We start from the raw sequence: 53,791 nt of genomic DNA on the forward strand, positions 1-53,791 counted from the left end.
CGTGCTCCGGCCGACCCTGCAACAAGCCGTCGGACCCGCGGCGGCCGGCGTGCTGATCGGCGCCACCTTCCCTGCGCTGGGTGCCGCGGCCGTCGCGGTCCTGTACGGCACGGGACTGACCCTGCTGATCGCCACCAGGCCGGTGGCGCAGGCGGTTTCGTCGGAAAGACCGAGCACGCATCCGCTGGCCGACCTTCGGGACGGCTACCGGTTCATGGTGCGCACCCCGTGGCTGTTGGCGACGCTGTTGTTCGCCAGCGGATTCGTGCTGCTGATCATGGGCCCGCTGGAGGTGCTCCTGCCGTTCATCACCAATGCCCGGTTCGCGCACGGTGAACGGATCTTCGGCTTCGTACTGGCCGCGTTCGGACTCGGCGGAGCGGTCGGCGCGCTCGCGGTCTCCTCGGTCCGCCTGCCGCGGCGCTACCTCACGGTGATGATGGCGTGCTGGGGCCTGGGCAATCTGCCCCTGGTGCTGATCGGCTACACGTCGTCGTTCGTGGTGATGGCGGCGGCCGCCTTCGTCGTCGGCATGACCAGCAGTGCGGCCACCGTCATCTGGGGCACACTGCTGCAACGCAGGGTGCCGCCGGCGATGCTGGGCCGGGTGTCCAGCCTGGATTTCTTCGTCTCGCTGGTCTTCATGCCGGTGTCGATGGCGCTGGCCGGGCCGCTGTCCAAGGTATTCGACGTGCAGACCATCTACCTGACGGCCGGGATCATTCCGACGGCGCTGGGTGTGGTCGCATGGCTGGCCGCCCGGATGCCACGGGACGAGGTGGAACATCCGCTGGACGTGTGACGCCGGATAGGGTCTCCCCTCGTGGGCATCCAAACCGGCACCGTGCGCGCGCTGGCCCCGCTGCGGTTCCGCGAGTACCGACTGTTGATCGCCGCGGTGTCTTTCTCGATCTTCGGCACCGGCATGTGGACCGTCGTGATGGCGCTGCAGGTCATGGCGATCGACAACGATCCCGCCGCACTGTCTCTGGTGGCGGCGTGCCTGAGCATCGGGCTGGTCACCTTCGTGCTCGTCGGAGGCATTGCCGCCGACCGGTTTCCGCAGCGCACCATCATCATCGTCGTCGAGTCGGTGAATACCGCCGCGGTGACGGCGATCGCGATCCTGGGGCTGACCGGCACGCTGCGACTGTGGCACATGGCGGTGGCCGCCGGGGCGCTGGGCGTCGCGGGCGCATTCTTCTTCCCGGCCTACAGCGCCTACCTGCCACGCATCCTGCCCGAGGAACAACTGTTGGCGGCCAACGGTATCGAGGGCGTGGTCCGGCCGACCTTCCAGCAGGCGGTCGGCCCGGCCATCGCGGGCGTGATCATCGGCGCAACCTTTCCCACCGTCGGCGCGGTCACCGTCGCGGTGCTGTATGCCCTCGGGTTGACCCTGCTGATCGCCACCCGACCTGTGCGACAACCTGATTCCGCCGAGAAGACGCACGCTCACCCACTCGCAGAACTGCGCGACGGTTTCCTGTTCATGGTGCGCACCCCGTGGTTGTTCGCCTCACTGATGTTCGCCAGCACCTTCGTGTTGTTGGTGATGGGACCACTGGAGGTCCTGCTCCCGTTCATCACCCAGTCGCGGTTCGAGAACGGCGACCAGACCTACGGTCTGGTGCTGGCCGCCTATGGAGTGGGTGGCGCGCTCGGCGCGGTCGCGGTGTCCGCGCGCCCCATGCCGCGGCGCTACCTCACGGTGATGATGGTGTTGTGGGGACTGGGCAACCTGCCCATGGCGCTGATCGGGTTCACCTCGTCGTTCCCGGTGATGGCAGCCTCGGCGTTCGTGGCCAGCTTCACCGACAGCGCGGCGTTCGTCATCTGGGGCACCCTGCTGCAGCGACGCGTCCCGTCCGAGATGCTGGGCCGGGTGTCCAGCCTGGATTTCTTTGTCTCCCTGGTGTTCATGCCGGTGTCGATGGCGCTGGCCGGTCCGGTGTCCAAGGTGATTCCGGTGCAGACCATCTACCTGATCGCCGGCCTCGCACCGATCGTGCTGGCATTGGCCGCCTACCTGGGTGCCCGCATGTCGCGTGACGAACTGGCGCACCCATTAACGAGCTAGAGCCGAGTCAGAGGCCGAAGATCGGGGGCAACGCCAGCACCATGACCAGGCCCCAGAAGAAGTGGGTGAGCATCGGCGCCAGCACACCGCCGGTCATCCGGCGCAGCAGGGCGCAGATCGTGCCGAGCAGAATGGCCGCGAAACCGAGCATCGGGTTACCGGCCGCCATCACCGACACGAAGTAGATGGCCGTGGACAGCAGCACCGGACGGTGTCCGCCGAGTGCGGAGTACAAGGCGCCGCGAAAGAACAGTTCCTCGGCCAGCCCGTTGAGCACAGTGATGAACACGATCAGTGGCAACGCACCCTGGTTGGCGAATTCCAGCACAGCCGTGATGTATTCGCGTACGGGCGGGATCAACCGGGCCACCAGACCGCCGATGACGAACACGGCTCCGACACCCAGTCCCACGCCGACACCGAGGAGCACCGGGCGCCGATACCTGGGCCCGCTGCCGGGTAACCGACCCAGGTGCAGTGGGCCGGAGAGTGCCGCGCCGACGGTCCAGACCCCGGCCATGGCCAGGGTGAGAATATAGAAGGCGTTGTCGCCCGGGTGCCTGCTCAACGAATATGCCTGCAGCGAGGCCCCGATCACCAACACCGCGATGACGGTGATCCGCCGGCGCCGCACCACCTTGCGGGCTTCGTCGGCGGCGGGCGCGGCGGCGCGCCATGGTGACGGGATCATCGGTGCTTCCCCTGCGGAATCAGGTCGGCCAGGAAGTCGATACCCGTACGCAGGGCGGCGACCGCCGGGCCGGGCAGCAGCGGCAGCAGTGCCAGCGCGGGTCGCGCAACCGTTGGGGTGAGCGATCGGATGCGGGCCGCATCGCCACCCGCCCAGCTCGGATCCGTGTCGGCGAGATGGTGCGAATCGGCAAGTCTGTCGACCGGCCGGCGGCGGCGCGTCGCCAGCGAAAGCCTGATGGCGTCGTCCACGCTCAACAGGCCCCCCGGCGGGTCGGGCACCAGTTCGCGCAGCCCGGCACCGGCGGCGGTCATCGGATGATCAAGGGAGGCAGTCAGATCCGCGGCCAGACCCCCCGGTACGGGCAGAGCCGCGGCCGACACCCGCGACGCCAGCGCGGTCGGCACGCTCGGCGCGGGCACGGCCAGATGCCAGATGTTAGCCAGCCTGGCATAGGCCGACAACAGGCCCCCGTAGCTGGTGGTGCTCGGTCCGCTGATGTCATAGGCACCGGCGGGCACCTGCTTCTCATCGGCGGCCGCGACCAGGTAGTACAGCACATCTCGCACCGAGATCGGGTCGATGGGATTGGTCAGCCAGGGCGGCAGGGGCAACACGGGGAACCGGTCGCCGACGTAGCGCATCATCTCGAATGAGGTGGAACCGGCTCCGATGATCACCGCCGCTCCCAGCCACACCACCTCGGGGCCGCCGCGCACGGTCAAAGCGTGCGCCACTTCGGCGCGGCCCGCCAGATGTTCGGAGAGATTGTCTTCCTCGGGCACGAACCCGCCGAGGTAGACGATGCGCTGCACACCGGCGTACCCGGCCGCCTCGGCGAGCCGTCGGGCCGCCTCGTTGTCCGCGGCCCGGAAGCCGGGCTCCCCGATACCGTGGATCAGGTAGTAGATCACGTCGATCGGTCCCGAGCGTTCGAAAAGCGTTGCCACGGAATCTTCTTCGCGGGTGTCCAAGGCGACCGTCGCGACGTCCTCATACCAGCCGAAGGCAGTGAGTCGACCGGGATCGCGACTGCTGACCATCACGTCATGGCCGGTGGCCAGCAATTCGCCGACCAGTCTCGATCCGATGTAGCCGGTGGCACCAGTGACAAGGATGCGCTGGGTCATGCGCGGCCCGTGCGGGCGTTCGACGTCCTGATCTGCACCAAAGCCTCCTACTCACCGGCACCCGACGGCCCCGGTGGCCGCACGTGTCCGCAATTCGACGCGCGGAGGCCCATACCCGGTTCTACTGAGCGCTACACCCGATCGCGGCGCTCGTCACACCCGCTCAGCGGGTGGTGTGGCGGCCGTTGGCGTGCGCCGGATCGACGTCGCGGGCGACCTTGGGGTCGTCGATGAGCACCCGATCGGGCTGGTCGTCGGCGTCGGTGCGCTTGACGTTCGGGTCGATCTTGTCGGCGTGCTCACGGCGCGCGTCCAACTGCTCACGGGTGGAGTCCAGCTTGTCGCGGTGGCTGGCGGCCCGCTCCTGCAGGCGTGCGGCTTCGGCGGCCTTCGCCTCGGCTTCGGCCTGGGCGGCCCGGGCCTTCGCCTCGGTCTCGGCGGCCACGGCCTCATGACGGTTCAGCCGCTGGCTTTCCTCCTGCACCTCTTCGCGGATGCGTTCGGCCTGTACCGAGCGGCGACGATGGGTTGCGCTGCGGACCAGGAATGCGACGAGCGCCAGCACCACGACGGCGATGACGGCAACGATGATCCAACTGGTGGTGGTCATGAGGGCTCCTCCGATCAACGGTGCGCGCCAAGTTATTGACGCACCTGTTGGTTTTGCGGATGCCCACGCGGGCCACCCTTCAAACCACTCCCCGTGTGACCAGCGGGAACCGTTGTCGCCGTGGCGTCTTCGGCCTCAGTCCTGGCGGCGGTGCACGTCGATGAGCCCCTGATAGGCCTCGGCGTTGAAACGGTTACCCGCGACTTCCTCGTCGCTGAGGCTGCGGCGCACCTTGCCCGGCACGCCGGCGACCAGCGACCGCGGCGGAATCACCGCGCCCTGCGGCACCACCGCACCCGCCGCGACCAGCGAACCCGCTCCGACCACCGCGCCGTTGAGCACGATGGCACCCATCCCGACCAGGACGTCGTCCTCGATGGTGCAGCCGTGCAGCACCGCATTGTGGCCCACGGTGACGCCCGCGCCGATGCGTGCCGGAAATCCGGGGTCGACATGGACGGTGACGCCGTCCTGGATGTTGCTGCCCTCGCCGATCTCGATGGGCTCGAACTCGGCACGCAGAGTGGCGTTGTACCAGACACTCACCCGCGCGGCCAGCGTCACCGGGCCGATCACGGTGGCGTTGGGCGCCACCCAGGACTCGGCGTGCAACTGCGGGGCACGCCCGCGGATGGGGATGATCAGCGGCTCAGGCATGGCCGTCATCGTAGTCAGGTGCGTCCTGGAGACCGTCCTAGAGACCTTGGTAGACCTTGCGATAACTCGACGGGGACATCCCCATCCCGCGGCGCAGGTGGTGGCGTAGGTTGCCGCCGGTGCCCAGCCCGGACAGCCGCGCCACCTCGTCGACCGGAATGTCCTTGGACTCCAGGAGTTCTCGGGCTCGGTCGACCCGGCGCTTCCGAATCCAGTTGCCCGGCGCCTCGCCGGTCTCCTCCCGGAAGCGGCGGTTGAACGTGCGCAGGCTCATGTGGGCGTGGCCGGCCAGTCGCGCGACGGTGAGCTCGGTTTCCAGGTGCGCCAGCGCCCAGGCCCGGGTGGCCGCCGTCGATGCGTGGTCGTCCACCGGCATCTGCCGGTCGATGAACTGTGCTTGGCCGCCCTCACGCCACGGCGGGACCACGCAGTAGCGGGCGACCGTGTTGGCCACCTGCGCTCCGTGGTCACCACGAATGATGTGCAGGCACAAGTCGATTCCGGCAGCCAGCCCCGCCGAGGTGAGCACGTCACCGTCATCGACGAACAGCACGTTCTCGTCCACGTCGACCGCCGGATAGAGCGCGCGCAACGCATCGGCGAACTTCCAGTGCGTCGTCACGGTGCGGCCGTCGAGGAGGCCCGCGGCGGCCAGCACGAAGGCGCCGGTACAGATCGACACCACCCGGGCGTCGGGGCGGATCCGGGCGAACGCGGCGGTGACGTCGTCGTCCAGGAACCCGCCCGTGCGGGCCGGGGCGTAGCGGGTGCCGGGGATGACGACGGTGTCCGCGGTGTCCAGTGCCTCCGGTCCGGCGACCGGCACCATCGCGAAACCATTGGTGGAGGCGACCGGTCCGGGCTGCACGGCACACGTCGTCACCTCGTACAGCGGTGCTCCGTCGACGCCCAGGGCGCTGCCGAACAGGGTGGGTGCAATGGTCGCGTCGAAACCGACCACCGGCGGTAGCAGGAGAACTGCCATTCGATGCACCCCGCCATCTTGGCATGTTTTTGATGAATCGTGTCGTTTGTGCCACTAGGCGGGCGGTGGTCATATCCGCGACAGTGGGCCGGTGACACTTCTCGGTACGCGAACACGCCTGCACTGGGCCTGGGTGGTCGCCGCGGTCAGTTTCATCGCGATCCTCGGCGCAGCGGCCTTCCGCTCTGTGCCCGGCGTGATGATGAACCCACTGCATCACGAATTCGGCTGGAGCCACGGCACGGTCGGCGCGGCGATGGCGGTCAACATGACTCTGTACGGCCTGACCGCCCCGTTCGCCGCGGCGCTGATGGACCGCTTCGGGGTGCGCCCGGTGCTCACCGGCGCCCTGACCCTCATTGCCACCGGCTCGGCACTGAGCGTCCTGATGACGGCCAGTTGGCAGCTGGTGCTGCTGTGGGGCGTGCTGGTCGGGCTGGGCACCGGCGCCATTTCGATGGGTTTCGTCGCGACCATCGCCACCCGCTGGTTCGAGGCCCGCCGCGGCCTGGTCACCGGCGTCCTGACCGCGGCCAGCGCCACCGGTCAGCTGGTCTTCCTGCCGGTGGTCGCCGCCGTGACCACCGCACACGGTTGGCGGTGGGCATCGTTGATCGTCGCCGCGGCCGCCGTCGCGGTGGTGCCGCTGGTGGCGCTGTTCATGCGCAACTACCCGCAGGACATCGGTCTGACCGCCTACGGAGCCACCACCACCGAAACCGCGGTGCTGCCCACCGGCACGTTCAGCGCCGCCTTCGAGGGACTGCGGATCGGGCTGCGCTCCCGGGCGTTCTGGCTGCTCGCGGCCAGTTTCGCGATCTGCGGCATGACCACCAACGGCTTGATCGGCACTCACTTCATCCCGGCCGCCAACGATCACGGGATGCCGACGACGCTCGCTGCCGGGCTGCTCGCCACCATCGGCATCTTCGACGTGGCAGGCACGGTGTTCTCCGGTTGGCTGACCGACCGGGTCGACCCCCGGCTGCTGCTGGTCGTCTACTACACCGGGCGCGGGTTGTCGTTGTCGCTGCTGCCGTCGCTGCTGTCCCCGCACGCCGAACCGAGCACCTGGGTGTTCGTCATCTTCTACGGCCTGGACTGGGTGGCCACCGTGCCGCCGACGATCGTGCTGTGCCGGGAGTACTTCGGTGCCCGCACACCCGTGGTGTTCGGCTGGGTGTTCGCATCCCACCAGTTGGGCGCGGCCGTCGCCGCGGCCGGCGCCGGGTGGATCCGGGATCTGCAAGGCAACTATGACCTGGCGTTTTATCTGGCCGCGGGGTTGTGCGTCGTCGCCGCCGGACTTTGCGGCGCGGTGCGCAGACCCCAGCAGGCAGCGGTGGCCTGAGAGCCTCGTTTTTGTTAGTCCAGCCGGTACGAATACCATGCAAGCGGCGCCGCGGGGACGCCGAGGCTCGGGTGGACTGTTAGCTGATGGTGCACGCACGCTGCATGTGCCGAAGTCCCCGCCCATCCGCGCCGCCCAGCTTCAAGCAACTGGACCCAGGCACGACATGGAGGAACTCACGTGCAAGCACGCACCGGCAAGCTCATCGGCGGCGTCGTCGCATCCGCAGCGATCGCCCTGTCCGCAGCGGTGACGGCCCACGCCGACCCGACCACCCCGACGGCACCTGTCCCCGTTCCGCAGGGTTCCGCCTGCGACGCGGGCGTCAAGGCCGTCGCATCCGGCCCGGGTTCGCTGCTCGGTCTCTCCACCGCGGGATCGTCGGCCGCGCTGGCGAGCATCCCGGAGATCTCCACCTTCAGCCAGGCCATCTCGGGTCAGCTCAATCCGGCGGTGAACGTCAGCAGCGTCCTGGACAACGGCCCGTACGTGGTGTTCGCGCCCAGCAATGACGCCTTCGCCAAGCTCGATCCCGCCGAACTGGAGGCCATCAAGGCCGATCCGGTCAAGCTGACCGCGCTGGTCTACTACCACATGGTGCTCGGCATCCTCGGCCCCGACGACATCCACGGCACCATGTACACCCAGCAGGGCAAGCCGGTCGTGGTGAAGGGCAAGGGCGGGGACATCACCGTCAACGACGCCAAGGTCACCTGCGCCGGCATCAAGACCGCGAACGCGCGGATCTACATCCTCGACACCGTGTTGGACCCGGCCCTGGCCCCCGAGGGCGTGACCGCGACGGCCACCACGACGTCGACGTCCTCGACGGAGACCGCGACCACCACGCCGGCCGCTCCGGCCACCGAGACCCCGGTGACGGTCACCAGCACGACGACCACGGTGGCCCCGCCGCGCTGAGCGGCTCACCGCGAAACCGAAGCCAGGGACGGAATCCGTAAAGGATCCGTCCCTGGCTTCAGTTTCGTTGGTTACTAACGGATTACAGGCCCAGATCCCGGCCGATGATCTCCTTCATGATCTCGGTGGTGCCACCGTAGATCGTCTGGATTCGCACATCGATGTAGTCCTTGGCGACCCGGTATTCGTTCATGTAGCCGTAGCCGCCGTGCAGCTGCAGGCACTGGTCGACGACCTTCTTGCCGAGCTCGGTGCACCACCACTTGGCCTTGGACGCCTGGACCGCGGTGAGCTCGCCGTCCACGACCGCGCGCAGGCAACGGTCGACGTACTGCTCGGCGATGTCCAGTTCGGTGTCCAACTCGGCCATTACGAAGCGGCTGTTCTGGAAGCTACCGATCGGCTGGCCGAAGGCCTTGCGGTCCTTGACGTACTGCAGCGTCTCGTTGAACGTGGCCCTCGCGCCGGCGACACCGGCGATGGCGATCGAAAGACGTTCCGAGGGAAGGTTTTCCATCAGATGGTAGAAACCCTTGCCTTCGGTGCCCAGCAGGTTCTCGGCGGGGACGCGGACGTCCTCGAAGTTCAGCTCCGCGGTGTCGGCGGCGTGCTGACCGATCTTGTCCAGCTTGCGGCCCCGGGTGAAGCCCGGCGTGTCGCGCTCGACCACCAGCAGCGAGAAGCCCTTGTGGCCGGCGTCCGGGTCGGTGCGTGCCACGACGACCACCAGGTCGGAGTTGATGCCCGCGGAGATGAATGTCTTGGAGCCGTTGATGATCCAGTCGTCACCGTCGCGCACCGCGGTGGTGCGGATGCCGGCCAGGTCGCTGCCGGCGCCCGGCTCGCTCATGGCGATCGCGCCGATCAGCTCACCGCTGACGAAGCCCGGCATCCAGCGTTTGAGCTGTTCCTCGGTGGCCAGATGCTTGAAGTACGGGCCGACGATGTCGTTCTGCAGGCTCACGCCCGGGCAGGCCAGACCGAACTTGGCGAATTCCTCGACGATGACAGCGTTGAACCGGAAGTCGTCGACCCCGCCGCCGCCGAACTCTTCGGGCATGTTGAACCCGATCAGCCCGTAATTGCCTGCGGCCACATAAGCTTCGCGGTCGACGAGGCGGTCGGCCTCCCACTTCTCGACGTTGGGCAGGCACTCCTTCTCCAGGAACTGCCTGGCAGTGTCACGGAGCTGTTCGTGCTCGGTTTCGAAAACCAGTCTCTTCACAGTTACTTCGCTTTCCAGACGGGCTCGCGCTTCTGCGCGAAAGCCAGCGGACCCTCTTGGGCGTCCTCGGTTTTGAGCAAGGTGGCGAACTCGCCGAAGGTCTGCTTCCAGAACGGCTCGTCGGCGCCGATGACGCCGTCGACGGCGCCGTAGGACACCCGCTTGCTGGCACGGACGGCCAGCGGAGCGTTGACGGTGATGCGTTCGGCCAGCGCGAGCGCCGCGTCCAGCACGGTGCCGTCCGGTACCACCTTGTTGATCAGGCCCCACTTCAGCGCGTCCGCCGAGGACAGCGGTTCGCCGGTGAACACCAGTTCCAGGGCCAGTTTCTGGGGCAGCTGCGCGACGATGCGGAACACCCCGCCGGCGCCGGCGATCAGGCCGCGCTTCACTTCCGGCAGACCGAATTTGGCGCGTTCCTCGGCCACCACCAGGTCACTTGCCAGCGCCAGTTCGGTGCCGCCGCCCAGCGCGGTGCCGTTGACGGCCGCGATGGTCGGCTTGTCGATGAAGTGCCGCACGTACCCGGCGAAGCCCCACTCCGGGTGGTCGGGGTGGAACAGGTTCTCCCCGCGTGAGATGGCCTTCAGATCCGCACCGGCGCAGAATGATTTGTCGCCCGCCCCGGTGAGAATGACGGCCCGGACCTCCGGATCGTCCTGCGCGGCAGCCAAGGCGTCGCCGACACCGATGGACACCGACGCGTTGATGGCGTTACGGGCCTCCGGCCGGTTGATCGTGATGATCGAGACGTTGCCTCGTCGTTCTACGAGCGCACCCGGCTGCTGCTCGTCGCTCACAGCAGTTCCAGGATGGTCGCGTTCGCCTGACCGCCACCTTCGCACATGGTCTGCAGGCCGTACTGAATGTTGTTGTCCCGCATGTGATAGAGCAACGTGGTCAGGATGCGGGCGCCGGAACCACCGAGCGGGTGGCCCAACGCGATGGCGCCGCCGTTGGGGTTGAGCCGGCTCTCGTCGGCGCCGATGTCCTTCAGCCACGCCATCGGCACGGGGGCGAAGGCCTCGTTGACCTCGAACACACCGATCTGATCGACGTTCAGGCCGGACTTGGCCAGTGCCTTCTGGGTGGCCGGGATCGGCGCGGTCAGCATGATGACCGGGTCGGCGCCGGCGAGCACCGCGGTGTGCACCTTGGCGATCGGCTTGAGCCCCAGCTCTTTTGCCTTCTCGGCCGAGGTGACCAGCAGCGCGGCCGAGCCGTCGGAGATCTGGCTGGAGTTACCGGCGTGGATGACGCCGTCCTCACGGAAGGCGGGCTTGATGTTGCCCATAGACTCGACGGTGCCGCCGCGGCGGATGCCACCGTCCTCCAGCACTGTGACCTTGTTGCCGTCCGCGTCCGTTACATTGATCCCGACGATCTGGTCCTTGAATGCGCCGGAATCCTGTGCGGCGGCGGCTTTCTCATGCGAACGCAGGGAGAATTCGTCCAGCTGGGTGCGCGACAGGCCCCACTGCGACGCGATCATCTCGGCGCCGACGCCCTGGTTGGGCGTCTTGTGGTCGTAGCGCGCCTGGAAGGCTTCCGGATAGGGGTGCCCGCCGTTGGCCAGCGAGGAACCCATCGGGGTGCGCGACATCGACTCGACGCCACCGGCGACGACGACGTCGTAGTGGCCGGCCACCACGCCGGCGATGGCGAAGTGCAGCGACTGCTGGCTGGAACCGCACTGGCGGTCGACGGTCACACCGGGCACGGTCTCGGGCCATCCGGCGGTCAGCACGGCGGTGCGGGCGATGTCGAGCGCCTGCTCACCCGCCTGCATGACGCAACCCCAGATGACGTCGTCGACGAGGGCGGGGTCGATCCCGGCGCGCTGCACCAGGCCGTTGAGCACCTGGGCCGACAGCTCCGACGGGTGCACTCCCGACAGGGCGCCGTTGCGCTTCCCCACTGGGGACCGCACTGCCTCGACGATGACCGCTTCTGCCATGACTTCTCCTTCGAAGGTGTGGTGGCTTTTGCAAAGAGTCGCTTAGGCCGCAAGTTCAGCCAGGGCCTTAAGCTGAACCTAGAACAGAAGGTTTACTAGGTCAACCTACTGGTTGGTAGAGCGGAGGTTACGCCCCGGTTGACCCCAGACATGGTTTACTGAGTTCACTAGCTGGCCGCAACCCGGCCACAAATCAGTCCAGGAGGCCCCGGTGGCCCAGTCCACCCCGTTATCGCCGATGATCGGCCCCAACGCCATCCCATCGACGTCCGGCGGCGCCATCCGCAGCCCCAAGACCGCCGAACTGGTGGCGGGCACCCTGCGCCGCATGGTGGTCGACGGGCAGCTCAAAGAGGGTGACTTCCTGCCCAACGAGGCCGAGCTGATGGCCCATTTCGCCGTCAGCCGCCCCACCCTTCGTGAAGCGGTACGTGTGCTCGAGTCCGAACGCCTCGTCGAGGTGCGACGGGGTTCGCGCACCGGCGCGCGGGTGCGGGTACCCGGACCCGAGATCGTCGCGCGGCCGGCCGGGCTGTTACTGGAACTGTCCGGGGCGACCATCGCCGACGTGATGACCGCGCGCTCGGGTATCGAACCGATGGCGGTGCGACTGCTCACCGAATCCGGCAACACCGAGGCGTTCGACGAACTCGACACCATGCTCGCCGACTACGTGCCCTCGGGCCGCGACACCGGCCGGATGGCGGAGACGACGGGCGACTTCCACCGCCGGATGGTCCAACTGTCCGGCAACGCGACGCTGACCATCATCGCCGGCATGCTGCACGAGATCACCGTGCGCCACACCGCCTTCGCGATGAAGGAAAACCGCCCGATGTCCAAATCGGACTACGAGTTGTTGATGCGCTCCTACAAGCGGTTGATGACGTTGATGCGCTCGGGTGACGGCGAGGGCGCCGAGGCGCACTGGCGAAAGCATCTGGACACCGCGCGCGAACTGCTGCTCAAGGGCATGGAGACCGTCAAGGTCCGCGACGTGATGGGCTAACGGGCCCCACCCAGCCAGGTGCGGGCCGCCACCGTCAGCGCCTCCACCCCCGCACTCAGGGTCGGTTCCAGCACCGGCGCGAACTCCGGTGAATGGTTCGTCGGCGGCAACTCCCCCTTGGCGAAGGCGTCGGTGAAGGTCTGCATGGTGACCCCGCCCCAGAACCAGAACACCGTCGGCACCCCGATGGCGTTGCCGAACACCCCGACATCCTCACTGGCCGACAGCGGCGGCAGCGGCCACACCTTGTCCGCCCCGAAGTGCTCCCGCAGGGCGGCGACGGTCTTCTCGGTGGCGGTCGGATCACTGATCAGCACGGGCGCCGTCACCGTCCAGTCGAAGTCCGGTTCGCGGGGCGCGTTCGAGGCCGCGGCTTCGGCGCGCACCACCCGTTCGACCGCCGCGCGCACCGCGGCCCGGCGCTCGGCTGAGTAGGTCCGCAGGTTGATCCCCAGTTCGGCCGTGTCGGGAATGATGTTCTCCTTCGTCCCCGCCTGCAGCCGTCCCACGGTCACGACGGCCTGTTCGTGCGACGGCACCTCCCGGGCCACGATGCCCTGCAAGCGCAGTACCGCCGCGGCGGCCATCACCACCGGGTCGACGGTGTGTTCCGGTGCGGACCCGTGCCCGCCGCGGCCGTGCAGCGTCACGTCCACCGAATCCGTCCCGGCCATGATCGGGCCGGTGCCGTAGCCGATGACGCCTGCGGGCAGCGGGCCGACGTGCTGCCCGATGATGACCGACGGCGTCGGGAAGCGGTCGAACAATCCGTCGTCCAGCATCGCCTGGGCGCCGCTGGCGAGTTCCTCGGCGGGCTGAAAGACGGCCAGCAGCGTTCCGGACCACGCGGAACGGGTGGCCGCCAGCGTCTGCACCGCACCGACGAGGGCCGCCGTGTGCATGTCGTGGCCGCAGGCGTGCGCGACGGACACCTGCCGGCCGTTGGCATCCGGCACGGATTTGGTACTGGCATAGGGCAATCCGGTGTTCTCCCGGACCGGCAGCGCATCCATGTCGGCCCGCAACATCACCACCGGCCCGTCGCCGTTGCGTAGCACCACGACCACACCGGTGCCACCGACGCCAGGGGTCACCTCGGCTTCGGTGCCCTCGAGCGCGGCAATCACCCGGGCCGCGGTGGCGTGCTCCTGACCGGACAGTTCGGGGTCGCTGTGCAGTGCGCGGTACAGGTCGGCAAGGCTTGCGGTGTCTATCGCCATACCGACAGTCTTATCAAGGCTTCACGTCGTAGACGGGCACGTCGTCCTGCCAGGGCTGGCGAACCACCATGTCGGCAACCTTCACGTAGCCGGATTCGAACTGGCCTGTGGCGGCGTCGACGAGACGGTACTGCTGGGTCTGGCGGTGGATGGGCTGCGCGTCGAGCATGACGATGCGCACCTCGCCGGGCTCGAAGTGGCAACGCGCCTGCAGCGCGGCCACCAGTTGTTCGTTGCTCATGTGCCCGTCACCGAAGTTCCAGCCGATGGCGGTGCTGACGATGCGTTCGCCGTCGGTCAGGGTGTAGTCGTCCTCGTTGTGTCCGGCCATGGCGCGGTGAGCCAGGGTGAACAGCGCTCGGCCGTGAGTGTTGAAGGAGCGGAAGGCATATCCCATGTAGAGCGGGATCTGCGCGGCCTCCTTGCTGCCGTAGAACCGCTCCAACTGGGCGGCGGGCATGCTGGCGATGGCGACGACGCCCTTCGCGATCTTCTCGTCGGCCGAGGGTTTGATGCACCACAGCGAGGTGTCCCAGTTACCGGCGTAGTAGCGCATGCCCGGCAGGAACGAGACCTTGCGCGGGAACATGTTGCCCACCGCCACGGTGCCGGCGACCACCGCGAAAAGGATGATGGGCCATGGGCTTTGCAGGTCGGTGAGCCCGATGCCGGCCTGCCCGACGAACAGGGTGAACACCGAGAACATCATGAAGACGTTCCACTCCAGCGGTACGCCCATGGGGATCGAGCTCAAGATGCCGAAATGGAAGCACAGCATGATGAATGCTGCGATGTAGGTGGGCCAGCCGCCGTGGGAGAAGAACAGCACCAGCGGGACCAGTCCTTCGATGGCCGTGGAGAAATGCCCGATGAAGCGCGACGGCGGGCCGGGGCGCAGGTCGTCGGGGAAGTGCTCGAAGAACTTTCGTTTGATCGCCGGTGAACGGAAGACCGGATTGTTGCTCATCATCGTGGAGATGACGAACGGGAAATGCTTGTTGAGTTTGGAAGTGGCCGCGCCCATCCAGATGACCAGGCACACCAGCTTGGCGGCGATCACGATGTCGGCCCCGGCGAACAGGAAGCAGACCGCCAGCGAGCAGTACACCTCGCCGCGGGCGGCCAGGAAGATCACCTTGTCGCGCAGCCCGGCCAGCGCGAGCAGTCCGACAATCGCCGCCGTCTGCCAGACCGGCAGCACCCCGACGGTGGAGCCGAGTACGGGGATGGGCCCGGTGCCATCAGAGAAGATGGCGATCAGCAGTACGACCAGCAGCGCGCCGTAGAGCGCCACGTCCACCGGCGTGCGGGTGTCCCCGGCCGTCAACGGGATGCGCCCGGGCCACGGTGGCAGCCGAATCGTCTTGGGCCGCAACCAGTACAGGATGGACCCCAGGGGCGGGAAGAACCTGTTGTTCAGCGGGCCGAAACCGCAACCGAGGCCGACGACCTCGAACAGCATCGTGTAGAAGACGATCTTCTGATACACGACGGGCTCGGCGTACCACTGCGCGACATCGGTGAAGCCGTCGACACCTCGGGTACTGAGCACCACCAGCCAGCCACCGAGGATGTAGGCCAGGATCTTGACGACGTAGAACAGGTGCAGCGCGACGGGTGTGCCGAAGCCGACCTCGGCCCAGTGCCGGGCCATCGGCCGGATCTTCTCCGCCCGGGTGCCCTTGCTCCACTGCTCGAAGTCGATCTGGGGCGTTTCCTGTTTCAAAAAACCCATGCCGGTCAGACTAGAACGTGTTCTAAACCGAGGGAATCACTTCGCCGGGAACGGTGCGGCCCGGATCAGGCACGGAGCATCGGCGGATGCAGTAATTGCAGGTCACCGCGTCGGTACAGAGCTGCGGGTCGCCCACCGTCGCGCCCGGTGGTTGCCCCGGTCGGCAACAAGAAGCCTTCCGCCCCGGTGACCTTGCGGTGAAAGTTCCTGCTGTCCAGCGTTGCGCCCCACACGATCTCATAGACGCGACGCAGCTCGGCGACGGTGAACTCATCGGGGCAGAAGGTGGTGGCCAGCGGGGTGTACTCGAACTTGGCCCGGGCCCGTTCCAGTCCGTCGGCAAGAATCCGGCCGTGGTCGAAGGCCAGCGGGGCGGCCAGCAATTCGTCCACGGGCGCCCATCGGGCCCCCGCCGCGTCTCCGCCCGCCACGGGCAACGGTAGGTCGGGAGCGAGGCCCAGGTAGGCGACCGTGATGACACGCATGCGTGGGTCACGTTGCGGCGCACCGTAGGTCGCGAGCTGCTCCAGGTGCAGCCGCGAGGTGCCGATCCCCGTTTCCTCGACGAGTTCGCGGGTGGCCGCCGCATCCAGGTCCTCACCCGGGCGCACGAACCCGCCGGGCAGCGCCCACTGGCCGGCATACGGCGCCTCGCCGCGCCGGATGGCCAGCACGCACAGGACGTCGTCGCGGATGGTCAGCGCGACCAGGTCCACAGTCACCGCGACGGCCGGATAGTTCTGCGAGTCGTACGCCACGGCGCCACGGTAATCGTCATATTGACGAAAAGCCATACCTCGGCTTATCGTCGCATTGACGATAAAGGAGGTGGCCACCATGGCCGTTATCACCCGTTACCCACTGATCCGTCACCTGCGGGTGGCGCCGACCGCGCACATCCGGGCGCTGCGCCGCGGGAAGGTGGTGCGCGACGGAGCCGGGCTGGCGTTCTGGTTCCGCCCGCTGACCGCCGCGATGTCGGAGGTCCCGCTCGACGATCGAGAGCTGCCCCTGCTGTTCCACGCCCGCACCGCCGACTTCCAGGACGTCACGGTGCAGGCCACGGTGACCTACCGGGTGGTCGACCCGGCGCTGGCCGCCCAGCGCATCGACTTCGCAATCGACACCGATACCGGCCGCTGGCGTGGGACCCCACTGGAACAGGTGGCCGCGCTGCTCACCGAATCCGCTCAACAGCACGGCCTGGACCTGCTCGCCCGCACCACCTTGACCGTCGCCCTGATCGACGGGATCAGTGCGGTGCGTGAACGGATGAGCACCGGGTTGGCGGCCGACACCCGGCTGACCGAAACCGGGATCGAGGTGATCGGCGTTCGGGTGGTGGCGATGCGGCCCGAACCGGACGTCGAACGCGCGCTGCAGACACCGACCCGCGAACAGGTGCAGCAGGACGCCGACAAGGCGACGTTCGAGAGACGCGCCCTGGCAGTCGAACGCGAACGCGCCATCGGCGAGAACGAGCTGCAGACCAAGATCGAACTGGCCCGGCGCGAAGAGGAATTGGTGGCCCAGAACGGCGCCAACGATCGGCTCAAGACCCAGGAATCGTGGGCGGCCGACGCGATCGCCACCGAGGCGAAGGCACACCGCGAAGTGGCGCTGGCCGAGGCCAAGGCGCAAGCCGCCCGCCTGGTCGGCGAGGCCGAGGCCGCCGCCGAAGCGGCGCGACTGCTCGCTTACCGCGACCTGAGCGAGGCGACGCTGCTGGGCCTGGCGCTCAAGGAGCTGGCGGTGAATCTGCCGAAGATCGAGCACCTGGTGCTGACCCCGGATCTGCTGGCTCCTGTGCTGGCCCGGTTGGGAGCCGGGCAATGACCAGTCTCGCGCCGCGGGTGGTGGTCGTGCACCGGCGCACCGAACTCGACGATGCGTTGGCCCGGCACGGCACCCACGGCCAGGCGGCCTTCTTCCTACGCAGCAGGGGCCGTGACATCGATGAGCTCGAAACCCGGCACGCCCGAACCCAATCCGCGCTCACCGCTGTCGCCGCCGGGATCCCGGTGGATTGGCGGCGTGGCCGGGTGGAGCGGGCCGACCTGTCCCGCTTCCTTTTCGAACCCGCCGACGTGGTCGTCGTCGTCGGGCAGGACGGACTGGTCGCCAATGTCGCCAAATATCTTGACGGACAACCCGTGATCGGCGTGGACCCTGAGCCCGGACGCAATGCCGGGGTCCTGGTGACGCACTCCCCCGACGCCGCCGGCCCGCTGATGCGCGCCGCGGTACACGGGGATGCCGAGGTACAACTGCGGGCGATGGTGCAAGCCGGCACCGACGACGGGCAACGGCTGATGGCGGTCAACGAGATCTTCGTCGGGCATGCCAGCCACCAGACCGCCCGCTACACACTGAATCTCCCGGACGGGCACACCGAACGGCAGGCCTCGTCGGGCCTGATCGTCTCCACCGGTACCGGCGCGAGCGGCTGGTGCCGGTCGGTCTGGCAAGGCCGGCACAGTGCACTACCGCTACCCGGGCCGACCGATCCACGGCTGGTGTGGTTCGTGAGGGAGGCCTGGCCGTCACCCGCGACCGGCACCGCCCTGGTCGAAGGCGCCCTGACCGCCGCCGAACTGACCATCGATGTGGAGTCCGACCGCTTGGTCGCCTTCGGCGACGGTATCGAAGCCGACGCGCTGACGTTGTCCTGGGGCCAACGGGTTTCGGTGCGACTGGCCGAGCAGCGGCTGCGGTTGGTGCGTTAGCTGCGGACGACGATCCTCGCGCTGCCGACACAGTCCTCGGCCGGATCGACAACGGCAGTGTACCGCCCGCCGATCGGCAGATTCACCGGATCGGTGCTACCGCTACCGCCCACCACGCATCCTCGCGATATGACATCCCCGCTCGGGTTTCGCAGTTCCAGGATGCCGCATTGCCCCGGCAGCGTGGAATCGGTCGCCTCCACCGTGACCTCTTGTCCCGCAGCGCCGTCGAAGGTGAGCCGGCTGGTCGCCCCGGGTTGGGCGATCGTCGCGGTCGCCGGGGACCCGTTGATGCGCACCGTACCCGTTTGGTCTACGGCGGTGTTCAGACGCAGTTGAACAGTTCCGGTATCGCGGCCGGCGGGGTCGAAGACGATGCGGTATTCACCGTCGGTAGGGAGCTCGATGCCGTCGAGAAAGCCGTCGCCCTGGGCCAGACAGCCGGTCTCGATGCGCGTTCCGTCCGGGCCGAACAACTGAAGGGCCGCACACTGATCGGGCACCGTGGACTCTGATGCCGTGACGAACACCTTCTGTCCTGCGCTACCACGAAAGTTGCTGCTGCTCAAGGCACCCGGTGACGTGATCGTTGCCGTGACCGCCGGGCCACCGGCCTTGATATCCAGTGCTTGGTCGATGCTCACGTAGGTCTGCAGCTCGGTTCGGCCGGTATCTGAGCCCACCGGCGCCACCACGATCGCGTACTCACCCGAGGTGGGGAGCACGGTGCCGTCGATGTAGCCCGTTCCGCCGTTCAGGCAGCCGGTGTTGAGTTTCACACCGTCCGGGCCCACCAATTGCAGCACGCCGCACTGGTCTGGCACCGTGCTGCGGACAGCATCGACGAACAACCGCTGGCCGGCGATGCCCTGGACGGTGGTACGTGCGGGTGCGCCACCGCTGTCCAGGGCCACACTGCCTGCCGCAGATACCCTCTGGGCTGCCGCAGCGTCGGTGGCGAATACCGACTGACCGGTCAAGGCGACGTCGACGATGCAGCCGTCCAGTACCGCGGGGTCGGTGACGCCCGCGCGGCGGCAGATCAGTTCGGCGGACTTTCGGTAGGGCAGGTTGGCGACGATCGGCCGTTCCGGCAGGCTGCGATCGGTGAAAGTCTGCGTGCTCTGACCGGGCTGGTAGTCGAACAGCGACTCTTGTGCACCGATCCGCCAGCTGTCGGCGAAGCGCGGATACAGGTCATCGAATCCGCTGCCGCCCAACGGTTTTCCGTCACTGAGGGCGAGGTCGTCGCCGTCGTCGCCGTTGAAGTTCCCCAGCAGCCCGCTGGTCTTTCCGCGGTGCGACTCGGCAAGCCCGACAATCAGGCTCAGCCCCCACCGGCCGATGGGGCGCACCTCCAGCGTCGACCCGTCCGGCCAGTCCACCCGGACCGCATCGTCGTCGGTACCCACGACTCCCCGGTGCGGCAACGTGAGTCCCGCGGCCGGCACCTGCACTGCCTTCGCGTTGACGTGCACTTCCATGGTGCCGTCGACCAGATACACGCCCACGCGGTCACCGGCCACCTCGGCAGCGACGGCGGTGTTCAGGGTGACGTCGCGCGAACCGGGAAACGCAGTCTGGCGAGCCTGGATTCGCAGACCGGACACCTGCGAGCGCACGAGGGTGAACTCACCGGCCGCCATCTGGTCGTAGCGGAACCCGTCGAAGGTGGTCAGGTGTGGATCGCCGTTGCTGCCCGCGCAGGGGGCGCCCACCGCAACAACCGAACAGCCGGAGTTCGGCGGCCGCTCCTTTGGCTTCTCCTTTTCGCACGGGGCATTGTTCGGCGGCAGCGGACTCAAGGCATATTGGGTGCGTGGCGGCAGACCGACAGCGCGACGGTACTGGTTCTCGGCGTAGGTGGCGTTGACCTCGCTGGCGGCAATGCGCGTGTCCTGCTGCACACCATCGGCGCCGGTGTAGAAACACTTGCCCCGGGGAGTCTCGCCGTTGTTGTAGTCGAGCAGGTGCTTTCCTTCGTGCACGAGGGCGGCGCACTTTTCGGCATTCACCCCCTTCTCGAGCTCCGCGGTCTCGGATGGGTCCCAGTACAGCTTCCCGCCGCTGCCCGCGCCGATGAGAACCGCGGTCGGATCCGTCGGCAGAACCTGATCACCTCCGCCGGTGAGGATCTTGTTGTCCTTGCCGTTGCGTTGGATATCGTTGACGATCTTTATCCCCGCAGCATCGATTTTCGCCGCACATGCCGCGAAGTCGGCTTGAAGGGCCGGTGCGACATCGACCTTCGCTCCGGCAGTCGCTTGGCCGACCAACAGCATCGCCGCAGCAAGAACGACGGGGAGCACCGCGCGCAGGACTCTCATGACGACGCCACGGTGAAGTTGACGGTGGCGCTCGCCCCGCCGGCCTGGCAGGGGTCGGCCGGCACCTTGGGCAACGGCGGCCGGAGGTAGGCGAGGGTCAAGGTGTACCGACCGGGCGCAGCCACGGGCCACAGACTGACCTCGGCGCCGCCGCCGACATCGCCGGAATAGGTGTTCAAAGTGCCGTCCTCACTTGCGAAGTCGAACCGGACGGTCTTGCCGGGTTCGACGTCCACCAAGGTGGCGGCCACCGCCGACTCGAACCCGCTGATGAAGCTGGCTTCGGTCATCTGGGGCGCCACCGGACTGCCTTCCCGGGTCAGTTCGAGCACGCTGATGCCACCCATGGCCGACGTGGTGAGCCGACAGGTTTGACTCCAGGTGTTGGTGAGCGTCACCGTCAGCCGTACGGATTCCCCTGCGGCATAACTAGGTTGGCTGGCCTGCACCGCGACCGCGGCGGCCCCGTTGCCCGCGGGGGCGCGCTCCTCGGCCTTCGTGCAGCCGGCGGCGGTCAGCAGCGCCGCGCAGCCCAGCACGGTCGCCACAATTCTTCTCAGGGGCACGTGGTGAATCTTCGTCCGCAGGCGGCGCGGCCCGCACGCGTAGTCGACTACCTGGCTTCCCCGTCGGACCTCAGGTCGTAGGCATACCCCTTATCGCCTTTGGCGCTGGCCCACAGCCCATCTGGGGGAAGGGCACCGAATCCCGGATCATCGCGGCGGACGAACTCGTAGGTCAACCCGTCGACCCGCCGCACGAACCGCATGACCCTAGAAGGCTCCGGCCAGATACTCCGACCGCGCGGCCTGCCTGGCCAGCTTGCCGCTGGTGGTGCGCGGCACCGTGCCCGCACTGACGAGCCGGATGTCGGCGATCGCCAAACCGTGGCCGCGTGACACCGCCGCCCTGATCGCGGCCGCCACCGTCTCGGGGTCCACCCGGCCCGCACCGACGGCGCGTTCGGCCACGATCACCACACCTTCGCCGCCGGCCAGGGGCACCGAGAACGCCACCGCGAATCCGGCGCGCACGGCCGGGGTCGCCTCGGCGACGGTGTGTTCGATGTCTTGCGGATAGTGATTGCGCCCGTCCACGATGAGCACATCTTTGACGCGTCCGGTGATGAAGAGTTCCCCGTCGAGGTAGACCCCGAGGTCGCCGGTGCGCAACCACAGGGCGCCGGCCTCGGTGCCCTCGGCGTGGCTGCCCGCCGCCAAGGTCGATTCCAATTTGTTCCGGAACGTGGCTTCGCTCTCCTGCGGCCGGCGCCAGTAGGCGGCGCCGACGTTGTCCCCGTGCAGCCAGATCTCGCCGACCTCGCCGTCGGCCAACTCCGTCCCGGTCGATGCGTCGACGATGACGGCCCACTGGCTCGGCGCGATCCGGCCGCACGAGACGTGGGTGTTGGCGGTGGGGGCGGTCGGCTCGGTCTTCACCGCGTGGCCGGCACCCAGTTCGTGACGGTCGAGGGCGACCGCTCGCGGCGCCGCGGCCGGATCGGTGGTCGACACGAAGAGGGTGGCCTCGGCCAATCCGTAGGACGGTTTGACGGCCGTCGGCGCCAAACCGTACGGCGCGAACACCTCGTTGAATCGGCCGATGGAGTCGGCACTGACCGGTTCGGATCCGTTGATCAGGCCCGCGACGTTGCTCAGGTCCAGCGACTCGCCCTCCGGGGGCAGGCCGCGCGTGGCGGCGAGGTCGAAGGCGAAGTTGGGGGCCGCTGCGAAGGTGCGGCCGGGTTCGGTGTCGGAGCCGAGTTCCTTGATCCAGCGGTAGGGCCGCCGGATGAACGCCGACGGCGACATCAGGGTGATGTGGCCACCGAGCAGGGCCGGGAACATGATCATCAGCAGGCCCATGTCGTGGAACAGCGGCAGCCAGCTGACGCTGCGGATGTCCCAGTCCAGCCCGACGGCGATCACCATCTGCAGCACGTTGGTACAGACCGACCGGTGGGTGATCTCCACGCCGGCGGGCTTGCGGGTGGAACCCGAGGTGTACTGCAGGTAGGCGATGTCGTCCATCCCGATCGGCACCGGCCGCACCTCGGACGCCAGCGTCTCGGGGACCGCGTCGACCGCCATCATGCGGGGGCGTTGGCCGGCCGCCCGGCGGCGCAGACAGTCGCGGACCGTTTCGGCGCAGTCCATGGTCGTCAGCACGACGGTCGGCTGCGCATCGACGATGACGTTGTCGAGCCGCTCGGCCTGACCGGCCATTTCGGGAGCGAAGAGGGGCACGGCGATGCAGCCTGCCTGGATGGCGGCGAAGAATGCCACCACGTAGTCGATACCCTGCGGAGCCAGGATGGCGGCCCGGTCGCCGGGCCGGGTGACCTGCTGCAATCGTGCGGCGACAGCCGAGACACGCAGCCGCATGTGCTGCCATGACAAATCGATCCGCCGGACGCTCCGGTCTGGACCGAAGTCCAGGTACCGATACGCGACCGCGGGCGAGGCAGCCTCGAAATTGCGTTCCAGATACGTACAAATCGTCGTATCCGTCGGCAACTCGATCCGACCGCTCTCGCCGAGATAGTCCTCAAGCTTCAGCGCCACGTCAGCCCGCTCTTCGCACCATTTCCGCCGATACCCTGGGGAGTCTAAAGAGGTACGCCCGCGTTCACGGGTTGCGACACTGCTCTCAGCCCTATTCAGTCACCCCGAGCACACGGTAACGAAAATCACACGGGCGCGCGCGGAAGCCCTGCGACTCAGCTGGTCTTGGCGGGCGGGCGGAAGAAAATGGCCAGCTGGCCGATACCGCCTGCCAGGCCCAGCACCACGGCGATCGCCAGCCCGCACCAGCCGTGCAGGTACTGGTAGATGCCGGTCGTGCTGAACAACAGGTGGTCCAGGCTGTAGCGACCGGCACCAGTGCCCGCGATCGCGACGGCGGCCACGGCCAGGATGAGGTTGTACTCCCACCCTTCCTTCACGATGAAGAAGCCGTTGTGTCGGTGCACGGTCCAGGCCGCCACCAGCATCAGGGCGACGAAGCCGGCGGCCGGGATCGGCGTCAGCAGACCCAGCGCCAATCCGAGGCCCGCGGCGATCTCGGTGCTCGCCGCCACCCGCGCGTGGAACAGACCCGGCTTCATCCCGATGCTGTCGAACCAGCCCGCGGTGCCGGGGATGCGCCCCCCGCCGAAGAACTTGTTGTAGCCGTGAGCGGCCATTGTCAGACCGAGAACGACGCGCAAAATCAGGATCGCAGTATCAGCAGCCACGTAACAGAATCTAAGGCATCTGTTACACGGCCGCCCACCCCCCATCCACACTGAGCACCGCGCCGTGGATGTTCGCGGCGTCTTCACCGGCCAGGAACACCACGGCCGCGGCCACCTCGTCCGGCGTGCTCATCCGGCGCGACGGGATGCGGGCCAGCACCGGGGCGACGTGGTCGGCGGCCTCCAGTGCCCGGTCGGTGGCGATCGGGCCGGGCGCCACGGCGTTGACGCGGACACCCTGCGGCCCGTACTCGGCGGCCCACGACTTGGTCAGCGAATGCACCGCCGCCTTGGTGGAGCTGTACAGCGCCGACTTGTCGCCGCCGATCAGTCCGGTGATCGAGCCGATGTTCACCACCGCTCCCCCGCCGCGCTGTGCCATCGCGGGCGCCAGCGCGCCGGTCAGCAGGAACGGCGCGAGGACGTTGGTCCGGTAGGACTCCAGCAGCGTCTCTTCGGACACCGCTTCGGTGGGTACCGGCAGCGACCAGATACCGGCGTTGTTCACCAGGATGTCGACCGGCCCGGCCGCCTCGGCCAGTCGGCGTACCTGCGCCTCACCCGCGCCCAGATCGGCGGCGATGAACTCGGCCTGCCCGCCGGCCGCCCGGATGTCTCCGACGACGGCGTCGCCGCGAGCCTTGTCCCGGCCGCTGACGATGACCCGCGCGCCCTCGGCCGCCAAGGCCTTGGCGATGGCGACACCGAGACCGCCGGTGGACCCTGTTACCAGTGCTGTGCGGCCCGCAAGCCGCGTAGTGTTTGGACTCATGAGTCCACAAGTAGTCCCTTGAAAATGGACCCGCAAGTCCAAACTTTGACCGCAAAAGGCGCGGCGACCCGGGACCGGATCGTGCTGGGCGCCGCCACCGAGATTCGCGCTCGCGGTGTGGCCCTGACCACCCTCGATGACATCCGGGCCCGCACCGGCACCTCGAAGAGTCAACTGTTCCACTATTTCCCGGGCGGCAAGGAGCAACTACTCCTCGCGGTGGCCCAGCACGAGGCCGAACAGGTACTCGCCGATCAACAACCCCACCTGGGTGCGTTGACGTCCTGGGCGGCGTGGCAGCGCTGGCGCGAGGCCGTCGTGGACCGATACCGGCGCCAGGGCCAGAGCTGCCCGCTGAGCATGCTGATGTCCGAGATCGGCCGCACCACACCGGGCGCGCAGGCCGTCACCACCGCCTTGATGCAACGTTGGCATGACGAGATCGCCGACGGCATCCGGGACATGCAGACCCAAGGCAAGATCTCCGCACGGGTGGACGCTCGGAAGAGTTCGGCCGCGCTACTGGCCGGAATTCAGGGCGGGGTGGGCATCCTGCTGGCCACCGGCGACCTGTCTTACCTCGAACACGCGCTCGACGTCGGAATAGAGACGCTGCGCTCAGCGAGTTAGGTACTCCTCGAGCTGATCGCACACCCCGACCCAGCCGTTATGGAAGTCGCGGTACACCTCGGACGGCAACAGCGTGTGTTCGATCGACATCAAGGTCTCGCGCTCGCCGTGCGGCTCGAAAGTTACGGTGACGATGCTGGACGCCGTCGGATCCGGCCAGTCCGAATTGGCCCACGTGAAGCGCAGCAGACGTGGCCGATCGATGTCCAGGAACTGGCCACTGATGATGACCAGCGTGCCGGCGTGGTCGACGTCGAACCGCACCTTCCCGCCCACACGTGGTTCGACGGTGACGGCCACGCACTTGTCGGGTCGCGGACACATCCAGTCCGCCAACGACTCCGGGTCCAGCCATTCGTCGAAAACCGCCTCTGGGGTCGCCGCCATGACACGGGCAACGCGGGCGGTGACGGTCTCGGTCATCGGGTGGTGTTCTTGGTTCTGGCGGCGCTCTTGCGACGCAGCCGGTCCGCCAGTGCGTCGCCTCGGGCCGACCAGAAGTCGGTGTGCTCGTCGATCCACCGCTGTGCGGCGGTCAGCCCGTCGGGCTGCAGGGACAGCCAGTGCTCACGGCCGCGTACTTCGCGGCGCACCAGGCCGGCCGACTCCAGCACCCCGACGTGCCGCGACACCCCGGCGAACGTCATGGGCAGCGGGGCAGCCAAGTCGGTGATGCGCGCGTCGCCGTCGCGCAGCGCCGCAAGGAGGCTGCGGCGGGTCGGGTCGGCCAGCGCGGCGTAAGCGCGGTCGAGCATCTGATCTTCAACCATTCTGTTGACTATAGCGGCCGGGCCGTGTTTCCCTGGATACGAGACATTCAACACAATGGTTGAATTAGGGGGATGGCGATGAACAAGCCGGCAATCGTCTCTGCCGCCGATTGGCAGCAGGCACTCGACGAAATGTTGTTCAGGGAAAAGGCTTTCACGAAGGCGCGGGACGCGCTGGCGGCCGAACGCCGACGGATGCCGTGGACCCTCGTGGACAAAAAGTACGTGTTCGACGGGCCCGATGGGCAGGTCGGTCTGCTCGATCTGTTCGGTGGCCGGCGACAGCTTCTGGTCTATCGGGCGTTCGTCGACCCCGGCGTGCACGGCTGGCCCGACCACGGGTGCGTCGGTTGCTCACTGATGGCCGACCACATCGGCAACCTGGCACATCTCAATGCCCGTGACACCACGCTGGTGTATACCTCACGCGGGTCGCAGGCCGATCTGGCCCGGATCAAGCAGCGGATGGGCTGGGACATCCCGTGGTACACCATGCTTCCCGGCGACAACGCCTTTGATGTCGACTTCGGCGTGGACCAATGGCACGGCACCAACGCGTTCATCCGCGACGGTGACCGCGTCTACCGCACCTACTTCATCGACAGCCGCGGCGACGAGGTGTTCGTCAACACCTGGAACTTCCTCGACATGACGGCCTTGGGCCGGCAGGAGACCTGGGAGGACTCCCCAGCCGGCTATCCGCAGTCCAAACCGTACGAATGGTGGTGCTGGCACGACGAATACGGGCAGCGCGCACCGTCACGCTGGTTCGGCGACCCCGACCCCGATGATCCGAACGATCCCCGGCCTTCGGCCTGACATGATCAGCGGGTGACCATCACCCGCTCGGTACCCGATATCGGCTACCTCAGCCCGCAACTGTTCGATGATCTCGGCATCGTGCAGACGGTCGTCGCCAACGGCACGGTGTACGTGTCGGGTATTGCTCCGCTGACCGATGCCACCGGGGAAGTCGATGTGGTGAGTGAGGATTTCGCCGACCAAATGGCCTACGCGCTCGACGTTCTAGAGCGTTCGTTGCTCGCCGCCGATACCGGCCGAGAAGGCTTGGTGGCCTGGACCATCTACACCACCGACATGCCGGCGCTGGCCGCGTGCACCCCGATGCTCAAGGACTGGGTCGGTGAGCACCGACCGACCAGCACCTGGATCGGCTGCGCGAGCTTCATCCATCCTCAGCAGCTGCTCGAACTCACCGCGACTGCCGTGCTCCTCCCGTGATTTGTGGAGCCGCACCCGTAACCATTACGGGTGCGGCCCCCGGTGACACAGTGGGTCAGCCCCACCATCGGGGACAGCCCGGGAAACGCCGCAGCCATCCGCACCGGCGCGCCGCCGAACGCGAAATCCGCGGGCCCACAGTTCACGCTGGACACCACCGTATTCCCGGTGACCGTCGCCGACCGCGTCGCCGGGTCGAATTGCCCTATGCCCCAACGCAACAGGGGCGCCGGCGTGGCGGCGAAGGCCTCGTCGGAGGCCCGCATCGCACGGTGTGCGGCGCGGGCCCTGCGCGCATCCAGTTCACCCGCGATGGCGGTACGGCGCTCCCCCGCCGCCAGTTCGGGAGACAGGCCGACGCCGACGGTGCCGAAATGGTTGTACGCCTGGCGCGGGCCGGGTTTGGCCATCGTGACCTCCGCACCGAGTGCGGACACGTCCTCGCCGAGCTCCGACAGTTGCGCGGCGAGGGCTTCGGCGATCCCGGCCAGCGCCACCACGGTGACCGTGCCGCCGGACAGGGACGCCCGTGGGCGCACCAAGGTCCGCATGGCCTGCACGCCGGAAGGGCGCGCGTTGGTACGCAAGGGCACCCGCGCCGGAGCGGGCGGCGGTACCAGTCCGGATTCGGTCTCCTGCACCAACTCACGGTGCGCTCGGGCGGCTTGCACGCTGCGCCACGGCAAGGACAGCGGGCCGATGCGAGGCGATACCACCGGCGCCACCCCACCCACCCGGCCGAACATCAGTGCCGCCGGCGCGCAGGTACGCCCACCGCCGCCGAGGGCGTGGGTGATCTGCAGTGCCACGACGGTCCCGTGGCCGGAAACGCCAGGGATGCCGTCGATTCCGGCGAAGATGTGCAGCCGCCACGGCGTCACTCGCGGATCGAGCTGATCATCCACCACGGCACGCACGGCGGCCAGGCAGCCTGCCCAGGTGCGCTCGCCGGGTGCGTGCACGGTGAACCGGGAGCGGTCGGCCGGGCACGGCACCCAGCTCGGGTAGTGCAGCCGCGACGAGGCGTCGATGCGCTGCGACAGATCCACACTGGCGCGTGCCTGCACGACGAGCTCGTCGAGTGCCCGGTCCAGATCGGCTGGCACACCGTCGAACCCATACACCAGGATGGTGTCGTTGGGGATCTTGGCCGACATCCAGAACATCTGGGCATCGGCCGGGGCCAAACGGGGCGACCGCCGACCCGTCACGACTACACCGGGTCGAATTTCGAGATCAGCCAGCGGTCGCCGTGCTTCTCCAGCACCACCCGGACGCTGGAGGCCGTGTCGGTGGGTGCGTCGGCTCCGACCACCACGGTCTGGTTGACGAATACCAGCACCACCGCGTGACTGGGATCAGCCGACACCGATGCCGCCGCCGGAACCGTTGCCACCGCGGAGATCTGCTTCTGCTTCGCACCCGGGATGACGACCTCGTGGGTCAACGAGGTGTAGGACTCCTGGAACTCGCCGGTCAGCAGATCACGCGCGGCATCGAGTTGCTGCTCGACGGTGTCGGGCTTGTAAGACAACAGGGCGATGGTGCTGTCCTTGGCCACCTGGACGGATTCGGCGCGGGCCTTGTCGCCGTCGCGCACCGAATTGTCCTGCCATTTGAAGAAACCGGCGGTCAGCGCCAGCACCAGGGCCAGCCCCGGCAAGATGCCGAAGGCCACGACACGCTTCCAGTCCAGGGACCGCTTCGGCTGTGGCTCGACCGGCTCGACCGGCTCGGCGGCGACAGGTGCGTCGGTGGCGGCGCCTTCTGCACCGGTCTCCTCGACAGCGGGCGACTCACTGAGCTCTTCGGCCTCGGTAACCGTGTCTTTGACGTCGTGCTTCGGTTCGGTCACGGCACAAACTCCACGTTGGACACCTTCACGTCGTCACCCATCTTCTCCACGGTGATCCGCATCCGCCACAACCGTGGTTGCTGCTCTGCGGCTCCCGCATTGGAGGTCTTCACCGTCACCGCGACCAGCACCTCGGCTTCGGTGTCGGACTCTGTTTCCAGGCCGGCTTCGGTCACGGTGCCGACCGACTTGGACTTCGCCTGCTTCACCACCTCGACGAACGGCCCGGCACGCTTCTGGAAATCGTCGTAGAAGGTCCCGGTCGCGGAATCGAGAATGCGCTGGACATCAGAGTCGGCGTGCTCGAAGTCGATCGTGGTGAGGTTCAGCGCACCTTGGCGACCGACCTGCAGGAAGACCTTGCGCTGATCGTCGAGCTGCTTGGACTGATAGGCGCGGAATCCCAGCCAGCCGGTGAGACCGCCGAGCGCGAGAACCAGCACCAGACCGGCGATGAGCGCCAGCGTGACGTGCGAACGCTCCGCCGCCGCGATCGCCGGCGGGCTGTCCTCACCTGCTTCGGCAGCGTCGATGTCCTCGGCCGAATCCTCGATGGGCTCGGCCTCTGATGGCGTGATCTCGTCTTCTGCCTTCGTCGCGGACTCGCTTACCGCCCCTTCGGGGGTAGCAGCATCGTCTGCCATGTTTGCTCCTCGGTAGCACTCTGGGCCAGATTCGACTGGGTATACACCTGCCCGTCGGGTCCAACGTACGTGCCGGTGCTGGGATCGTATTCGGCGGCCGCTATCGGCGGGGGCGGCGGGGCGGCCGGAGGCGGTACCTGTGCGGGCGGCGTTCCCGGCGGCAATTGCGGGATGGCCTGCCCGGACAACGTCGCGTTCGGGTCGCCCTTCCAGTTGTAGCCGTCGTTGAGCGGAATGTAGTTCTCGGTGCTCTCACACAGCTTCACCGTCGGCGCCCGCTTTCCGGGCACCGTCTCACACGGCAGGTTTCGGGCGCCACGCACGTTGCCCGCCGCGTCCTGCGGGATGCGGCAGTACAGATCGCCTGCGGGCCGGTTCGGGTAGTCCACGTCGGCGGCCACCCGTTGCTGTTGCGGCGGAAGGAATCCCGTGGTGCAGGGCGGCGGCAGGTTCAGATTCAAGTTGAGGTCCAGATAGGCGCCCTTGAAGGCCTGCTTGGTGTTGCGATTCGCGGTACCGACCGCCTGCGAGGTCGCGGTGCCCTGCGGCAGCAGCACCAACAGCTGCTCCAGCGCCGGCTGGTAAGCGATGGCGACCTGGTTGATGTTGACCAGGTTGGCCAGCACCACCGGAAGGGTGGGCTGCAACCGGTCGAACAGCGCCCGCACTTCCTCGGCGGCGCCCGGGCCCTGGGTCAGCAGGCCCCGCACCGACTGGTCCTGCGTTTGCAGCTGCCCGGTGATGGACGCCAGATGTGAGGCCCATGCCCGGATGGACCCCGAGGTGTCGGCCTGGGTGTCCAGCACCGGCTTGGACTGGTCGATCAACGTGGTGATCGGGTCGAGGTTGGCGCGCGCATCGATGGCCAGCGCGCTGGAGCCTTTGATCAGCCGGGACAGGTCGGGCCCGAGCCCGCCGACGGCCTGGTAGGCCTCGTCGACCGCGGTCTGCAGGTTGTCCCGCGGGATGGCGTCCAAGCCTCGGTTGGTGGCGTCGAGCAGTGAGTTGACGTCCGGCGGCACGGTGGTGCGGTCGGTTGCGATGACGTCGCCGTTGCTCAGGTAGGGGCCGCCGTCGGCACGCGGCAACAGCTCGACGAACAACTCACCGATCGCGGTCTGGCTGTGTACCTGCGCTTCGAGATCCGACGGGATCTTGATGTCCGATTTCAGCGACAGCACCGCGTTGACGCCGCCGCGGTCGTCGAGGTTGACGCTTTCCACCCGGCCCACCTGGGTGCCGCGGTAGGTGACATTGCTGCGCGGGTACAGCCCCCCGGTCTCGGGCAGCTGCAGCGTCACCTTGTAGTGCCCTGCGCCCCACAGCAGATTCGGCAGGTTCATATAGCCGAACACCATGATGCCGATCGCGATGGCAGAGATGAACGTGAACACCGCGAACTGCAGCAGAATGCGTTTCGTCAACACCATGGCTACGGCCCCTGATCCCAGCGGTACGGCACCACGAGCGGATTCACCGCGGTGTAGGGGCTGGGCAGCTGACCGATGGTGCGGCCCCACTGCATCTCCAGCTCGGTGAGGTCACCCTCCCACCGGGTTCCGGTGAACACACCCTGGTCGAGCCGGCTCAGCGTCAGATCCACCACCAGGGTGAGGTTGGCGTAGTCGCCGCGCATCCAGTTGGCCAACGTTTCCTTCGGGAACGGATAGGTGGTGAAGAAGCTCAGTGACCTCGTCAGCGCCGGACCCGCATTGGCCAGCTGCTCCAGCGTCGGGCCCAGCGTCTTCAGTTCGGCGACAAGGGAATCCTTGGTCTGGTTCGCCGAGTCGGCGGCGAGCGCGCTGAACTTGCCCAGCTGTGTAACCGCCTCGGCGAGCTGCTCACGCTGATCCGACAGCACCGCCAGCGCGTCCGGCACCGTCTTGAGTGCCTTGTCCACCACTGGTTTCTGCGCGGCGACCTGACCCACCAGATCGTTGAGGCTGGCCGCGGCGTCGATGATGTCGTCCTTCTGGGCGTTGGTGTTCGCCATGAAGGTGTCCAGTTGCTCGATGAGGCTGCGCAGGTCGGCTTCGCGGCCCGTGAACGCCTGACTGAACGCCGCAGTGATGTCCTGCACGTTGCCCAGGCCACCGCCGTTGAGCAGCAACGAGATTGCCGCCAGCGTCTGCTCGGTGGTCGGGAAGCCACCGCTGTTGGCCAGCGGGATCAGCGAGCCGTCGCGCAGCCGGCCCTGCGGCGCGGTGTCCTTGGGCGGCGACAGTTCGATGTGCTGGGAACCCAGCAGGCTGGTCTGGCCGATCTTGGCGGTCGCGTTGGCAGGCAGCACCACGTCGGAGTTCAGCTTCATGGTGATCACCGCGTGCCAGCCCTGACGCTGGATGTCGACGACGTTGCCGACGGTGACGTCGTCGACCCGGACCCGGGAATTACGGTCCAGGTTGTCGACATCGGGCATCTCGGCCTTGATCGTGTACGCGCCCGCGCCTTGACCTTGCACGCCGGGCAGCGGCAACGAGTTGAGCCCCTGCCACGAACATCCGCTCAGGGCGAGGCAGACCAGGGCAATCAGTAGGCGTTTCATCATGATCCACCACCGCCGTGCACCATCAGCCCGGGCAGGCCGGCGTTCGGATCGGTCACCACAGCCGCTTCGGCAGGCAGCGGGGGCGCCGACAGGTCGGCTCCCGTCGGCGACGGTAGGACTGCAGGCGCCGGGCCCGGCGGCGGGATGTAGTCCGGCCGCATCCATTCCTCGCTGTAGGTGATCTCGTTCGGACGGGCCTGCGCTCCGACCAACTGGTTCAAGCCGATCGGTAGGAAGTTGTACTGGCGGTTCTTCACGATCGGCGCCAGGTACTGCACACACAACTTGGCCGACTCCTCGGCGCCCATCCGGGACGCCGCCTGAATCCCGCCGCACAGGAACGAGATCGGGTCGGCGAAGTTGCTGAGCGCCGGGACGGCGGATACCGCACCGGTGACCGGCTGGTAGATGTTCACGTAGTTCTGGAACGCCGAGGGTGCCACGTGCAGGAACTGCTTGACGTCGGCCAGGCTGTCGTTCAGGGTCTGCGTCACCCCGGCGAGCTTGTCCGAGGTGGTGCCCAGCGCCTCGCGGTTGTCCGCCACGAACGTCTGCACCTGCCCGACGGTGTCGGACAGATCCTTGACGGCGTTGCCGACCTCGTTGGGACTGTCGGAGAGCAGACCCGTCACCGAAGCCAGGTTCTGGTTGAGCTGGCGCATCACCGTCGTGCTGTCCTGCAGCGCCGAGACGAGGATGGACAGGTTCTTCACCGTGCTGAAGATGTCGGTGCTGTGATCACCGAGCGCCGAAACGGCTTGGGACAGTTTGGTCAGCGCATCGCGGATGCTCGCACCCTGGCCGCGCAGGTTGTCGGCGGTGGTGTTGATGAAGGAGCCGAGGGTGCTGACACCGCCGGGCTCGGTCGGCTGCAGCGTCTCGGTCAGGCGCTGCAACTGCTGCCGGAATTCGTCGTACTCGACCGGCACCACGGTGCGCTCCCGCGGGATCACCGCGCCGTCGGCGAGCACCGCTCCGCCGTTGTAGGCGGGGGTCAGCTGGATGGCCCGCGAGGTGACCAGCATCGGCGACAGGATGGCGGCGTTCACCTCGGCGGGCACCTTGACGTGATCGTCGTAGTGGAAGGAGATCTTGACGCGCTGCGGCTCCGGTTCGATCTTGTCGATCCGGCCCACCGGCACACCGAGGACGACCACGTCGTCACCGACGAAGATGCCATTGCTGTTCTCGAAGTACGCGACGGCGTTGCGGCGGTTGAGGGAATCGTTGGCGCGCGTCACCAGGTACAGGCCGGCGGCGAGCAGGATCACCAGGGCGATCGCCAGCCCGATCCGGGCGTTGCGTGGGTTCACTGCCGCGTTCACTGGCCGGCTCCCGCAGGCGTGGGTTCACCGGGCGCCGGGACCAGCACCGGGCTGGGGAACGGCGTTGGGGTAGAAGCGATCCCAGGCGGGGCGATCGCCGGCGGGCCGGGCGGCGGTCCACCAGGAGGACCGGGCGGGATGGGCTCGCGGTACGGGTAGCAGCCGGTCGGTCCGGGCAGCGGGATTCCGGGCGGACCACAGCCCGGGTCGCCCGGATTGCCGGTGATGGCGTCGGGCAGGTTCATCCGGGGCTCGCCACCCTGGCCGGTCCGCGGGAACGGCACGGGCATGGCCGGAGTACCGGCCTGGCCGAGCTGCGGGTCGGTGCGCTGCGAAGGCAGCAGCACGTGCGGGTCCAGACCCAGGTCGGAGAACGCCGCATCGACGAAGGGCTGTACGAACTGCCCGGGCAGCAGGTTGACGATGTAGGTCTTGAAGAACGGCCCCGAGCTGACCGACTCGCCGAGCGACATCGCATAGGAGTTCAGCAGCGGAAGTGCCTGGCGCAGCCGGTCCTTGCGGTTGTCCAGGATGGTCAACACGCCGTTGAGCTTGTCCAGCGCCGGCCGCAGCGTGGTCTTGTTCTCCGCGATCAGGCCCTGCACCTGCTGGCTCAACGCCGAGATGTTGCCCGAAAGGCTGTCCAGCGCAGCGCTTTGCCCTTGCAGTTCGGCCAGCAGCGCGTTGGTGTTGCGCACGAGGCCGACAATCTGGTCGCTGCGTTCGGCCAGCACAGTGGTGGCCGTGTTGGCGTTGGTCAGCAGTCCGCGCAACTGCGCGTCCCGCTGGTTGAGGGTCTCGGAGAACCGGGCCACCCCGTCGACGGCGACCTTGAGTTCCGGTGGGGTGTCGGCGAAGGTCTCCGACAGCACCCGCAGCGAATCCGAGAGCTGGTCGGTGTTCAGGCCGCTGACGGTCGCCGCCAGATCACCCAGTGCATCCGGCAATTGGTATGCGGGCGTGGTGCGTTCGAGCGGGATGGTGGCGTTCAGCGTGCCGTCACCACGCGGGGAGACCTCCAGGATCTTGGTACCCAGCAGGCTCTTGGTCTTGACCGCGGCCTCACTGCGGTCGCCGACCCGCACCCCGTCGTCGATCTTGAACTTCACCAGCACCTGGCGGCCGTCCAGTTCCACGGCCGTCACATGCCCGACCCGCATGCCCGAAACCTGAACGGCGGCACCGTTTCGCAGGCCACCGGCCTCGGCGAAGTACGCCGAGTAGTTCTTGCCGCGATCCAGGAAGGGCAGCTTGTCGTAGTTGAGTGCGCCCAGCACGATCGCGGCGAACACCGCGAGGCCGATGGCGCCGACGACGAATTGGTTACGTTCGGAGAAGGATTTCATCGGGGCGTGCACCGCCCGCTGTCTTGCCCGGCCGCCTTCACGTACACCGGCTGACCGCCCTTGCCGTTGAGCTTCAAGATGATGTCGCAGAGGTAGAAGCTGAAGAAGTCACCGTAGATGCCTTGGCGGGCCAGGATCTGGTAGGAGTCCGGCAGGGTGTTGACGAGGTTGTCGAAGTAGTCGTGATCGGCGACGACGATGCCTGCGGCACGGTCGGTTTCGTGCACGGTCTTGACCAGCGGCGGCCGCGCCTGCGACAGCAGATCGGCGATGCTGCCCGCGGCCGCACTCGCATAGGCGACCCCGTTGGCGATATCGCTGCGTCGTGCCGACAGCGCGTCCAGCAGCTGCGCCAAACCGTCGATGCCCTTGGCGAACTGCTTGTTCTGGTCGCCGAGGGAGCCCATCACGGTGTTGAGGTTCACGATCACCTCACCGATCAGCTGATCGCGGTCGGCCAGGGTGTTGGTCAGCGCGGCGGTCTGGGTCAGGAACGACCCGATGGTGGCGCCCTGCCCTTGCAGCGCGCTGATCAGCTGGCCGGACAGGGCATTGACCTGGTTGGGGTCCAGCGCACGGAACAGCGGCCGGAACCCGCCGATCAACGCGTCGAGGTCCAGCGCGGGTGAGGTGCGGGCCAGCGGAATGGTGTCACCGGGCTTGAGCTTCTTGGTATCGCCGGTGCCCTCCTGCAAGGCGAGGTAGCGCCCACCGATCAGGTCGTCGTAGCGAATCACCGCGCGACTGCCCGCCGTCAGCACCACCGAGTCGTCGGCGGTGAATTCGGCCAGCACCGTGCCGTCGTCCAGGATCCGCATGGCACCGACCTTGCCGACCTCGACACCGGCGATCCGCACGAAATCGCCTTCCTCCATCCCGGAGGCATTGGCGAACAACGCCTTGTAGCCATTGGTGGCCTCGCCGAACCGCAACTGCGCGAAGATCGCGAACAATCCGAACACACCCAGCAAGCAGACGGCCAGGAATATGGCGAGGCGCCAGATCGCGCCTACCAGATTGTCTTTCATGGCTCGTTCCTTCTCGGTGCTTGCTTCGCTACGGATTCTTGCGGTTCTACGGTGCGGGGGCGGCCTCCTCGGGAAGAGGTACCGGTGGCAGCGGTGTCGGCTGCACGCCGGGTGCGACGACCACGAACGGTTCCGAACCCGGGGTTGCGCCAGGGTCACGCGGAGCGCCGGGAGGCGGTGCGGGCGGCAGGCCCGGCCACAGCGGCGTGCCGTCCGGTGCGTACAGCGGCGCACCGTAGGCCGGGGCTCCGGGACCGGGGATCGGCCCGGGCGCCGGGCCACCGAAGGTGTTGCGGATGCTCGGGGGTTCGGGCACCGCGCGGGTCGTCGGCAGGTAGTTGCCGTACATCGGGAACGCGATACCCGGGTTGGGGCGCCAGTCCAGGCCGGTGCCGAAGCCGGTGTTGGTGATGAGCTGGCGCACCGGCCAGTTCTGGTCGACGATCGGCAGCGAGCCGCAACCCGGCTTGCCGCCGGGCCCGCCCTTGGCGCCGACGACCGGCAGGTTCTGCGGGAACTTGTAGGGATCGTTGCCGGGGCGGATACCGGCGTCGAGGATGAACGACTTGCCGTTGCCGCCGGTGGCCTCGTAACCGCCGTGCTCCAGAAGGTATTTCGCGCCGACGAGCATGCAGGTGTACTCGGGGTCGTACTTGGACAGCAGGTCGGTGGTCGGCTGCAGGGTGTTGACGGCCTTGATCAGGTTGGCCTGGTTGGGGGCCAGCAGCTCGATGCCCTTGTTGGAGAACCCGGTGGTGGCCAGCAGCAGTGCGTCCAGCTGTTGGGCGTGGCTGGCGACGGTGACCGCCGTGGTGGATGCGGCATCGAGGGTGGACAGGATGTCCTGCGCCGCACCGCTGTAGGCGTCACTGAAACCTTGCAGCGACTTCCAGTCCGCGCGGATGGTCTCGCTGCGCGGGTTGATCGCGAGCAGCACCTGGTTGGCGTCGGTGGTGGCCTGACCGATGCGCTCACCCTGTCCCCGTACGCCTTCGGCGAGCGCCGAGAGCACCGCGTTCAGCTTGGCGGTGTCGATCTTGTCCAGTACGCCGACCAGGTTCTGGAAGACGGTGTTGACCTCGGTGGTGACGTTCAGCGACGTGAGCACCTGGTTCTTCTGAAGGCGCTGCGAACTCGGGTCGTCCGGGTACACCAGGTCGACGAACTTGGCCCCGAAGATGGTGGTGGCCCGAATCCTGGCCTCCACGTTGGCCGGGATGAAGCGGACCTGGTCGGGGTCGATCTCCAGGCGCAGCGATACCGGCGCCGCGCTCTCGGAATTGCCGCCGGAGATGGCGCTGACCTTGCCCACCTGCACGCCACGCATCTTCACCTTGGCGTTGGTCTCCATGACCAGTCCGGAACGGTCCGAGGTCAGCGTGACCGGGACGTTGGACTTCAGGTCGCCGGTGAACAGCGAGTACGACAGCCACACCGAGCCGACCAGGAACAGCACCAGGAACAGCGTCCACCAACCGGGCGCCAGGCCTTTTTCGCGAGAGTAATGGTCCATATGCGTCAACCGGCCAAGTTGAAGTTGCCCGATTGCCCGTACACGGCGAGCGAGATCATCACCACGACGAACGCGGAGATCACCAGCGACGTGCGCACCGCCCGGCCGACGGCCTCACCGACGCCGGCGGGGCCGCCGCTGGCGGTGAAGCCGTAATAGGTGTGCACCAGCATGATCACGATGGCCATGGCGATCGACTGCACGAACGACCAGATCAGGTCGATGGGATTGAGGAACGTGTCGAAGTAGTGGTCGTAGATGCCGATGGACTGGCCGTAGATGGCGGTGGTGCCCAGCTTGGCCGCCCAGAACGACATCAGTACACCGACGCAGTACAGCGGGATCACCACGATGACACCGGCGATGACGCGGGTCGACGCGAGGTAGGCGACGCTGCGGATGCCGATGACCTCGAGAGCGTCGATCTCCTCGTTGATGCGCATGGCGCCCAACTGCGCGGTGGCGCCGGCGCCGATGGTCGCCGACAGTGCGATGGCCGTGGTCGCCGGCGCGATGAGCCGCACGTTGAAGAAGGCCGACGCGAACCCGGTGAGCGCTTCGACGCCGATCTCGGCGAACTGGTTGTAGCCCTGCACGGCGACCAGCGCGCCGGTGCTGACGGTCAGGAAGCCGACGATGGCCACGGTGCCGCCGATGATCGCCAAAGCGCCGGTGCCGAGGCCCATCTGGGCGATGAGCCGGATCAGTTCCTTGGGGTAGTTGAGGAACACGTCGGGAATCGAGCGCAGGGTGCGACCGAAGAACTTGGTCTGCACACCCACCTGGTTCCAGCCGTCGACGAGACCACCGAAAGATCGGCGGACCCGGTGGCCCAGTGCCCCACTCACATCGTGGCCTTCACGCCGACGGCCGTCGCGACGACGTTGATGGCGAACAGCGTCATGAACGTGAACACCACCGTCTCGTTCACGGCGTTACCGACACCGGCGGGCCCACCGCCCACGGAAATGCCCTTGTAGCAGGCGATCAGGCCGGCCGCGAGACCGAACAGCGCGGCCTTGGCGAGCGCGATGACGACGTCGGCGGGGCCGGTGACCAGCGTCAGACCGGCCACGAATGCACCGGGCGACACGTGCTGGACGTAGACGCAGAAGAGGTACGCGCCGGTCAGGCCCACCAGCACCACGGTCGCCGACAGCGCCAGCGAGACCATCGTCGCGGCCATCACGCGCGGAATCACCAGGGCCTGAATGGGATTGATACCCATGACGCGCAACGCGTCGAGTTCGTCACGGATGGTCCGCGCGCCGAGGTCGGCGCACATCGCGGTGGCACCGGCGCCGGCGATCACCAACACCGTGACGATGGGCCCGATCTGGCTCACGGTGCCCAGCGCGGCACCCGTTCCGGAGAAGTCGGCCGCACCGAACTCGGTGAGCAGGATGTTGAACGTGAAGGTGAGCAGCACCGTGTACGGGATGGTGAGCATCAAGGTCGGCAGGATCGCCACCCGGGCGACGAACCAGGACTGCAGGATGAATTCACGCCAGGCGAACGGCGGTCGCCACATCAGGACGAAGACGTCCAGCGTCATCGAGAAGAAGCCGCCGAACGCGCGGACGGGTTTGGCAATGACCGCGGGCACCGCATCGGACGGGGCCATTAACGCAGCCGCCCTGACCTGTACGTCTGCCGCATTACCTGCTTATTCCCTTCCACATGCCCCGACGGTGCCGCTGTCACACGAATCTGACCACAGGCACCACCATGGACGGGCAAGAACGTACATAACGATTTTCCCGTCAGCAACATCTACGGGTGCGCACCGCAATCGGCGGTCAGGAAATAAAATACGGGGCCTTACCGCTCAATATTTGCCAGCCCCCAGAGCGCGCATCGAGAAGCTCACCACCCGGCGCTTGGCGACCTCGGTGAGGACCGGGTCGGCGATCGACGGGACACTGAGCTCGCGGCTCACCAGCGCGCTGATCGCGACCGCGTCACTCTCAGGGTCGGCCAGCGGAAATGACCCATCCTCGACACCTCGCCGCAGAATTTCGATCAGCGACCGCTCCCGGTTGGCGCGCGCGAGCTCGCGGGCGTGCGGATAACCTCTGGCCGCCCGCATCTCGTCGGACTCCATCACCGCGAGGTAGCTGGACACCAACGGTTCGGTCGCCAGCGCAAACATCTGCTCGATCCACCGCCGCACCTGCTCCGCCGGGGTGCCGGGCCCGCCGGCAATCTCGTCGAGCCACCCGGACAGCGTCGCCGTCAGGTTCTGCAGCATCGCCAGGAACAGGTCGTCCTTGGACTCGAAATGCCGATAGAAAGCGCGGCTGGAAACCGCGGCCCTGGCCAGGATCGCCGCGACCGGGACGGGCCCCTCGTGCGGCTCGAGGAGGCAGACGTAGGTGGCGTCGATGATGCGGCCACGTTCGTCGGCATCGGGACGATCAGGCGGCACAACGCGAGATTCTAGGGACGGCCGCACGGCTGGACCGCCGAATGGTGGAATCGGGCCGCTGGGTAACGTGACCGGAGGTCGGCGAGAGGATGCCCGTGAGCACAGCAGACAACGCACCACAGACGGTCACCTTGCGTGGCGTCGATGATCTGGCCTTGGTCGGCGACGAATGGAACCGCGGCATCGAGACCGAGCTGCCCACCGTGCTGCTGCTGCACGGCGGCGGCCAGAACCGTCACTCGTGGAAGAACACCGGGCAGATCCTGGCTGACCGCGGCATGCATGTCCTCGCGCTGGACAGCCGCGGGCACGGCGACAGCGACCGCTCCCCCACGGCCAACTACGCCGTCGAAACCCTGTGCGCCGACACCTTGCAGGTGCTGTATCAGATCGGCCGGCCGGTGGTGCTGATCGGCGCCAGCATGGGTGGACTGACCGGCATCCTCGCCGCGCACGAGGCGGGACCGGAACTGGTGACCAAGCTGGTGCTCGTAGATGTGGTGCCGCGGTTCGAGAAGGACGGCAGCGCCCGCATCCGAGACTTCATGTTCAACCACGTGCACGGCTTCGATTCGCTGGAGCAGGCGGCCGACGCGGTGGCCGAATACCTGCCGCATCGCCCGAAACCCCGTAGCACCGAAGGGTTGAAGAAGAACCTGCGGCTACGCGACGGCCGGTGGTACTGGCATTGGGATCCGGCCTTCCTGACCAAACCCGGCGATGATCCGTTCACCCGGGTGGACAAGATGGAACAGGCCGCCATGAACCTCACGGTGCCGATCCTGTTGATTCGCGGGCGGCTCTCCGACGTCGTATCCGAAGAGGGCGTCAGGGATTTCCTGGAGAAGGTGCCCGCAGCCGAGTTCGTCGAGTTGTCCGACGCCGGGCACACCGCCGCCGGGGATGACAACGACGCCTTCACCAACGTGGTCGTCGACTTCGTCACCCGATAATTCCCGTGTCCCCCAAAGGTTTCAACTTCCTGGAGCAACCCGCACTGCCAGGCCCGCAGGTGTCCGTTGCGCAGGCCGAGCAGTTGCTGCGCACCCACTACGGTGTCACCGGCGAGGCGACCTTGCTGGGCAGCCAACAGGATTGCAACTTTCTGGTGCATGACGGCGGCGAACCCGTCGCGGTGCTCAAGATCGCCAATCCGGCGTTCTCGGCCGTCGAGCTGGAAGCTCAGGACGCCGCCGCCGACCGCATCGCGGGCGCCTACCCCGAACTGCGGGTCGCCACCCCGATGCCCACGATCACCGGCGAGAAGTACGCCACCACAACCGAACTCGGCGAATCACCGGCATACGTCCGGCTGCTGCCGTACCTGACCGGGGGCGCCCTGACCGAAGCGGGCTACCTCACGCCACCGGTGGTGGCCGCGATGGGTGAACTCGCGGCGCAGGTGAGCCTTGCGCTGGCCGACTTCAGCCATCCTGGCACCGACCGTGCCCTGCAGTGGGATCTGCGTTTCGGCGATGCCGTGATGGCTGAACTGATCTCCCATCTACCGGTGCATGCGGACCGCGTCTCGGTGACCGCGGCCCAGGCCTGGGCGCAGATCGAGACACTGGCCGCCGACCTGCCCCGCCAAGCCGTGCATCTGGACCTCACCGACGCGAACGTGGTGGCCGGCCCGGCGGGCACACCCGACGGTGTCATCGATTTCGGCGACCTGTCCGACACCTGGGCGGTATCCGAGCTGGCCATCACGCTGTCCTCGGTGCTCGGCCATCCGGGCACCGACCCCACCTCGATACTGCCCGGGGTCAAGGCTTTTCACGCGATCAGGCCGCTGTCGGTCGCCGAGGCACGGGCACTGTGGCCCCTGCTGGTGCTGCGCACCGCGGTACTGCTGGTCAGTGGCGCGCAACAAGCGGCACTCGACCCGGGCAACGCCTACGTCACCGAACAGTCCGATGCCGAGTGGCGGATGTTCGAGCAGGCCACCTCGCTTCCGCTGGAGGTGATGACGGCGTTGATCCTTGCGGAGCTGGGACTGGCGACCGAGCCGACCGAGGTGGCGGTGGAAAACCGGCTGATCGCCGACCTGGACCCGGATTCGGTGGTGGCTCTCGACCTTTCGGACACCCGCGAAAGCTCTGACGTACTCGCCGAGGTTGCCGTGCGCGAAGGTGCGGCACTGGTCATCACCCGGTTCGGGCAGCCGCAACTCCAGCGCGCTCCGCTGCTCAGCCACGACAGCCCGGACGTGGTCGAGACCGGGGTCAGCCTGTGGCCCGCGGCCGCCACCCGGGTGCTCGCACCGTGGGACGCCGAGGTCACCGACCGCGCCGATGACCGGATCACGTTGCGCGGAATCGACTTCGAGCTGACGATGACCGGCCTGGAAGCCGGGGCCGCACCGGGCCATGTGCATGCCGGGGAGCACCTCGGCGTGCTGGGCGGGCAGCGGTGGGCGGCGCTGTCGGTCCGTCCCGCGGGCACGCCGGCGGCACCGCAATTCGTGCGCGCCGAGTTGGCGCCCGGCTGGTTGGCGGCGGCCCGCGACCCGCGTCCGCTCCTGGGCCTGGATCCCCTGCCCGCACCCGAACCGGAACGAGACCTGCTGGCGCGCCGCGACGACAGCTTCGCGCAGGTGCAGGAGCGCTACTACCGCCGTCCGCCGCATATCGAACGCGGACAACGTCATTACCTGATGTCGACGGCCGGCCGGGTGTATCTGGACATGGTCAACAACGTGACCGTGCTGGGACATGCGCATCCTCGGGTGGCCGAGGCGGCGGCCCGCCAGCTCGGCCGGCTCAACACCAACTCGCGGTTCAACTACGAGGCGGTGGTCGAGTTCAGTGAGCGGATCACCGCCACGCTGCCCGACCCGCTCGACACCGTGTTCATGGTCAATTCAGGTTCGGAGGCAAGCGATCTGGCGATCCGGCTGGCCACGGCCGCCACGGGTCGCAGGGATGTGGTGGCCGTGCGCGAGGCGTATCACGGCTGGACCTACGCCACCGACGCGGTGTCGACGTCCACCGCCGACAATCCGAACGCGCTCTCCACCCGGCCGGATTGGGTGCACACCGTGGAGTCCCCCAACAGTTTTCGCGGTAAGTACCGTGGTGCCGAAGCGGCCAGGTACGCCATCGATGCCGTCGCCCAGATCGAGCAGATGTCCGCGGACGGCCGTCCGCCTGCCGGCTTCATCTGCGAACCGGTGTACGGCAACGCCGGTGGGATGGCGCTGCCGCCGGGCTACCTTGCGCAGGTGTACGCGGCGGTGCGGGCCGCGGGCGGGCTGGCCATCGCCGACGAGGTCCAGGTCGGCTACGGCCGGCTGGGGACGTGGTTCTGGGGTTTCCACGAACAGCAGGTGGTGCCCGACATCGTGTCGGTGGCCAAGGCCACCGGCAACGGTTACCCGTTGGGTGTGGTGATCACCAGTCGCGCCGTCGCCGACGCGTTCCGCTCCCAGGGGTACTTCTTCTCCTCGACCGGCGGCAGCCCGCTGTCGAGCACCATCGGGATCACCGTGCTCGACGTGCTGCGCGACGAGGGCCTGCAGGACAATGCGTTGCGGGTGGGCACCCATCTGAAGAACCGGCTGCTGGCACTACGGGACAAGCACCCGCTGATCGGCACGGTGCACGGGATGGGCCTGTATCTGGGCGTGGAGATGATCCGCGATCCCGAGACGCTGGAACCGGCGCCCACCGAGACCATGGCGATCTGCGAGCGGATGCTCGAGCTCGGAGTGGTCATCCAGCCGACCGGTGATCATCAGAACATCCTGAAGACCAAACCGCCGCTGTGCATCGACATGGCCGGGGCCGACTTCTACGTCGACACCCTGGACCGCGCCCTCACCGAACTCTTCCCCGCGAGCGTGCGCGTCTGTACAGAGACGCGCCGCAAAGACTGACATTGTGCGCACGCTCGCGGGCGTCGGGCGCTACTTTTCTGCCTCCGCCAGCCGCTGGTGCAGCCGGGCCCGGATGTCGTCGGGGGTGTACGCCTTGCGCTTGCGTTGATCCCGCGCCACCAGCGCACCACCGGCCACCACCCCGGCGACACCGGCCAACCCGACCCACTTCCAGATGCTTCGCATGAAGCGATTGTGCATAAGCTGCCCGAGTGAATGCACACACGGTGTCGCTGACCCAGGCGCTGCAGGAAACCCGCACGGGCGATATCTGGCTGTTCCGCGGCGACTCCGGCCCCGACCGGGCCATCCAGACACTCACCAACGCACCGGTCAATCACGTCGGGATGACGGTGGCGATCGATGATCTGCCGCCGCTGATCTGGCACGCCGAACTCGGGCAGAAGCTGCTGGACCTCTGGACCGGCACGAATCACCGCGGCGTACAGCTCAACGACGCGCGCGAGGTCGTCGAGCAGTGGGTGCACGGCTACGGGCAGCGCTGCTGGTTGCGCCAGCTGTCCCCCTACGCGACCCGTGCGCAGGAGGACCAGATGCTGCAGGTGATCGCACGGATGAACGGCACGGCGTTTCCCACGACGGCCCGGCTGACCGGTCGGTGGCTGCGCGGTCGGCTGCCCATCGTCAGCGATTTCACCCGGGGCTTGCCGTTCGTACACAAGCGGGTCCGCGAGTCGGCCGAGCGGAGCAAGTCACACCGGCGGACCGTCGGCCTGGAGACCGCCTACTGCGCCGAGACGGTGGCCATCACGTACGAGGAGATGGGCCTGCTACACACCGAGAAGCGGGAGAATTACTTCGACCCGGGCAAGTTCTGGAGCGGCGACACCCTGTCCCTGACCGCCGGATCCGCACTGGGTGACGAGATCGCCGTCGAGGTCGGGTCACCCCCGGCATAACCACGGCCACCCGTGCGTTATATGAGGCAGACCGAGCCGTCGATACTACCCCCGAGGTCGACGGCTCGGTCTCCGAGTTTGCTTGCACTGCAGTGCTTTTAGCCCAGTGATCGCGGCAACCCCGCCGGTGCGACCCATCGGCGGGTTAACGCTGTCCGCAGGCCCGGCGATAAAGGGTGCAGAGCGCATTCTTGGGATCGGTAGCGATCCGCAGGGCGCGTACTGGATGCGACAACGCGTCCGGACGCCGGCGCCTGACGGAAGGACCCGACATGTTCCGAATCGCACGGATGGCGGCCACGGTGGCCGTGACCGGCGGGCTGGGTCTGGCAGGTATGGCCCTGTCCGCCGGTCCCGCCTACGCCGACGGACCCAGCTATCAGGGCGGCAACTGTCCGGGCGGGCTGACCTGCACGCACTGGTGCCCGGGCGACCCGCTGATCCCCGGCGCCGAGTTCGGCGTCATCAGCTGGGACTGGAACATCTGCCACGACTGGTATTGGAACTCCGAAGGCACGGTGGACATCGCCACCAACACCATCTACCCGTGGCGCGGGACACCACATCAGGCGGCGCCGGTGCCTCCCGCACCGCCCGCTCCGCCACCGGCGCCCCCACAGCCGCTGCCCGCCGACTGCCCGCCGTGGTCACCGTTCCTGGCGCCGTCGAGGTGCGGCGGACTGTAGTTCCCGGCGCCGTAACACCGCGGCGAAGAGTATCAATACTCTTCGCCGCGGTGTTTTGTGCGTGCGAATAGTGTTCGTATTCAGCATCTTTGGCTCGTCTTCGGCTCCAAGAATTCGTCAAGTTCCCGGTCCTACTTTGATGTCACCACAAAAACAGCGGCCCACCCGGACCGCGACCGACAACAAAGGAGCACACCATGAACGCCACTCACAACCTCAAGAAGATCGTCATCGGCGCACTGCTGTCCGGCGGCGTCGCAGCCGCCGGGCTCGGCCTGAGCACCGGCACCGCCCTCGCCCAGCCGCAGGGCCCCGGCGTCGGCGTCGACTACTCCGACGTGGGCCCGCTGGTGACCTGCAACGCCTGCCAGGTCCTCAAGCCCGGCGACGGCTCGGTGAAAATCCGGGTCCCCGAGTTCCGGCAGGCCCCCTCCTTCAACCCGACCGGCGGCGTCAACCCCGTGGAGGCTCCCTCGGTCGCCGTTCCGTCCGCCGGCCGCTGACCCATCACCAGGCTTCGGCCCGTCACCGGATGACTCCGGCGTCGGGCCGATCGCCATGAGAGGACTCTGCATGGAGATCGTCGCCCGGTCGCTGCCCATGGTGACGATCGCCCTGCTCGCGGGCTGCGCCGCCCCGCATGTGACTCCAGCGATGCCGACCGTCACGGTCACGGTGACAGCCGCCCCGCCGACACCTGCCGTCGAGCCGGCCGCATGCTCGGATGACGACCTCGAGGTCACCAATGGGCCGATGGCGTCCGCGAACACGCAGCGACGGGTCCTGGTGTCGATCCGGAACTCCTCGGCGCACGCGTGCACGATGGTCGGCTACCCGGGCGTCGCTCTGGTGACGCCTGCCGGCGGCGTGCTGATCGACGTCCCAAGGCGACCGGCCGACGCGGCGCCACGACTGACCGTGCAACCCGGCGAAGCGGGCACCGCCGATGTGCTGACCTATGCGATCGACACGGAGACCGGCAACTCCTGCGCCCGCTGGGGCCGGCTGGTGGTCACCCCGCCCGACGGCTATGTCGCGCACCCGCTGCCGGTCGATCTGCCGATCTGCGGCGCGAGCGTCAGCCCGGTGGGGTGACGGCGTCAGCCGATGGTGCAGGGCAGGCTCTTGATGCCGTGCACGAACGGTGACCGCAGCAGCTCGGGAGGTGCGGTGGCGTGCAGATCAGGGAACGCCGCCAACAGCGTGCCGAGCACCACCCGCATCTCCATGCGGGCCAGGGTCGCGCCCAGACAGAAGTGCGGACCGCCTGCCCCGAATGCGTAGTGGTCGCGGGCATTCGGCCGGGTGATGTCGAAATCCGCCGGCCGGTGGAACACGGTCGGGTCATGGTTGGCCGCGACGTACCAGACGACGACCTTGTCGCCGGCGAGGATGTCGTGCGGTCCCAGAAGGGTGTCGGCGGTGGCGGTCCGGCGCATGTGCAGCACCGGTGAGCTCCAGCGCAGGACTTCCTCGATCGCGTTGTCCTGCAGTTCCTCGAAGCGGCCGGCCAGCTCGTGCTTCTGCTCGGGGTGCGCACTGAGCAGGTGCATGGCCCAGGCCAGGCCGGTGCGGGTGGTGTCATTGCCCGCCGCGGCGAGCAGCAGGATGAACGACCCGAATTCCTGTGCGGTGAGGCGTTTTCCATCGACCTCGGCGAGCATCAGCTGGGAGGTGATGTCGTCGCCGGGATGCTGCCGCCGCTGTCTGCCCAGCTTGATGGTGTAGTCGAAGAACTCGACCACGGCGCCGATGCTGGTGTCGGCGTCGCTGACCGTGCTGTCGTTGACGCCGAGGATGAGGTCGATGAGCTCACGCAGACGTGGGCGGTCGGCCTTCGGAATGTCGAGCAGATCGGCGATCACCTGGAATGGCAGGTGCGCACCGACCGTGTCGACGAAATCGAATTCGCGCGCCTCCCGGATCTGGTCGACCAGGGCATCGGAGAGTTGCCCGACGTAGTCGGTCATCTGCCGGATGGCGCGCGGCGAGAAGGCGACCTGCACCAGGCGCCGGTACTGCTGGTGCTTGGGATCATCCATGACGATGATCGAGCCGAGCATCTCCAACAGTTCCGGTGGCATGTCGTCCATCGAGAACCCCTGGGTGCTGGTGAAACTCTCGGGGTCGCGCGTCACCGCACGCACACCGGCGTAGGAGGTCACCGACCAGAACCCGCGCCCCACGTCGGGTTGCACGAATTCGATACCGCCGCTGCGTTCGCGGATCACGTCGAAGTCGGCCAGCCGGGTGGCGATGTCGTTGTCCCAGAACGGACTCAGATTGGCCGGATTCAGTCGAGGGTCGTTGACGGTCCGCATGAAACCTCCGCGTCGATGCCAGACCGACGGTGCCATACTTTTTGGTATGGCGCAATGCCCGGTCGGCGTTACCGTGAGGCATGGACGATCGCGAAATCCGGCACGCGCTCGAGACACATTGGGCGGCTTCCGACGACAACGACTTCGACACCGAACACGGGATCTACCGCGACGACGCGGTGCTGGAGTATCCGCAGTCCGGTGAGCGGATCCGGGGCCGCGCCAACATTCAGGCGTCGCGCACCGCACAGCCCAACGCCAAACGGTTCACACTGCGCCGGATTCTCGGCAGCGGTGATCTGTGGATCAGCGAGCTGGTGCTCACCTATGACGGCGAGCCGTCTTACGTCGTGAGCATCATGGAGTTCGACGCCGGCTCCGTCATCCGAGAAACCCAGTACTTCGGCGACCCCTTCGAGCCCGGGCCGTCCCGGGCCCAGTTCGTGGACTGATCAGACCCCGAATTTGGCACGCGCCGCATCCGTCACCGGGGTGAACAGGTTGACCAGGTTCCCGTCCGGATCCCGGAACAGCAGCGCCCGGTTGCCCCACGGCATGGTGGTGGGCTCCGTGACGACGGCACCGACGAGCGGGCGCAGCCGTTCGTATTCGGCGTCCACGTCGTCGACGAGGAACTCGACGATCGCGCTTCGATTGGCGGCAGGCTCGGCCGACCCGGCACCGAAGAGCGGCACGGTCTTGTCACTACCAATGGCCAGCGTCCCGGCCGGCGTCGGGATCTCGGCGAACAGTTCGTTACCCCATACCGCGTCGATCCCGGTGACCTGCTCGTAGAAGGCCGCCAGCCCGGCGACATCTGCGGTGATGATGCGTATCGATACGAATCTCATGCCGCGATGCTAGGTCGGGGCACCGACAAGCTAGTTCAGCTCCCCGCTCGAACCGGAACCCACGGCCACTCCCCGTGACGTGTCCTTGAGCGCCACCCCGGACCGCCCGAGCGCACGCGCCCCGGCGACCAGGCCGGCCGCGACGCGCGCCGCCTCCTGGTAGCCCAGCCCGTCCGGCGGATGGATGTTGGAGATGCAGTTGCGATCCGCGTCGGTGCACCCCGGGCGCGGGCGGTGCGTCAAGTAGATGCCGAGGCTGTCCGCGACACTGAGCCCGGGCCGCTCGCCGACGATGACCAGCAGCGTCCCATAGCCACCGCGCGCGGCGATGTGGTCGCCGAGCGCAACCCGCGCCTGCGTCGCGATGACCGGCGGCGCCAGCGAATACGTCTGTCCCAGTTGGGCTACCAGCGCCCGCAGCAGTGCGGCACCGTGGTGCATCAGGGCCGTCGGCGACAGTCCGTCGGCCAGCACGAATCCGATATCCGCGGGCGCGGCAGGCACCGTCGAGAGATCAGCGGGGCTCCGGCCCAGGTCGGGCCTGCGCAGATACTCACCCCGCGAGGTGGCCCGGCTGGTGACAGTGGCGGGGGTGCCGATGCCGACCTCGGCGACGGCAGCGGCCAGCGCCGCCACGTCCAAGGGCAGGTGCACGGCGTCGCGGGCCGCGGCGTGAGCAGCGTTCAATGCCAGCACTTCTCGCGTCGGCAGGCCATTGCCTGCGCGGCCGAGGCCGATCCTGGCCTGGGTGGTGGTGCGCAGTTCATCCCAGAACTTCTGGCGTGCGAGTTCCTCGGAGCTCATGACGTGCCCGCCGAGGTCAACGAACGCAGCGGCGACTGCGTGACGTCGAACGGCGTCAACCGGCCGGCCGTGTCGATCATGCCGATCCGACGCAGCCAGTCCTCGAATTCGGGCGCGGGCCGCAATCCGAGCGTGCGGCGGGTGGACAGCACATCGTGGAACGACAGGCTCTGATAGCCGAGCATCACGTCGTCGGCACCCGGAACGGTGATGACGAACGCGCACCCGGCCGCGGCCAGCAGCGTGAGCAGGTTGTCCATGTCGTTCTGGTCGGCTTCGGCGTGGTTGGTGTAGCAGACGTCGACGCCCATCGGCAGGCCGAGCAGCTTGCCGCAGAAGTGATCTTCCAGACCGGCGCGGATGATCTGCCTGCCGTCATACAGGTATTCCGGGCCGATGAACCCGACCACCGTGTTGACCAGCAGCGGCTGCAGGTCGCGCGCGACGGCGTAGGCGCGTACCTCCAGCGTCTGCTGGTCGACGGGTTTGCCGCCCACGCCGAGGTGGGTGTGTGAGCTCAGCGCCGAACCCTGCCCGGTTTCCAGGTACATCACGTTCTCGCCGACGGTGCCGCGATGCAGCGATCGGGCCGCCTCGTTGCCTTCGCGCAGCAGGTTGATGTCGACGCCGAACGCGGTATTGGCGCCTTCGGTGCCGGCGATCGACTGGAACACCAGGTCGACGGGCACGCCCTCTTCGATCAACCCGATGGTGGTGGTGATGTGCGACAGCACGCACGACTGCGCGGGAATGTCATAGCGGGCGCGGATCGAGTCCAGCAGGTGCAGCAGATCGGCTGTGGCGTGCGGTGAATCGGTTGCGGGGTTGATGCCGATGACGGCGTCACCGCAACCCAGCAGCAGCCCGTCGAGCACCGCTGCGGCGATTCCGCGCGGGTCGTCGGTCGGGTGGTTGGGCTGCAGCCGGGTGGCCAGAGTTCCCGGTGTGCCGACGGTGGTCCGGAACGCGGCGGTGACCTGGGTGGCTGCCGCGACCGCGATCAGATCCTGGTTGCGCATGATCTTGCTGACGGCGGCCACCATCTCGGGAGTGATGCCCGGACCGACCGACGCGATCCGCTGCGCACCGTCGTCACGAGAGGCGTTGTCCAGCAGCCAGTCCCGGAATCCGCCCACAGTCAGGTCCGAGATGTCCGCGAAGGCTTCCCGGTCGTGGGTGTCGATGATCAGGCGCGTCACTTCGTCGTCGTCGTAGGACACGACTTCCTCGTTGAGGAACGTCTCCAGCGGAAGGTCAGCCAAAACCCATGCGGCAGCAGCTCTCTCGGCATCCGAATCGGCCGCGCAGCCGGCAAGCTGGTCACCCGAACGCAGCGGGGTGGCCTTGGCCATCACCTCGACGAGGCCGTCGAAGGAATAGCCGGTCCCGGAAAGCTGCTGCCGGTAGATCATTTGAGTTCACTCTCCGCTTCGGCCAGCATCGCGAACTCTTCGTCGGGCGAGTTCGCCACCAGCCGATGCCGGCTGTACACCGCGAAGTATCCCATGAACGCGGCGAAGACGCCGAGGCAAGACAAGGCGGCGACGCTGTCCACCAGGAAGGTCGCGATGACCGCGAGGACGGCGATGACGAGCGCGAAGCCGGTTGTGATGGCGCCGCCGGGGGTGCGGTACGGCCGGTGCATCTCCGGTTCACGCCGGCGTAGCACGATGTGACTGACCATCATGAGGACGTAGCTCAGCGCGGCGCCGAAGACCGCCATGTTGAGCAGCAGCGCACCCTGTCCGGTCAGCGAGAGGACGAAGCCGATGACACCCGGGACGATCAGCGCCAGTGTGGGTGCCTTGCGAGAGTTGGTGACCGACAAGCGGGTTGGCAGGTAGCCGGCCCGGGACAGGGCGAACAACTGCCTCGAGTAGGCGTAGATGATGGAGAAGAAGCTGGCGATCAGGCCGGCCAGGCCGATGTAGTTGACCACCTTGGCGGCCACCCCGTCGCCGAGCGCCTCGACGAGCGGGTTCCCCGAGGACGACATCTCCTCGGCCCCGCCCGCGCCGGTGGTGAGGACGAGCACCACGGCGCAGCTGACGAGCAGCACCGAGATGGCGGCGATGATGCCACGGGGGACGTTGCGCTCTGGGTTGGCGGTCTCCTCGGCGGCCAACGGCACGCCTTCCACAGCGAGGAAGAACCAGATCGCGAAGGGAATTGCGGCCCAGATACCCATGTAGCCGTGCGGCAGCAGGGCCGATGCGCCGACCGCGTCGGTGGGGGCGATGTTGGTGAGGTTCGCGGCGTCGAACTGGCCGGCCGCGAAGATGGCGAAGACGACCAGGCCGACCAGCGCGATGGCGGTGATCACGAACATGACCTTCAGCGCCTCACCGACGCCGGAGAGATGGATGCCGATGAAGAGCACGTAGGCCGTCAGGTAGACCCACCAGCCGTCGGTGATGCCGAACAGGCCCAGCGATTCGACGTAGGCGCCGATGAAGGTCGCGATGGCCGCGGGTGCGATCGCATATTCGATGAGAATGGCTGTGCCGGTGGCGAATCCGCCCCACGGTCCGAGCGCGCGGCGGGCGAAGGTGTATCCGCCGCCTGCGGCCGGCAGCGCCGAGGACAGTTCGGCCATGCCGAGCACCAGGGCCAGGTACATCGCGGCGATCACCACGGCGGCGATGGCCAGTCCACCGAAACCGCCTTGGGCCAGACCGAAATTCCAGCCCGAGTAGTCGCCGGAGATGACATAGCTGACGCCCAGACCGGCCAGCAGAATCCAGCCGGCACTGCCCGATTTGAGCTGCCGCTTCTGCAGATAACTGGCGCTTTCCCGGTGTTCGTCCACCGCGCCGTGACTTGCCGTCACTTTCCACTCCCTCGATTGTGCGTTTCGTGAGGCCGCGGGCGACTGCCGGGCCGGTGGGCGACTTCGCAGCCCATAAGGTTGTTTTTCCAACCTTTAAAATAGTGTGACGTATGCCCCGGTTCTTGTCCAGCAATCCCGCAGATCACACCCCGAGCCGGGGACTCGGGGTGTGACCCGTGCACATCTCGCTAGAAGAAGCCTGCGGCGTTTTCGCTGTAGGAGACGAGGAGGTTTTTGGTCTGCTGGTAGTGATCGAGCATCATATGGTGGTTTTCCCGACCGATACCGGACTGCTTGTACCCACCGAACGCCGCATGCGCGGGATACTGGTGATAACAAGATATCCCGCCCGGCCCGGTACGCGGTATTCCCACTACGGCTCCACACCCCCGCCCCCAACCCATACAGGGTGTCATTGGCCTGAGCGATCGCATCCTCATAATCGGTGAACGACGTCACCGCCACCACCGGCCCGAAAATCTCCTCCTGAAAAATCCGCATCTTGTTATGCCCGGTGAAAATCGTCGGCGCCACATAAAACCCACCATTGAGATCMCCMCCCAACTCCGCRCGCTCCCCACCGGTCACCACCTGSGCACCCTCACCCTTACCGATCTCGATATAGGACAAGATCTTCTCCAACTGATCATTGGAAGCCTGCGCCCCGATCATCGTCTCGGTATCCAACGGATCGCCYTGGCGCACCGCCTTCGTCCGGATCGCCGCCAACGCCAAAAACTCATCGAAGATGTCAGCCTGAATCAACGACCGCGACGGACACGTACACACCTCACCCTGATTGAGGGCGAACATCGTGAACCCCTCCAACGCCTTGTCCTGATACGCATCGTTTTCGGCCAACACATCATTGAAGAACAAGTTCGGGCTCTTCCCACCCAACTCCAACGTGACCGGGATCAGATTCTGGCTSGCGTACTGCATGATCAACCGGCCCGTCGTSGTCTCCCCGGTGAACGCGATCTTCGCGATCCGATTCGACGACGCCAACGGCTTACCCGCCTCCACCCCGAACCCATTCACAATGTTCACCACGCCTGCGGGCAGCAAGTCACCGATCACCTCGAACAAATACAGRATCGAGGCCGGGGTCTGCTCCGCAGGCTTCAAGACGATCGCATTGCCCGCCGCCAACGCCGGCGCCAACTTCCACACCGCCATCAAAATGGGGAAATTCCACGGAATGATCTGCCCCACCACCCCCAACGGCTCATGAAAGTGATACGCCACCGTGTCCTCATCGATCTGRGACAACGACCCCTCCTGCGCCCGGATACACCCCGCGAAATACCGGAAATGATCCACCGCCAACGGAATATCAGCATTCAACGTCTCGCGGATCGGCTTCCCGTTATCCCASGACTCCGCCAGCGCGATCGACTCCAGATTCTCCTCAATCCGATCCGCAATCCGATTCAAGATCACCGCCCGCTCCGCCGGCGAAGTCTTCCCCCACCCCGGCGCCGCAGCATGCGCGGCATCCAACGCCGCCTCCACATCCACCTCATCCGAACGCGGAATCTC

Annotated in this window: 54 protein-coding genes and 1 pseudogene (1 of these 55 running past the window's edge); 17 read left to right on the forward strand and 38 right to left on the reverse strand. The window is 67.3% G+C overall.

The genetic code is table 11. The annotated features are described in order from the left end of the window. Window positions 1-802: the 3' portion of a tetracycline efflux MFS transporter Tet(V) gene (gene tet(V) / locus AC1DY7_RS24595; RefSeq protein ID WP_477496347.1), read on the forward strand. Its footprint begins 461 nt before the window's first position; 802 of the gene's 1,263 nt are visible here — the last part of the coding sequence; the start codon falls outside the window, past its left edge; it ends in the stop codon at window positions 800-802. A 21-nt stretch (window positions 803-823) separates the two neighbouring features. Further along, the gene (tet(V), locus tag AC1DY7_RS24600) at window positions 824-2,080 is read left to right on the forward strand and encodes a tetracycline efflux MFS transporter Tet(V) (protein ID WP_477496348.1); all 1,257 of its coding nucleotides are present in this window, start codon (window positions 824-826) and stop codon (window positions 2,078-2,080) included. 7 nt (window positions 2,081-2,087) lie between these two features. Here the strand turns inward: tet(V) (AC1DY7_RS24600) and AC1DY7_RS24605 are convergent, their stop codons facing one another. From AC1DY7_RS24605 to AC1DY7_RS24625, 5 genes are all read right to left on the reverse strand, one after another. Then, on the reverse strand, window positions 2,088-2,771 hold the full coding sequence (locus AC1DY7_RS24605) for a lysostaphin resistance A-like protein (RefSeq protein ID WP_477496349.1): 684 nt from the start codon (window positions 2,769-2,771) through the stop codon (window positions 2,088-2,090). Next, entirely contained in the window at window positions 2,768-3,901 is a 1,134-nt protein-coding gene (locus AC1DY7_RS24610; protein WP_477496350.1) for an NAD(P)H-binding protein, read from the reverse strand. Before AC1DY7_RS24610 ends, AC1DY7_RS24605 begins: the two co-directional genes overlap by 4 nt. Before the next feature lie 163 nt (window positions 3,902-4,064). Next, window positions 4,065-4,511 carry a hypothetical protein gene (locus AC1DY7_RS24615; protein WP_477496351.1) on the reverse strand — a complete coding sequence of 149 codons (447 nt, stop codon included), beginning with the start codon at window positions 4,509-4,511 and terminating at the stop codon, window positions 4,065-4,067. A gap of 135 nt (window positions 4,512-4,646) precedes the next feature. Further along, window positions 4,647-5,168, reverse strand: coding sequence for a gamma carbonic anhydrase family protein (locus AC1DY7_RS24620; protein WP_477496352.1), 522 nt, complete (start codon window positions 5,166-5,168; stop codon window positions 4,647-4,649). A 37-nt stretch (window positions 5,169-5,205) separates the two neighbouring features. Next, on the reverse strand, window positions 5,206-6,162 hold the full coding sequence (locus AC1DY7_RS24625) for a GlxA family transcriptional regulator (protein ID WP_477496353.1): 957 nt from the start codon (window positions 6,160-6,162) through the stop codon (window positions 5,206-5,208). Between the two features lie 82 nt (window positions 6,163-6,244). Here AC1DY7_RS24625 and AC1DY7_RS24630 point away from each other — a divergent pair, with 82 nt between their 5' ends. Then, window positions 6,245-7,504, forward strand: coding sequence for an MFS transporter (locus AC1DY7_RS24630; protein WP_477496354.1), 1,260 nt, complete (start codon window positions 6,245-6,247; stop codon window positions 7,502-7,504). Between the two features lie 180 nt (window positions 7,505-7,684). Beyond that, complete coding sequence (locus AC1DY7_RS24635; RefSeq protein WP_477496355.1) at window positions 7,685-8,425, forward strand: fasciclin domain-containing protein; 741 nt, start codon at window positions 7,685-7,687, stop codon at window positions 8,423-8,425. Window positions 8,426-8,507: 82 nt separating this feature from the next. Here the strand turns inward: AC1DY7_RS24635 and AC1DY7_RS24640 are convergent, their stop codons facing one another. Genes AC1DY7_RS24640 through AC1DY7_RS24650 form a run of 3 tightly spaced genes read right to left on the reverse strand, consistent with a single transcriptional unit; the run spans window position 8,508 to window position 11,607 of the window. Continuing rightward, window positions 8,508-9,650: an acyl-CoA dehydrogenase family protein gene (locus AC1DY7_RS24640; RefSeq protein WP_477496356.1), complete on the reverse strand. Its 1,143-nt coding sequence runs from the start codon at window positions 9,648-9,650 to the stop codon at window positions 8,508-8,510. A gap of 2 nt (window positions 9,651-9,652) precedes the next feature. Continuing rightward, on the reverse strand, window positions 9,653-10,450 hold the full coding sequence (locus AC1DY7_RS24645) for an enoyl-CoA hydratase-related protein (RefSeq protein ID WP_477496357.1): 798 nt from the start codon (window positions 10,448-10,450) through the stop codon (window positions 9,653-9,655). Beyond that, on the reverse strand, window positions 10,447-11,607 hold the full coding sequence (locus AC1DY7_RS24650) for a thiolase family protein (protein WP_477496358.1): 1,161 nt from the start codon (window positions 11,605-11,607) through the stop codon (window positions 10,447-10,449). The genes AC1DY7_RS24645 and AC1DY7_RS24650 overlap by 4 nt, the downstream gene beginning before the upstream one ends. 211 nt (window positions 11,608-11,818) lie before the next feature. On the opposite strand from AC1DY7_RS24650, the gene AC1DY7_RS24655 reads away from it, so the two are divergent. Then, entirely contained in the window at window positions 11,819-12,616 is a 798-nt protein-coding gene (locus AC1DY7_RS24655) for a FadR/GntR family transcriptional regulator (protein WP_477496359.1), read from the forward strand. Here the strand turns inward: AC1DY7_RS24655 and AC1DY7_RS24660 are convergent. The 3 genes from AC1DY7_RS24660 to AC1DY7_RS24670 form a co-directional block, all read right to left on the reverse strand. After that, entirely contained in the window at window positions 12,613-13,836 is a 1,224-nt protein-coding gene (locus AC1DY7_RS24660) for an amidohydrolase (RefSeq protein ID WP_477496360.1), read from the reverse strand. The two genes, AC1DY7_RS24655 and AC1DY7_RS24660, sit on opposite strands and share 4 nt — an antisense overlap. Window positions 13,837-13,849: 13 nt before the next feature. Then, complete coding sequence (locus AC1DY7_RS24665) at window positions 13,850-15,571, reverse strand: DUF3556 domain-containing protein (RefSeq protein WP_477496361.1); 1,722 nt, start codon at window positions 15,569-15,571, stop codon at window positions 13,850-13,852. A 65-nt stretch (window positions 15,572-15,636) separates the two neighbouring features. After that, window positions 15,637-16,329 (reverse strand): NUDIX hydrolase, encoded by a 693-nt coding sequence (locus tag AC1DY7_RS24670; RefSeq protein WP_477496362.1) that lies wholly within the window; start codon window positions 16,327-16,329, stop codon window positions 15,637-15,639. Window positions 16,330-16,408: 79 nt separating this feature from the next. On the opposite strand from AC1DY7_RS24670, the gene AC1DY7_RS24675 reads away from it, so the two are divergent. Both AC1DY7_RS24675 and AC1DY7_RS24680 read left to right on the forward strand, forming a co-directional pair. Continuing rightward, the gene (locus tag AC1DY7_RS24675; protein ID WP_477496363.1) at window positions 16,409-17,407 is read left to right on the forward strand and encodes an SPFH domain-containing protein; all 999 of its coding nucleotides are present in this window, start codon (window positions 16,409-16,411) and stop codon (window positions 17,405-17,407) included. Then, a complete protein-coding gene (locus tag AC1DY7_RS24680) occupies window positions 17,404-18,297 on the forward strand; it encodes an NAD(+)/NADH kinase (RefSeq protein ID WP_477496364.1) in 894 nt (297 codons plus the stop codon). Before AC1DY7_RS24675 ends, AC1DY7_RS24680 begins: the two co-directional genes overlap by 4 nt. Here AC1DY7_RS24680 and AC1DY7_RS24685 read toward each other — a convergent pair. The 6 genes from AC1DY7_RS24685 to AC1DY7_RS24710 form a co-directional block, all read right to left on the reverse strand. Beyond that, window positions 18,294-20,624 carry a VWD domain-containing protein gene (locus AC1DY7_RS24685; protein WP_477496365.1) on the reverse strand — a complete coding sequence of 777 codons (2,331 nt, stop codon included), beginning with the start codon at window positions 20,622-20,624 and terminating at the stop codon, window positions 18,294-18,296. The genes AC1DY7_RS24680 and AC1DY7_RS24685 overlap by 4 nt on opposite strands. Next, entirely contained in the window at window positions 20,621-21,190 is a 570-nt protein-coding gene (locus AC1DY7_RS24690) for a hypothetical protein (protein WP_477496366.1), read from the reverse strand. The genes AC1DY7_RS24685 and AC1DY7_RS24690 overlap by 4 nt, the downstream gene beginning before the upstream one ends. Before the next feature lie 47 nt (window positions 21,191-21,237). Further along, a complete protein-coding gene (locus AC1DY7_RS24695) occupies window positions 21,238-21,393 on the reverse strand; it encodes a hypothetical protein (protein WP_477496367.1) in 156 nt (51 codons plus the stop codon). Window positions 21,394-21,397: 4 nt separating this feature from the next. Further along, window positions 21,398-23,188 carry a fatty acyl-AMP ligase gene (locus AC1DY7_RS24700; RefSeq protein ID WP_477496368.1) on the reverse strand — a complete coding sequence of 597 codons (1,791 nt, stop codon included), beginning with the start codon at window positions 23,186-23,188 and terminating at the stop codon, window positions 21,398-21,400. Between the two features lie 155 nt (window positions 23,189-23,343). Next, complete coding sequence (locus tag AC1DY7_RS24705; protein ID WP_477496369.1) at window positions 23,344-23,904, reverse strand: DoxX family protein; 561 nt, start codon at window positions 23,902-23,904, stop codon at window positions 23,344-23,346. Next, window positions 23,882-24,631, reverse strand: coding sequence for an SDR family NAD(P)-dependent oxidoreductase (locus tag AC1DY7_RS24710; protein ID WP_477496370.1), 750 nt, complete (start codon window positions 24,629-24,631; stop codon window positions 23,882-23,884). The genes AC1DY7_RS24705 and AC1DY7_RS24710 overlap by 23 nt, the downstream gene beginning before the upstream one ends. Window positions 24,632-24,655: 24 nt before the next feature. Here AC1DY7_RS24710 and AC1DY7_RS24715 point away from each other — a divergent pair, with 24 nt between their 5' ends. After that, complete coding sequence (locus tag AC1DY7_RS24715; protein ID WP_477496371.1) at window positions 24,656-25,261, forward strand: TetR/AcrR family transcriptional regulator; 606 nt, start codon at window positions 24,656-24,658, stop codon at window positions 25,259-25,261. Here AC1DY7_RS24715 and AC1DY7_RS24720 read toward each other — a convergent pair. Together AC1DY7_RS24720 and AC1DY7_RS24725 are read right to left on the reverse strand one after the other, a co-directional pair. After that, window positions 25,250-25,684, reverse strand: a complete 435-nt coding sequence (locus AC1DY7_RS24720) for an SRPBCC family protein (RefSeq protein WP_477496372.1) — start codon at window positions 25,682-25,684, stop codon at window positions 25,250-25,252. The two genes, AC1DY7_RS24715 and AC1DY7_RS24720, sit on opposite strands and share 12 nt — an antisense overlap. Next, complete coding sequence (locus AC1DY7_RS24725; protein WP_477496373.1) at window positions 25,681-26,031, reverse strand: ArsR/SmtB family transcription factor; 351 nt, start codon at window positions 26,029-26,031, stop codon at window positions 25,681-25,683. Before AC1DY7_RS24725 ends, AC1DY7_RS24720 begins: the two co-directional genes overlap by 4 nt. 78 nt (window positions 26,032-26,109) lie before the next feature. On the opposite strand from AC1DY7_RS24725, the gene AC1DY7_RS24730 reads away from it, so the two are divergent. Together AC1DY7_RS24730 and AC1DY7_RS24735 are read left to right on the forward strand one after the other, a co-directional pair. After that, a complete protein-coding gene (locus tag AC1DY7_RS24730) occupies window positions 26,110-26,850 on the forward strand; it encodes a DUF899 domain-containing protein (protein ID WP_477496374.1) in 741 nt (246 codons plus the stop codon). A gap of 12 nt (window positions 26,851-26,862) precedes the next feature. After that, window positions 26,863-27,273 carry a RidA family protein gene (locus AC1DY7_RS24735; RefSeq protein ID WP_477496375.1) on the forward strand — a complete coding sequence of 137 codons (411 nt, stop codon included), beginning with the start codon at window positions 26,863-26,865 and terminating at the stop codon, window positions 27,271-27,273. Here the strand turns inward: AC1DY7_RS24735 and AC1DY7_RS24740 are convergent. The 12 genes from AC1DY7_RS24740 to AC1DY7_RS24795 form a co-directional block, all read right to left on the reverse strand. Beyond that, window positions 27,228-28,484, reverse strand: coding sequence for a DUF1298 domain-containing protein (locus AC1DY7_RS24740; RefSeq protein WP_477496376.1), 1,257 nt, complete (start codon window positions 28,482-28,484; stop codon window positions 27,228-27,230). The genes AC1DY7_RS24735 and AC1DY7_RS24740 overlap by 46 nt on opposite strands. 2 nt (window positions 28,485-28,486) lie before the next feature. Further along, window positions 28,487-29,128, reverse strand: coding sequence for a hypothetical protein (locus tag AC1DY7_RS24745; RefSeq protein ID WP_477496377.1), 642 nt, complete (start codon window positions 29,126-29,128; stop codon window positions 28,487-28,489). After that, window positions 29,125-29,772, reverse strand: coding sequence for an Mce protein (locus AC1DY7_RS24750; RefSeq protein ID WP_477496378.1), 648 nt, complete (start codon window positions 29,770-29,772; stop codon window positions 29,125-29,127). Before AC1DY7_RS24750 ends, AC1DY7_RS24745 begins: the two co-directional genes overlap by 4 nt. Then, window positions 29,736-31,202, reverse strand: a complete 1,467-nt coding sequence (locus tag AC1DY7_RS24755) for an MCE family protein (RefSeq protein ID WP_477496379.1) — start codon at window positions 31,200-31,202, stop codon at window positions 29,736-29,738. Before AC1DY7_RS24755 ends, AC1DY7_RS24750 begins: the two co-directional genes overlap by 37 nt. Window positions 31,203-31,204: 2 nt before the next feature. After that, window positions 31,205-32,317, reverse strand: a complete 1,113-nt coding sequence (locus AC1DY7_RS24760) for an MCE family protein (protein WP_477496380.1) — start codon at window positions 32,315-32,317, stop codon at window positions 31,205-31,207. After that, window positions 32,317-33,645 (reverse strand): MCE family protein, encoded by a 1,329-nt coding sequence (locus tag AC1DY7_RS24765; RefSeq protein WP_477496381.1) that lies wholly within the window; start codon window positions 33,643-33,645, stop codon window positions 32,317-32,319. Before AC1DY7_RS24765 ends, AC1DY7_RS24760 begins: the two co-directional genes overlap by 1 nt. Next, window positions 33,642-34,991, reverse strand: a complete 1,350-nt coding sequence (locus AC1DY7_RS24770) for an MCE family protein (RefSeq protein ID WP_477496382.1) — start codon at window positions 34,989-34,991, stop codon at window positions 33,642-33,644. Before AC1DY7_RS24770 ends, AC1DY7_RS24765 begins: the two co-directional genes overlap by 4 nt. Continuing rightward, the gene (locus tag AC1DY7_RS24775) at window positions 34,988-36,019 is read right to left on the reverse strand and encodes an MCE family protein (protein WP_477496383.1); all 1,032 of its coding nucleotides are present in this window, start codon (window positions 36,017-36,019) and stop codon (window positions 34,988-34,990) included. The genes AC1DY7_RS24770 and AC1DY7_RS24775 overlap by 4 nt, the downstream gene beginning before the upstream one ends. Before the next feature lie 46 nt (window positions 36,020-36,065). Then, on the reverse strand, window positions 36,066-37,532 hold the full coding sequence (locus tag AC1DY7_RS24780; RefSeq protein ID WP_477496384.1) for an MCE family protein: 1,467 nt from the start codon (window positions 37,530-37,532) through the stop codon (window positions 36,066-36,068). 5 nt (window positions 37,533-37,537) lie between these two features. Further along, window positions 37,538-38,368, reverse strand: a complete 831-nt coding sequence (locus tag AC1DY7_RS24785; protein ID WP_477496407.1) for an ABC transporter permease — start codon at window positions 38,366-38,368, stop codon at window positions 37,538-37,540. A gap of 8 nt (window positions 38,369-38,376) precedes the next feature. Further along, window positions 38,377-39,156: an MlaE family ABC transporter permease gene (locus tag AC1DY7_RS24790; protein ID WP_477496385.1), complete on the reverse strand. Its 780-nt coding sequence runs from the start codon at window positions 39,154-39,156 to the stop codon at window positions 38,377-38,379. A gap of 204 nt (window positions 39,157-39,360) precedes the next feature. Continuing rightward, on the reverse strand, window positions 39,361-39,960 hold the full coding sequence (locus tag AC1DY7_RS24795) for a TetR/AcrR family transcriptional regulator (protein ID WP_477496386.1): 600 nt from the start codon (window positions 39,958-39,960) through the stop codon (window positions 39,361-39,363). Window positions 39,961-40,049: 89 nt separating this feature from the next. Here AC1DY7_RS24795 and AC1DY7_RS24800 point away from each other — a divergent pair, with 89 nt between their 5' ends. Further along, a complete protein-coding gene (locus AC1DY7_RS24800; RefSeq protein WP_477496387.1) occupies window positions 40,050-40,913 on the forward strand; it encodes an alpha/beta fold hydrolase in 864 nt (287 codons plus the stop codon). A 5-nt stretch (window positions 40,914-40,918) separates the two neighbouring features. After that, a complete protein-coding gene (locus tag AC1DY7_RS24805; protein ID WP_477496388.1) occupies window positions 40,919-43,837 on the forward strand; it encodes an aminotransferase in 2,919 nt (972 codons plus the stop codon). Window positions 43,838-43,867: 30 nt separating this feature from the next. Here the strand turns inward: AC1DY7_RS24805 and AC1DY7_RS24810 are convergent, their stop codons facing one another. Continuing rightward, window positions 43,868-44,023, reverse strand: coding sequence for a hypothetical protein (locus AC1DY7_RS24810; RefSeq protein ID WP_477496389.1), 156 nt, complete (start codon window positions 44,021-44,023; stop codon window positions 43,868-43,870). Between the two features lie 26 nt (window positions 44,024-44,049). On the opposite strand from AC1DY7_RS24810, the gene AC1DY7_RS24815 reads away from it, so the two are divergent. From AC1DY7_RS24815 to AC1DY7_RS24830, 4 genes are all read left to right on the forward strand, one after another. Further along, complete coding sequence (locus tag AC1DY7_RS24815) at window positions 44,050-44,757, forward strand: guanylate cyclase (RefSeq protein WP_477496390.1); 708 nt, start codon at window positions 44,050-44,052, stop codon at window positions 44,755-44,757. A 272-nt stretch (window positions 44,758-45,029) separates the two neighbouring features. Then, window positions 45,030-45,443 (forward strand): hypothetical protein, encoded by a 414-nt coding sequence (locus tag AC1DY7_RS24820; RefSeq protein ID WP_477496391.1) that lies wholly within the window; start codon window positions 45,030-45,032, stop codon window positions 45,441-45,443. 197 nt (window positions 45,444-45,640) lie between these two features. Beyond that, window positions 45,641-45,946, forward strand: coding sequence for a hypothetical protein (locus tag AC1DY7_RS24825; RefSeq protein ID WP_477496392.1), 306 nt, complete (start codon window positions 45,641-45,643; stop codon window positions 45,944-45,946). Window positions 45,947-46,016: 70 nt separating this feature from the next. Continuing rightward, window positions 46,017-46,538 (forward strand): DUF4232 domain-containing protein, encoded by a 522-nt coding sequence (locus AC1DY7_RS24830; RefSeq protein ID WP_477496393.1) that lies wholly within the window; start codon window positions 46,017-46,019, stop codon window positions 46,536-46,538. A 5-nt stretch (window positions 46,539-46,543) separates the two neighbouring features. Here the strand turns inward: AC1DY7_RS24830 and AC1DY7_RS24835 are convergent, their stop codons facing one another. Then, window positions 46,544-47,764, reverse strand: coding sequence for a cytochrome P450 (locus AC1DY7_RS24835; RefSeq protein ID WP_477496394.1), 1,221 nt, complete (start codon window positions 47,762-47,764; stop codon window positions 46,544-46,546). Window positions 47,765-47,844: 80 nt separating this feature from the next. On the opposite strand from AC1DY7_RS24835, the gene AC1DY7_RS24840 reads away from it, so the two are divergent. After that, window positions 47,845-48,216: a nuclear transport factor 2 family protein gene (locus AC1DY7_RS24840; RefSeq protein ID WP_477496395.1), complete on the forward strand. Its 372-nt coding sequence runs from the start codon at window positions 47,845-47,847 to the stop codon at window positions 48,214-48,216. On the opposite strand, the gene AC1DY7_RS24845 is transcribed toward AC1DY7_RS24840, so the two are convergent. From AC1DY7_RS24845 to AC1DY7_RS24865, 5 genes and pseudogenes are all read right to left on the reverse strand, one after another. Continuing rightward, window positions 48,217-48,615, reverse strand: coding sequence for a VOC family protein (locus AC1DY7_RS24845; protein ID WP_477496396.1), 399 nt, complete (start codon window positions 48,613-48,615; stop codon window positions 48,217-48,219). It lies immediately after the preceding gene. A 30-nt stretch (window positions 48,616-48,645) separates the two neighbouring features. After that, window positions 48,646-49,419, reverse strand: coding sequence for an ethanolamine ammonia-lyase subunit EutC (gene eutC, locus AC1DY7_RS24850; RefSeq protein WP_477496397.1), 774 nt, complete (start codon window positions 49,417-49,419; stop codon window positions 48,646-48,648). Beyond that, complete coding sequence (locus AC1DY7_RS24855) at window positions 49,416-50,831, reverse strand: ethanolamine ammonia-lyase subunit EutB (RefSeq protein ID WP_477496398.1); 1,416 nt, start codon at window positions 50,829-50,831, stop codon at window positions 49,416-49,418. The genes eutC and AC1DY7_RS24855 overlap by 4 nt, the downstream gene beginning before the upstream one ends. After that, a complete protein-coding gene (eat, locus tag AC1DY7_RS24860) occupies window positions 50,828-52,249 on the reverse strand; it encodes an ethanolamine permease (protein WP_477496399.1) in 1,422 nt (473 codons plus the stop codon). Before eat ends, AC1DY7_RS24855 begins: the two co-directional genes overlap by 4 nt. 188 nt (window positions 52,250-52,437) lie before the next feature. After that, window positions 52,438-53,791: pseudogene (locus AC1DY7_RS24865) on the reverse strand (aldehyde dehydrogenase family protein); the annotation flags it as partial.

This window comes from Mycobacterium sp. P2_H7, from assembly GCF_056403275.1.

Excerpts from the sequence above, each read along its gene's own strand:
- AC1DY7_RS24835 (WP_477496394.1), bottom strand. The coding sequence starts at position 47,764 with ATGCGGACCGTCAACGACCCTCGACTGAATCCGGCCAATCTGAGTCCG.
- AC1DY7_RS24605 (WP_477496349.1), bottom strand. The coding sequence starts at position 2,771 with ATGATCCCGTCACCATGGCGCGCCGCCGCGCCCGCCGCCGACGAAGCC.
- AC1DY7_RS24695 (WP_477496367.1), bottom strand. The coding sequence starts at position 21,393 with ATGCGGTTCGTGCGGCGGGTCGACGGGTTGACCTACGAGTTCGTCCGC.
- AC1DY7_RS24610 (WP_477496350.1), bottom strand. The coding sequence starts at position 3,901 with ATGACCCAGCGCATCCTTGTCACTGGTGCCACCGGCTACATCGGATCG.
- AC1DY7_RS24730 (WP_477496374.1), top strand. The coding sequence starts at position 26,110 with ATGAACAAGCCGGCAATCGTCTCTGCCGCCGATTGGCAGCAGGCACTC.
- AC1DY7_RS24755 (WP_477496379.1), bottom strand. The coding sequence starts at position 31,202 with ATGGTGTTGACGAAACGCATTCTGCTGCAGTTCGCGGTGTTCACGTTC.
- AC1DY7_RS24680 (WP_477496364.1), top strand. The coding sequence starts at position 17,404 with ATGACCAGTCTCGCGCCGCGGGTGGTGGTCGTGCACCGGCGCACCGAA.
- eutC (WP_477496397.1), bottom strand. The coding sequence starts at position 49,419 with ATGAGCTCCGAGGAACTCGCACGCCAGAAGTTCTGGGATGAACTGCGC.
- AC1DY7_RS24830 (WP_477496393.1), top strand. The coding sequence starts at position 46,017 with ATGGAGATCGTCGCCCGGTCGCTGCCCATGGTGACGATCGCCCTGCTC.
- AC1DY7_RS24720 (WP_477496372.1), bottom strand. The coding sequence starts at position 25,684 with ATGACCGAGACCGTCACCGCCCGCGTTGCCCGTGTCATGGCGGCGACC.
- AC1DY7_RS24725 (WP_477496373.1), bottom strand. The coding sequence starts at position 26,031 with ATGGTTGAAGATCAGATGCTCGACCGCGCTTACGCCGCGCTGGCCGAC.
- AC1DY7_RS24855 (WP_477496398.1), bottom strand. The coding sequence starts at position 50,831 with ATGATCTACCGGCAGCAGCTTTCCGGGACCGGCTATTCCTTCGACGGC.
- AC1DY7_RS24715 (WP_477496371.1), top strand. The coding sequence starts at position 24,656 with ATGGACCCGCAAGTCCAAACTTTGACCGCAAAAGGCGCGGCGACCCGG.
- AC1DY7_RS24750 (WP_477496378.1), bottom strand. The coding sequence starts at position 29,772 with ATGGCAGACGATGCTGCTACCCCCGAAGGGGCGGTAAGCGAGTCCGCG.
- AC1DY7_RS24705 (WP_477496369.1), bottom strand. The coding sequence starts at position 23,904 with ATGGGGGGTGGGCGGCCGTGTAACAGATGCCTTAGATTCTGTTACGTG.
- AC1DY7_RS24620 (WP_477496352.1), bottom strand. The coding sequence starts at position 5,168 with ATGCCTGAGCCGCTGATCATCCCCATCCGCGGGCGTGCCCCGCAGTTG.
- AC1DY7_RS24675 (WP_477496363.1), top strand. The coding sequence starts at position 16,409 with ATGGCCGTTATCACCCGTTACCCACTGATCCGTCACCTGCGGGTGGCG.
- AC1DY7_RS24780 (WP_477496384.1), bottom strand. The coding sequence starts at position 37,532 with ATGGACCATTACTCTCGCGAAAAAGGCCTGGCGCCCGGTTGGTGGACG.
- AC1DY7_RS24800 (WP_477496387.1), top strand. The coding sequence starts at position 40,050 with ATGCCCGTGAGCACAGCAGACAACGCACCACAGACGGTCACCTTGCGT.
- AC1DY7_RS24710 (WP_477496370.1), bottom strand. The coding sequence starts at position 24,631 with ATGAGTCCAAACACTACGCGGCTTGCGGGCCGCACAGCACTGGTAACA.
- AC1DY7_RS24820 (WP_477496391.1), top strand. The coding sequence starts at position 45,030 with ATGTTCCGAATCGCACGGATGGCGGCCACGGTGGCCGTGACCGGCGGG.
- AC1DY7_RS24810 (WP_477496389.1), bottom strand. The coding sequence starts at position 44,023 with ATGCGAAGCATCTGGAAGTGGGTCGGGTTGGCCGGTGTCGCCGGGGTG.
- AC1DY7_RS24760 (WP_477496380.1), bottom strand. The coding sequence starts at position 32,317 with ATGAAACGCCTACTGATTGCCCTGGTCTGCCTCGCCCTGAGCGGATGT.
- AC1DY7_RS24650 (WP_477496358.1), bottom strand. The coding sequence starts at position 11,607 with ATGGCAGAAGCGGTCATCGTCGAGGCAGTGCGGTCCCCAGTGGGGAAG.
- AC1DY7_RS24825 (WP_477496392.1), top strand. The coding sequence starts at position 45,641 with ATGAACGCCACTCACAACCTCAAGAAGATCGTCATCGGCGCACTGCTG.
- AC1DY7_RS24775 (WP_477496383.1), bottom strand. The coding sequence starts at position 36,019 with ATGAAAGACAATCTGGTAGGCGCGATCTGGCGCCTCGCCATATTCCTG.
- AC1DY7_RS24840 (WP_477496395.1), top strand. The coding sequence starts at position 47,845 with ATGGACGATCGCGAAATCCGGCACGCGCTCGAGACACATTGGGCGGCT.
- AC1DY7_RS24615 (WP_477496351.1), bottom strand. The coding sequence starts at position 4,511 with ATGACCACCACCAGTTGGATCATCGTTGCCGTCATCGCCGTCGTGGTG.
- AC1DY7_RS24665 (WP_477496361.1), bottom strand. The coding sequence starts at position 15,571 with ATGGGTTTTTTGAAACAGGAAACGCCCCAGATCGACTTCGAGCAGTGG.
- AC1DY7_RS24790 (WP_477496385.1), bottom strand. The coding sequence starts at position 39,156 with ATGGCCCCGTCCGATGCGGTGCCCGCGGTCATTGCCAAACCCGTCCGC.
- AC1DY7_RS24770 (WP_477496382.1), bottom strand. The coding sequence starts at position 34,991 with ATGAAATCCTTCTCCGAACGTAACCAATTCGTCGTCGGCGCCATCGGC.
- AC1DY7_RS24845 (WP_477496396.1), bottom strand. The coding sequence starts at position 48,615 with ATGAGATTCGTATCGATACGCATCATCACCGCAGATGTCGCCGGGCTG.
- AC1DY7_RS24660 (WP_477496360.1), bottom strand. The coding sequence starts at position 13,836 with ATGGCGATAGACACCGCAAGCCTTGCCGACCTGTACCGCGCACTGCAC.
- AC1DY7_RS24685 (WP_477496365.1), bottom strand. The coding sequence starts at position 20,624 with ATGAGAGTCCTGCGCGCGGTGCTCCCCGTCGTTCTTGCTGCGGCGATG.